This is a genomic window from Pseudomonas sp. 10C3 (assembly GCF_036346185.1).
Lineage (GTDB): Bacteria > Pseudomonadota > Gammaproteobacteria > Pseudomonadales > Pseudomonadaceae > Aquipseudomonas.
This window is the reverse complement of the sequence record NZ_JASJVE010000024.1, coordinates 1-57671: the sequence shown is the minus strand read 5'-3', so window position 1 is coordinate 57671 and position 57671 is coordinate 1. Positions and strand designations below refer to the sequence as shown.

Genomic DNA, 57671 nt, shown 5'->3' with positions numbered 1-57671 from the left:
GGCTCGACTGTTTGCCGCCGCGCAGGCGTGGCAGCAGGTCTTCGGTCAGGGTCGTCGATGCTGCGAGCAAACCGGCGCTGGCGGTGGACATCATGGCGGCCAGGGCTGCGGCGATGACCAGGCCACGCAGACCGTCGGGCAACGAGACTTTAACGATGGCGGCGAAGGCGTTGTTGACGTTGTCCAGATCCGGCAGCAATACATGAGCGGCCATGCCAATCAGGGCGCAGGCCAGACCGTAAAAAATGCAGTAAACCCCGGCGATGGAGCCCGCGTACTTGGCGATCTTGTCAGTGCGTGCGGTGAACACACGCTGCCAGATGTCCTGGCCGATCAGAATGCCGAAGAAGTAGATCAGGAAGTACGTGATGATGGTGTCCCAGCCGATGGTGGTCCAGCTGAAGCTCGATGCTGGCAGCTTGGCGACCAGTTGATCCCAGCCGCCAACGCGGTACAGGCAGATCGGCAACAGGATGAACATCAGGCCAACGGTCTTGATCACGAACTGAACGATGTCGGTCAGGGTCAGCGACCACATGCCGCCAATCGCCGAATACACCACCACGACACCGCCGCCGAGCAAAACCGATACCCAGAACGGTAAACCGAACAGCACTTGCATCACGGTGCCGATGGCGAGGATCGAGGTCACGCCGATCATCAGTGCATACGCCAGCATGATCACCGCGCTGGCCTGACGGGCCATCGGGTTATAGCGCTTTTCCAGCACTTGAGTGACGGTGAAAATTCGCAGTTTGAGCAGCGGTTTGGCGAGGAACAGGTTCAGCGCGATGATCCCCAGGCCCAAGGCCGCGCACAGCCAGAAACCGGAAATCCCGTGCACATACCCCAACCGTACGGTGCCAACGGTAGACGCGCCGCCGAGGACGGTGGCCGCCATGGTGCCCATGTACAAGGTTGGGCCCAGATTACGCCCAGCGACCAGGTAGTCTTCGTGGGTTTTTGCTTTGCGCATGCCGTACCAGCCGAGCACTAGCATGCCCGCGGCATAAATGAGGACGACGAAAATATCTAAAGCCATGGAGAGTTTCCTATTATTTTTTTTATGTTGAAGCGAGAATCTGACGTGGCGTCGCTGCAGGCAGGGTCACACAGGCAGGCCCGCCGCGAGCGTTGATGGATCAGACGGTTTGTCGCAGCGTGGCGGTATCAGCGGCTTTGTTGTCTTGGTGGCGTGGGTCGCCGTTGCCAGGCCAAACAGAAATGGAATCAGCGTAGCAGCCTGAGCGATGATCACGGCCAGCATTATTCTGGTTTTCGACGTGTCGCGGGGTATGTAACGCGACCAGTCGCCGAGGAACGCGCCGAAGGAAATCGGATAGCTCATGGCGACCAATGCAGAGCCGATAGAGGCTGCCCAGAACCCTTCTTTGCCCAAGCTGACGCTGCCGGCAAAGTTGATGTCGTATAGGCCGGCGAAGGCGAAGATGCCCAGCAGGAATAACAGGCTGGCGCTCCACACGGCGATCTTGTTGACCCACAGCAGGAAGCGGAAGCCTTAGATGCACGCGGTCAGCACCAGAATCGCGAACAAACCAGAAGGTATTGGACCCACCAGAAATCATCCGGAACAGATCGCGGGGGGTTGCGGTACGTGCGTGATCGGGGATCTGTCCAACCCCGAACGTCTCGATGCTGTTGATGCTTTGGTCGTTTTTGTTGTTATTCATGATCTGCTCCGATCATTTCATTGGGCTAAGGAGGTGTCAGCCTTATGGGAGTGCGGACAAATGTTCGTAGCAGGCCAGCCAACGGCCTTCTTGTTGTTTTTCAGTGGCGTGTTGTCGGCGGAACACAATGGTTTCGCGCTCTTGGCTAAGGCTTTGCTCCCTTTGCATGCGCAGCTCGGTGGCAACGTCATGGATAAAAATCGCGACGTCGCCTTGCAGACTGACGTGAGCATTACTGGAAACGCAGCGGAGTACTTCAAACCCCTCCAGCCGTTAGCTGTCCCACAACGCCTGATAGGCATCGCGCGTCAACAGCGGTTGTTCGAGGGGGAAAAAACGAAGCTGGCATCGGCGCTGAAGTAGGCTTCGTGATCATTGTTTGCAAACGCCGTCACTAGGTCGGCGGCGGCTTGCAGGACATCATCACGGTCGCTCATGGTCATCCCTCAGCGGTGCACAACGCCGGGGAGTACGCAGAGCATCTCGTACAGCAAGTTAGCGCCCAGCAGCGAGGTATTGCCGGTGGTGTCGTAAGGTGGCGAGATTTCTACCAGATCGCAACCGATCAGGTCGAGGCCCTGGCAGCCACGGATGATTTCAATTGCCTGGATAGTCGTCAGGCCGCCGATTTCAGGGGTGCCGGTGCCGGGTGCCCACGCGGGATCGATACCGTCGATATCGAAGCTCAGGTACACCGGACCGCCGCCGACTTTTTCACGGACTTCAGTCATCAGTTGGGCGAGGGATTTGTGCCAGCATTCTTCGGCCTGAACCACACGGAAGCCCTGTTTGCGGCTCCAGTTGAAGTCTTCGGCGGTATAACCCTGAGCGCGCAGACCAATTTGCACCACACGATCACAGTCGAGCAGGCCTTCTTCTACTGCGCGGCGGAAGGTTGTGCCATGGGCGATTTTCTCGCCAAACATGTGATCGTTGACGTCAGCGTGGGCGTCGATATGCACTAGGCCAACCTTGCCGTGCTTTTTACGCATGGCGCGCAGGATGGGGAGGGTGATGGTGTGGTCACCGCCCAGTGTCAGAGGGATGACATCGTGTTCGAGAATTTTGTCGTAGGACTCTTCGATGATGCGCACAGCGTCCAGCAAGTTAAAGGTGTTGATCGCCACGTCGCCGATATCGGCCACGGACAGGGAATCGAAAGGTGCAGCACCGGTGGCCATGTTGTACGGGCGAATCATGACCGACTCGGCGCGAATCTCACGCGGTCCGAAGCGGGTGCCAGGGCGTAGCGAGGTGCCAATGTCCAGCGGGACGCCAACAAAGGCCGCATCCAGGCCAGCAGCCGATTGCAGGTGGGGTAGACGCATCATGGTGGCGATGCCGGCGAAGCGCGGCATTTCGTTGCCGCCCAGTGGTTGGTGAAAAATCTTTTCCACGGGATTGCCTCATCGTTGTTGAGATTTAGGCGGATTTTGCAAAGTACGAAGGATTGAAAGAATCGCTGAGGCAAAATACTTAGTTCAGAGATTTCTAAACTATCGCTTAAACTCTGACATAGCTACAGGGGGATGTGTGTCTTCCTGCTAATCACCCGGAACCCTCATGGCCAACGCGTTACCCGACCTGAAACTGTTGCGCATCTTCGTCAGCGTGGTGCGTCATCAGGGTTTTGCCAGCGCTCAGCAGGAACTCAACCTGTCGACCTCGGCCATCAGCACCTACATGAGTCAGCTCGAAGCGGCCTTGGGGCTGGTGTTGTGCCATCGCGGGCGGGGCGGTTTCAGCTTGACCAGCAAGGGCGAGCTGTTCCATCAGGAGACCCTGCGTTTGCTCGGTGAGCTGGAGGATTTCGAGCAATACGCCGCCGCCCTCAAAGGCGAACTGCGTGGCACGCTCAACCTCGGGGTAATCGACTCCACCGTCAGTGACCGCGCACTGCCGTTCGCCGAAGCCATTGGAGCCTACAGCCAGGAACATCCAGCGGTGCATCTGCACCTGTCAGTGATGAGTCCCTACGAATTGCAGCTCGGCGTGCAGGACAATCGCCTCGATCTGGCCATCGGCGCCTTCTCCACGCGCATGAGCGGGCTGGTCTATCAGCCGTTGTACCGCGAGCAACACTGGCTGTATTGCAGCAATCGCCATCCATTGTTTACCGAGCGGCGCATCCCCGAGCAAGTCATCACTCAGCAGCGCATGGTCGGGCGTGGTTATTGGAGCCAGGCCGAGCTGGCGCGGCATGGCTTCAAGCACAGCGCTGCGACCGTGGAAAGTATGGAAGCGCAGCTGATTCTGGTGCTGTCCGGCGCCTATATCGGCTACCTGCCGGAGCATTACGCGCAAGCCTGGGCAGACTCCGGTCATCTGCGGGTGTTGCTGCCCGCGACGTTCGGCTACCAGGCGCCGTTCTCGATGATCGTGCGCCGTGGCCGTAGTCGCGAACCGTTGATCCAGACTTTCCGTGATTTGCTCAAGGCGCAGCTCAATCAGAGCTGAGGAGAACCTATGTCCCGCGCCCAATGCGCCCGCTGCCTGCGACCTGAAACTCATTGCCTGTGTGCGCTGATCCCGCAACTCGACAGCCGCACCCGGGTGCTGATTTTGCAGCACCCGAGCGAAGTCAATCACGCCCTGAACACGGCACGGCTGGCGGCGCTTGGGCTGAACAATGCCGAATTGATTGTGGGGGAAGTGTTCGATGACTTGCCTGCACTACTGAACCCGCCCGGTTATCAGGCAAGGCTGCTGTTCCCCGCCGACGATGCGCAGCCGTTGGAGGCTTACCGGAGCGAAGGCGGTGAGGCGGGAAGTAGGTCGATGTTGTTGGTCGTACCGGACGGCACTTGGCGTAAGGCGCGCAAGTTACTGCACCTCAATCCACTGCTGGCGGCCCTACCCCGGGTGACTCTGGCGCAAACCATGCCTTCACGCTATCGACTGCGTAAAGCGCCGGGGCCGGGTGCGCTGTCGACAGTAGAAGCCATTGTCCAGGCATTGCAGACGTTAGAGGCGCCAAAAACGTTCGAGGCGCTATTGCGGCCTTTCGAGGCCCTGATCGACGGGCAAATTGCAGCGATGGGCGAGGACACCTATCAGCGCAACCATCTTTGAGCATCAACCGTTCAGTGAGGACTGTTGCTCTGCCTTGATCCGCCGCATTCGCTGGATATAGGCATCGGTTTCACGCTCCGCATCGGTGCGGCTTGGGAACGGGCCTTCCAGGGTGTTTTCCCGGGTACTGAAAAAGTACTGCCCATTGACCAGCGAAACACGATCACAGCGGTAGTGGACGGTCGGGACTGGATCCTGTGCGCGCTTTCCGAACATGGTCGTTTCCTGGGATTGGACGTAGTGGACAGCTGTGGTGGCGGACAAAGCCTAGTTTAAATCTTGCCAATAGCGGGCAGGAATACATCGGATAAGTGGCCGGCGGCCATCAATTAACACACTTTCCGGAAATCTCTGCGCGCAACTGTCCCTGTGTCGCAGGCCAAACCGCGTCTAGAATGACGGCTCTGCTGTACTGCCTTTTCACGGCTCGTTTATAGGATTATCTGCGATGCATGTCTCTTCTGGGCGCTGGTTGTACGGTCTGTCACTGGCGTTGGTGACAGCGGTGCTGTGGGGCATTCTGCCGGTCAAGCTCAAGCAAGTATTGCAAGTGATGGATCCGGTCACGGTGACCTGGTTTCGGCTACTGGTTTCCGGCTCGCTGCTGTTTATCTGGCTGGCATCGGTAGGGCGCCTGCCAAGTTTCAACGTGCTGGGGCGCAAAGGTAAGGGGCTCGTGGCACTTGCGGTCTGTGGGTTGGTGGGCAACTACGTGCTGTATTTGATCGGCCTTAAAATGCTCAGCCCCGGCACCACACAGCTGGTGATCCAGATGGGGCCGGTCCTGCTGCTGATCAGCAGTATTTTCCTGTTCAAGGAGCGTTTCAGTCTGGGGCAGGGGATAGGCTTACTGGTCCTGCTGATCGGCTTTGGCCTGTTCTTCAATCAGCGGCTGATCGAGTTGCTGACCTCGTTGGGCGACTACACGGCGGGGATTCTCACGGTGCTGCTGGCGTCGGCTGTCTGGGCGTTTTATGGCTTGAGCCAGAAGCAATTGTTGACGGTGTGGAACTCACTGCAAGTGATGATGGTGATTTACCTGTTCTGCGCACTGTTGGTGACGCCGTGGGCGCATCCGATGGAGGCGTTGCAGCTGAGCCCGTTGCAAGGTTGGTTATTGCTGGCCTGCTGCCTGAACACGCTGGTGGCGTACGGTGCTTTCGCCGAAGCGCTGGCCCATTGGGAGGCGTCTCGGGTGAGTGCGACGTTGGCGATCACGCCGTTGGTGACCTTTGCTTCCGTGGCGACCGCCGCCTGGTTATGGCCTGATTATGTCCAGGCCGAAGACATCAATGGGTTGGGCTACAGCGGTGCGGTGTTGGTGGTACTCGGCTCAGCCCTCACGGCCCTTGGTCCCTCGTTGATGGCGGGCTTGCGGGCACGGCGGGCCAGGATGGCCGGGGTTTGATGGGTAGCAGGTGGCGCGTACTGACCCTTTCGCGAAGGTATTCCGAAAAAACCGCCCCCTAAACCCGGCCCAACTGCTCGGCTTCTCGCAACCACTTCTGTCGTTGCTCTTCAGACGAGCTGTGCACCGGGCCGAACTCTTTCAAGCGTTGGTTTTTGATCCCGCAAAAATCCAGAATCGTACGCACCAACTGCCGGTGCGCCGGGGCGCCATAGACCCAGCGAAAGTAGCGCGGCGGGGTGTCCATGGTCACCAGTATCTCGGAGGTGCGCCCCCTGAGCAGCTCGTTCGAAGGGTGTTTGCGACCATGGGCCTTGAACGCAAAGCCGGGTAAAAATACCCGGTCGAAAAAGCCGCTGAGCAACGCTGGCAGGCCACCCCACCAGATGGGGTAAACAAACACCACATGTTGGGCCCAATGAATCTGTCGTTGAGCCTCCAGCAGGTCTGGCTCCAGGGCTTGGCTCTGTTCATAGCCATAACGCAGCACCGGATCGAACTCCAACTCACCCAACTTGAGCATCCGCACCACATGCCCCTCGCTGCGTGCGCCTCGGGCATATGCTTCGCCCAATGCGTGGCAGAGGCTAATGGTTTTCGGCGTACCAAAAATCATCAGGACGCGTTTGCCGTCCCCTTCCAGTGGAGTGGCGCCGCTTTTCAGATCACCCATTGCTGCCTGCCTCCAGCATATTTTCCGGACGCACCCAAGCGTCGAACTGTTCTTCGGTCAGATAACCCAATGCCAGGGCCGCTTCACGCAGGGTGAGTCCCTCGCTGTAAGCTTTCTTGGCGATCTGCGCCGATTTGTCGTAGCCGATATGGGGGTTCAGTGCGGTTACCAACATCAAACCACGCTCCAGGTGTTCCGCCATTTTCGTGGCATCCGGTTCCATGCCGGCAACGCAATGCTGTTGGAAATTGCTGCAACCATCACCCAGCAAACGAATCGATTGCAGCAGGTTGTGGATGATCACCGGCTTGAACACGTTCAATTGTAGATGGCCCTGACTGGCCGCGAAGCCAATGGCTACGTCATTGCCCAGCACCTGACAGGCCAGCATCGACAACGCCTCGCACTGAGTCGGGTTGACCTTGCCGGGCATGATCGAACTGCCGGGTTCATTGGCCGGCAGCCTTACTTCGGCCAGCCCGGCACGGGGTCCAGAACTTAACAGGCGCAGGTCATTGGCGATTTTCATCAGGGTCACGGCCAGGGTTTTCAGGGCACCCGATAACGTGGTCAGCGGCTCATGACCGGCCAGCGCGGCAAATTTGTTCGGCGCAGTGACAAACGGCAGACCGGAAAGGGCAGCCAGTTCGGCGGCAATCGCTTCGGCGAACCCGTGTGGCGAGTTCAGGCCAGTACCGACAGCGGTGCCGCCTTGAGCCAGTTCACACACGGCAGGCAATGCATTGCGAATTGCCCGTGTGGCGTAATCAAGCTGTGCGACATACGCCGAGAGCTCCTGGCCGAAGGTGATCGGTGTGGCATCCATCAGGTGGGTGCGCCCGGTTTTGACCAGCTTCATGTGTCGCGCCGATTGTTCGGCGAGCCCGTCGGACAGCTCGGCAATCGCGGGTAACAGATGCTCTTGAACCGCCTGCGCCGCCGCAATGTGCATCGCCGTCGGGAAACAATCGTTGGAGCTCTGGGAGCGGTTCACGTGATCGTTGGGGTGGACCGGCGCTTTGCCGCCGCGCCCTTTGCCGGCCAGCTCGTTAGCGCGGCCGGCGATCACCTCGTTGACATTCATGTTGCTCTGGGTGCCGCTGCCGGTCTGCCAGACCACCAGGGGGAATTGCTCATCCAGCTGACCGCTGAGTACCTCGTCAGCCGATTGTTCGATCAAGCGCGCGATGTCGACAGGCAGGTCGCCATTGCGGTTGTTGACCCGCGCGGCGGCTTTCTTGATCAGCGCCAGGGCATGCAACACGGCCAGCGGCATACGCTCGTTGCCAATCGCGAAATTGATCAGTGAGCGTTGAGTCTGTGCCCCCCAGTAAGCATCGTCAGGTACGTCTATCTGGCCAATGCTGTCGGTCTCGATACGGCTCATCGGGCTCACTCCTTAAGGTCTGATTGCGAAGTTTAGGCTCAGTTAACCGGGTTGGGTTCCCTAAGCTCCGTTTTTAACCGCTCGCCAGTCGGGGGTTGAGCAGTAAGCAGACATGGGCGCAGAATGACCGGTCTTGGGGTTCTGCCTCGCCTGCTAGATGATAAGGAAACTCGATGACCCGTCTTCGTGCCATCTGTACCGCGGTTGCTCTGGTATGCGCCAGCGGCCAGGTTTTTGCCGACACCGCCAGCCACAACGCCAGTGCTGAAACATTCCTGAAGCTGGCTCATGCCGACAAACTGGGCACACCGGTTTACATGCAAGTGCAGCAAATGTTCCAGCAGCGCTTTGCCGAAACCAAAGCCCCTGAGTCGAAAAAGGCCCTGCTTGAGACCTATCAGGCCAAAGCCAACGCAGCCCTGGATCGCGCTATCGGCTGGGACAAGCTCAAGCCAGACATGGTCAAGCTCTACACCGCCAACTTCACCGAAAGCGAGTTGAAGGATCTGGTCGCGTTCTATCAGTCCCCATTGGGCAAGAAAGTACTGACCAAGATGCCTGAGCTGACTCAGCAGTCGGCTCAATTGACCCAGGGCAAACTGGAAAGCGCAGTGCCTGTCGTCAACAAATTGCTGGCTGACATGACCGCAGAACTGGAACCGGCAAAAGCCGTTGCTCCTGCTGCTCCGGCCAAAAAGCCATAAGCGCAGTTGGCGTAAATGAAGGCAGACATGACCATGCAACAGCGAATCGAGGCGGCTTTGGCCGCCTTGCAGCCGCAGCATCTGCAAGTGCTTGATGAAAGCCACATGCACAGCCGTGGTCTGCAGACCCACTTCAAGGCGGTACTGGTCAGTGATCAGTTCGCCGGGTTGAATGCAGTCAAGCGTCACCAGAAGGTTTACGCCACGCTGGGTGATTTGATGGGTGAGTTCCACGCTTTGGCGCTGCACACCTACACGCCTGACGAATGGGCGAAAACCGGCGCGGCCCCAGATTCACCGACCTGCGCCGGTGGTAGCAAACTGTAGGAGCTGACTTGTCTGCGATAAGGGCCGAAGGACCTTAAAAAATTTCGAATGCTGCGCAATGTTTCGATCTTTGCGACCGCTACGCGGCCGATCGCAGACAAGTCAGCTCCTACAGGGGATCAGCGATTGGCGTGATGAACTCAGTTGCTACGACCTTAGGCCAGAGTCAGATTCGATGCCTGTCTCAGACATTGCAGTTTTGTTAGAATCCACAACGCGCCGCATTAGCCGGCGCGTTTTTTTTTGCATCGGGTCGGCTCTTTGCGAGAGCACCCACCTGGAGACGCAGCATGAATCAAAAGATTGTCGTGGCGGCTTTGTATAAATTCGTCACCCTCACCGATTACGTCGCCCTGCGCGAGCCGCTGTTGCAGGCGATGGTCGATAACGGCATCAAAGGCACCCTGCTTATCGCTGAAGAAGGCATCAACGGCACCGTTTCCGGTACCCGCGAAGGCATTGACGGCTTGATGGCCTGGTTGAAAAACGATCCACGCATGATCGATATCGATCACAAAGAATCGTACTGCGATGATCAGCCGTTCTATCGCACCAAGGTCAAACTCAAGAAAGAAATCGTCACCTTGGGCGTCGAAGGCGTCGACCCGAACAAGAGTGTCGGCACCTACGTCGATCCGGAAAACTGGAACGCGCTGATCAGCGACCCGGAAGTCCTGCTGATCGACACCCGCAATGATTACGAAGTCTCGATTGGCACCTTCGAAGGCGCCATTGATCCGAAAACCACCAGTTTTCGTGAGTTCCCTGACTACATCAAAGCTCACTTCGACCCAGCCAAGCACAAGAAAGTCGCCATGTTTTGCACGGGTGGCATTCGCTGCGAAAAAGCCTCGAGCTACATGCTCGGTCAGGGCTTCGATGAGGTCTATCATCTCAAGGGCGGCATCCTCAAATACCTTGAGCAAGTACCGCAGCAAGAAAGCTTATGGCGTGGTGACTGCTTCGTTTTTGACAACCGCGTCACCGTGCGCCACGACTTGAGCGAAGGCGATTACGATCAGTGCCACGCCTGCCGGACCCCGATCAGCGTTGAGGACCGTGCCAGCGAACACTACGTACCGGGTATCAGTTGCCCGCACTGTTGGGATAAATTGAGCGAGAAGACTCGCCGCAGCGCCATTGATCGGCAAAAGCAGATCGAATTGGCCAAGGCACGCAATCAACCGCACCCGATTGGTCGCAACTACCGACTGCCAACAGAGGCCTGAGACATGCAAGCCCGCCTGCTCTACGTGATGGACCCCATGTGCTCATGGTGCTGGGGCTTTGCTCCGGTGGCCGAGGCTCTGGTGCAGCAGGCGAAAGCGGCGGGCGTTGTATTGCATCTGGTGGCGGGTGGGTTGCGCACGGGCAGCGGTGCCGCGCTGGAACCCACCACCAAGCGCTATATCCTCGAACACTGGCAAGCGGTGGCGAATACCACCGGTCAGCCTTTTCGTTTTGAGGGCGCGCTGCCGGACGGTTTTGTCTACGACACCGAGCCGGCTTGCCGCGCACTGGTCGCGGCGCGAGACCTTGATCCGGAGAGCGCCTGGACGCTGGTCAAATTGATTCAGCAGGCGTTCTACGTCGAAGGCCGCGATGTGACCCGCGCCTCGGTTCTGGTGGAGCTGGCGGAACAGGCCGGTTTGCCCCGAATCGAATTTGCCGAAGCGTTCGACAGTGTTGAACAGCGCGCGGCCACGGCAGCGGACTTCACCTGGGTACAGGATCTGGGCATCGCCGGTTTTCCGACCTTGCTCGCCGAGCGTAACGGTCAGTTAGCGCTACTGACCAACGGCTATCAACCTCTTGACCAATTAGCTCCGTTGCTCGGCCGTTGGCTGGAGCGCGCTGCCTGTGCATGAGCAACCGAGCCCCCCTGAAGCTGCACCTCGTATCGATCGACTAAGCTGGGCCGAAATCCGCCGTCTGGCACTTCATCATAAAAAGGCGTTGTGGATCGCCAACGGCGTGGCTGTGCTGGCAACCTTGTGCAGTGTGCCAATCCCCTTGCTCCTGCCCTTGCTGGTCGATGAAGTGCTGCTCGGGCACGGCGATTCAGCGCTTAAATTCATGAACCACCTGCTGCCCGACAGCCTGCATAAAGCAGTGGGCTACATTGGCCTGATGTTGCTGGTGACGTTTGCCCTGCGCCTGGGGGCGTTGGTGTTCAATGTGCTGCAGGCGCGCCTGTTTGCCCGGCTGGCCAAGGACATCGTTTACCGCATCCGGATACGTCTGATCGAGCGCCTCAAACGTATCTCCCTCAGCGAGTACGAAAGTCTGGGCAGCGGCACGGTCACCACGCATTTGGTGACCGACCTCGACACCCTGGACAAATTCGTTGGCGAAACCCTGAGCCGTTTCCTCGTCGCCATGCTGACCCTGACCGGCACCGCCGCCATTCTGGTCTGGATGCATTGGCAGTTGGCGTTGCTGATCCTGCTGTTCAACCCGTTGGTGATTTACGCCACGGTGCAGTTGGGCAAGCGGGTCAAGCACCTGAAAAAGCTCGAGAACGACAGCACCTCTCGCTTCACCCAGGCGCTGACCGAAACCCTGGATGCGATTCAGGAAGTGCGTGCTGGCAATCGCCAGGGCTTCTTTCTGGGGCGCCTAGGGGTGCGGGCGCAAGAGGTTCGCAACTACGCCATCGCTTCCCAATGGAAAAGCGATGCTTCAAGCCGGGCCAGCGGACTGTTGTTCCAGTTCGGTATCGATATTTTCCGCGCGGCGGCGATGCTCACCGTATTGTTTTCCGACCTGTCCATCGGCCAGATGCTCGCGGTGTTCAGCTACCTGTGGTTCATGATCGGCCCGGTGGAACAGCTGCTCAATCTGCAATACGCCTACTACGCCGCAGGCGGTGCGCTGACTCGCATCAACCAGCTGCTGGCGCGCGCCGATGAGCCGCAATACCCCGGCGGTGCAGACCCGTTCACGGGGCGGGAAACGGTCGATATCGAAGTGCGTGGCCTGAGTTTTGGGTATGGCGAAGAACTGGTGCTGGATCAATTGAACCTGTCGATTGCCCCAGGAGAAAAGGTTGCGATTGTAGGCGCCAGTGGTGGTGGCAAAAGTACCTTGGTCCAATTGCTGTTGGGGCTGTACACGCCTCAAGCGGGCAGCATCCGGTTTGGCGGCGCAAGCCAGCAGGAGATCGGTCTCGAAACCGTGCGCGAACACGTCGCGGTGGTGCTTCAGCATCCGGCGTTGTTCAACGACACGGTACGCGCCAACCTGACCATGGGCCGTGAGCGCACCGATGAAGCGTGCTGGCGCGCGCTGGAAATCGCCCAGCTCGACGACACCATCAGCGCCCTGCCGCAGAGACTGGACAGCATCGTCGGGCGTTCTGGCGTGCGCTTGTCCGGTGGTCAGCGCCAGCGGCTGGCGATTGCGCGCATGGTCTTGGCCGACCCCAAAGTGGTGATTCTCGACGAAGCCACCTCGGCACTCGACGCAGCGACTGAATACAACCTGCACCAAGCCTTGGCGCACTTCCTCAGCGGCCGGACAACCCTGATCATTGCCCACCGCTTGTCAGCGGTGAAACAGGCAGATCGGGTGCTGGTGTTCGATGGCGGACGCGTTGCCGAAGAGGGCGATCACCACCAATTGATCGCCGAGGGTGGCCTGTACGCAAAGCTGTACGGTCATCTTCAGCAAATATAATAACCAAACGGTCTTGTTGAAGACCCGGTTATGAATAGATCGTAGCGCTACGAATTTCTTATGCGTTTTCTATCGTCTAGATGGACTGCCAACGAAAGGGCCCCACCGGGCGGTATTGCGTCTCAAACTTGAGAAAATGGTCTGCCGTCTTGTCCGATTTTAGCCTAGGCTCTTTCCAGGACTATCACTCAAGCTGCAGGGTGAGTATCAGAAACGCTTATGTAAGGGAAGCCATGAAGAAAAAGCGGATTCTGGAGAGGCCCCGTTTGCTGGGCATTGTTTGGCCATTTATAGCGGTCGTGCTGTTCCAGACGCTTCTGGGGTGCGTGAGCTTGTATGTGCTGTCTGCCGTTCGCGGGTATGTCGCCGGCGAGAGCATGTGGTCCAAAGGGCAAAAGGATGCCATTTACTACCTCAACCTGTATGCCAACAGTCGGGATGAGCCGCACTATCAGAAGTACCAGCAAGCCATTGCCATTCCGCAGGGTAGTCATGATCTACGGGTCGCGCTCGACGGATCGATCCCTGAGATCGGGGCGGCTCGTCTCGGTATCCTGCAAGGTGGAAACCACCCGGATGACGTCCCGAGTATCATCTGGCTGTATTTGAACTTTCGTCATTTCAGCTACATGGAAAAAGCCATTGAGCTGTGGAAAGTCGGTGACGGCTACCTGGTACAACTCGATGCCGTTGCCCGGCAGATGCACGCCCGTATCAGCCAGGGCAGTGCGACCAACGATGATGTGCGTGGCTGGAAGTCTCAGATCAATGCGATCAACGAGGGTGTCACACCTGCGGCCAAAGCCTTCAGCGATGCGCTGGGGGAGGGTTCGCGGTTCATTCTGCGCCTGTTGTTGATCACCAACTTCGCAACGGCAGTGGTGCTGATTCTTCTGGCACTGTTGCGCGCGCATAAATTGCTGATACAGCGGCACGCTTTCGCCAGTGCGCTGCAACTGGAAAAAGAGCGGGCGCAAATCACGCTGGAGTCCATAGGCGACGGGGTGATCACCACCGATGTCGAGGGCTCGATCACTTACATGAACCCGGCCGCCGAGCACCTGACCCATTGGAAGAGCGAGCAGGCCAGTGGTTTGCCGCTGGCTGCGCTGTTCAATCTGCTGGATGAGAACGACCAGAAAGACAGTTTTACCCTGATAGAACACATCCTGGGCGGCAAGCTGAGTAGCGCCAGCGAACATTCGCAGTCTATTCAGCGTCTGGACGGCTCCACGGTGTCAGTAGCGCTGGTGGGTTCACCGATCCAGTCCGACGGCAAAGTCAGCGGTGCCGTGCTGGTTCTGCATGACATGACCCAAGAGCAGCAATACATCGCCAATCTGTCCTGGCAGGCGACCCACGATGCATTGACCGGGCTGGCCAACCGGCGCGAGTTTGAATATCGACTGGAGCAGACGCTCAGTAATCTGGCGCGTCATGCCGGTCGCCATTCGCTGTTGTTTCTCGATCTTGACCAATTCAAGCTGGTCAATGACACCAGTGGTCACGCCGCGGGGGATGAGTTGCTGCGGCACATTTGTACCGTGCTGCAACAGGGCTTGCGCGAAGGCGACACCCTGGCGCGACTGGGCGGTGATGAGTTCGGCATCCTTCTGGAGAACTGCCCGCAGGAAACAGCGGAAATCATTGCGGAAAGCCTGCGTCAAACCGTGCAAAGCCTGCATTTTGTCTGGAAGGGGCGGCCTTTCGTCACCACCATCAGTATTGGGCTGGTGCACATTACCCATGTGCCGACTACCCTCGAGGCCTCACTGCGCACGGCCGACATGGCGTGCTATATGGCCAAAGAAAAGGGCCGCAACCGAGTGCAGGTCTACCACGCGGACGACTCTGAGCTGTCCATGCGTTTCGGCGAAATGGCCTGGGTGCAGCGGCTGCACATGGCCCTCGAAGAGAATCGTTTCTGCCTGTATTCCCAGGAAATCGCCGACTTGGGGAATGTCGGTGAACATGCGGGAGGGCACATCGAAGTTCTCCTGCGACTACGCGATGAAACAGGTCAGATGATTCTGCCGGACAGCTTTATTCCGGCCGCCGAGCGCTATGGCCTGATGACCACGCTGGATCGCTGGGTGGTGCAGAACGTATTCAAGGTCATCGCGCAATGCCTGCGCGAGGCAAAGCACAGCGGGCCGATGGCGATATGCGCGATCAACCTGTCGGGGACCAGTATTGGCGATGATGCTTTTCTGGCGTATCTGAAAGAGCAATTCGATACATACCAAATACCGCCCGACCTGATTTGTTTTGAGATCACGGAGACCAGTGCCATTTCAAACCTGGGCAGTGCCATCCGCTTTATTAATGAGCTAAAAGGCTTGGGATGTCTGTTCTCGCTGGATGACTTTTGTGCGGGGATGTCGTCGTTCGCCTACCTCAAACATCTGCCAGTAGACTTTTTGAAGATCGATGGCAGTTTTGTAAAGGACATGCTGGATGATCCTGTCAATCGCGCGATGGTTGAAGTGATTAACCATATTGGGCATGTGATGGGCAAACGGACCATTGCCGAGTTTGTCGAAACCCCGCAGATTGAACAGGCACTGCTAGAGATCGGCGTCGATTTCGCGCAGGGCTACATCATCCAGCGCCCGCAAGTGTTTACGTGTGAAAGTTTGTATTCCCGGCCGGTTCGCCCAGCACCTTTGTTGTTCAGGGTGCCAGGAACATTCCGCTAAAACGCAGTGCGCGACCGAACAATGACACCCCAAAAAAGGAGGCCAAAACAGTGATCGATACTTTCTGCAGAACCGGTCCGCTCATGGAAGCAACCAGTTATCCGGCGTGGGCACAGCAGTTGATTCAAGAGTGCAGTGAGGCCAAGCGCCGAGTGGTAGAGCATGAGTTGTATCAGCGGATGCGCGATGGCCGCCTGAGTTCGAAAACCATGCGGCAGTACTTGATCGGCGGCTGGCCGGTGGTTGAACAGTTCGCCCTGTACATGGCGCAGAACCTGACAAAAACCCGATTCGCCCGTCATCCGGGTGAGGACATGGCGCGTCGTTGGTTAATGCGCAATATTCGCGTCGAACTCAATCATGCCGATTATTGGGTTAACTGGAGTTTGGCCCACGGGGTCAGCCTTGAAGAGTTGCAGGCCCAGCAAGTTCCATCGGAGTTGCACGCCCTGAGCCATTGGTGTTGGCATTCCAGTTCGTCTGACTCGCTGATCGTCGCTATTGCGGCGACTAACTATGCCATTGAAGGCGCCACCGGTGAATGGTCGGCACTTGTCTGCTCAAACGGTGTGTATGCCGACGCTTTCCCGGAAGATCAGCGGAAGCGCGCCATGAAATGGCTGAAAATGCACGCTCAATATGACGACTCGCATCCTTGGGAGGCATTGGAAATCATCTGCACGCTGGCCGGTAACAATCCCGGCATCCAATTGCAGACTGAGCTGCGTCAGGCAGTCACCAAGAGCTATGACTACATGTACCTGTTTCTGGAACGCTGCATGCAGCTGGAGCAGGCGACGCGGTCGTGTGAACACATGATGCTGGTTGAAAACTGAGTGACGGGCAGGCTTGGCAAACGAGTTAATCGAGCTTAGCCGGCCATCGCCAGACGGTTGCGCCCCTGACGCTTGGCTACGTACAGCGCGCTGTCTGCGCGGCGCAGAACACTTTCGGCCGACTCGGCCGGCAACAGCGTGGCGCACCCCAGGCTGACGCTCAGTTCAATCGGGTGATCCAGCATTGGATAGGTCAGATGGGTCGCCGCCAGACGCAGGCGCTCGCCGACCATTGCAGCGGCTTCGCGCCCGGTGTTCGAGAGCACGATCAAGAACTCCTCACCCCCAAAACGAAACACCATGTCGATATTGCGCAGTTGGGCCTTGATTGAGTTTGCGACGGCTTTGAGTACTTCATCGCCCGTGCTATGGCCGTAATCGTCATTGACCCGCTTGAAGTGGTCGATATCGAGCATCAGCAACGACATCGGGTGTTTATGACGGTGGGCGACTTCGATTTCCCGAGACAGGGTTTGATCCATGGCGATTCGGTTGCCGGTACAGGTCAACGGATCGCGCAGGGCACTCAGTGTCGCCTCGCGATAGAGCAGGGCGTTTCGCAGAGGGAATAACAGGCAAGGCAACAAAGATTCAAGCTGGGCCAATTCGGGGTCGGAAAAATGCTGGTTACGCTGAAAGACCAGTTCGCCCAAGTGTTCGCCTTCATTGCTCAAACTGTAACTGACACGATGATGCCCACGCTCACCCACTTTAAGGTGCAGGTCGCTGGCGCGGTGTTCGTAACTCAGTGCCATGAGCGGGATCATGCGCTGAATGCCGCGAAAAAAAATCGTCAGGATTCTTTCCGGTTCAAGGCTGGTTTGTAATTGCAGGCCAAGCTGGTGGCGCAATTGCGCCAAATCGACGGGCCGCTGGGCGGCGTTGTGCTGTTGGCCAAATCCCAGTCGTTGCAATTTAGCGCTGTCGAAGTCAATTGCGTTGGTCTGGGTAGAAGAATTCATGTTTTTACTCCTAAAACACATAACGCGGTCTTAGCTGGTGTTTTAGAGCGAAAGTCGTGCCAAACAGTTCATTTAATTAAATGCATTGATATTCAGCTAGTTAGGGAACTATAGAGCGGGGAGGTGTTGCAGGGTAGGCGGTTCCTTGACTTGCTTGGTAGCCTTCGGCCACCAAGCTGATTGAGGTGACAAAATTATGTCACCTCAATATCAAGCCCGATTCTTCGATTGGATTTGCTGTGCTACAGCGCAACGGCTTTCACTGAGCGTCGAAAGCCTGGCCGTTGATGCCGGTGCTGTCGGGGCCCATCAAGTACAGGTAGAGGGGCATGATTTCTTCGGGGGTCGGGTTGTTCAGCGGGTTTTCACCTGGGTAAGCCTGCGCACGCATGCTAGTGCGTGTGGCGCCCGGGTTAATGCTGTTGGCGCGCACCGAAGAGACCGTTTCCAGTTCGTCGGCGAGGCTCTGCATAAAGCCTTCAGTGGCGAACTTGGACACCCCGTAAGCGCCCCAATAAGCACGCCCCTTGCGCCCGACACTGCTGGAGGTGAACACCACCGAGGCGTCCTGGGACAGCTTGAGCAGAGGCAGCAAGGTGCTGGTGAGCATAAACATCGCGTTGACGTTGACGTGCATCACGCGCATGAAGTTCTCGCCGGACAACTGCTCGGTCGGCGTGCGCGGGCCAATGATCGATGCGTTGTGCAGTAAACCGTCCAGATGGCCGAATTCAGTCTCGATCATCGCGGCCAGTTCGTCGTACTGGTGCGGCAGGGCAGTTTCCAGATTGAAGGGGATCACGGCTGGCTGAGGATGGCCCGCGGCTTCGATCTCGTCATAGACCTGAGTCAGATTAGCTTCGGTCTTGCCCAGCAGCAACACCGTGGCGCCATGTGCAGCGAAGGCCTTGGCGGCAGCCGCACCAATGCCACGGCCAGCGCCGGTGACCAGAATCACCCGATCCTTGAGCAGTTCGGGACGAGCGGAATAATCAAACATTAAAAACCTCAACAATTAAAAAGGCACCCATCTCCTGCGGCCTATGGCCAGAAGCAGATCAGTCTATTCTTCAGCAGCTACACAATGCGTTATCCAGCACCTTGCGCAGGTCCAGTGGATGATCGACTACCACGTCGGCACCCCAATGATCGGGGTTGTCGTCGGGGTGAATGTAGCCATAACGCACGGCTGCGGTTTTGGTGCCAGCGTCGCGTCCGGACTCGATGTCACGCAGGTCGTCGCCGACGAACAGCACGCTGGCCGGGTCCAGGTTGAGCATGCTGCACGCCAGAATCAAAGGCTCCGGGTGCGGCTTGCTGTTGGTCACGTGGTCCGGACAGATCAGGATTGCCGAGCGCTCGGCCAAACCCAGTTGCTCCATGATCGGTTGGGCAAAGCGCACGGGCTTGTTGGTAACCACGCCCCAGATCAGATTGGCTTTCTCAATGTCGATCAGTAACTCGGCCATGCCATCGAACAGCGTGCTGTGGACGGCACAGTTGGTCTGATAGCGCTCGAGAAACTCCAGGCGCAGCACTTCAAACTCAGGTTCCATCGGCGACAGGGCGAACGTCGCCGCGACCATCGCCCGGGCACCACCGGAAATTTGATCGCGAATCAGTTTGTCCGACACTGACGCCAGGCCTCGATCGGCAAGCATGCTCTGGCAGATCGCGATGAAATCCGGCGCGGTATCGAGCAACGTGCCGTCCATGTCGAATAAAACCGCTCTCAAACGCATGTCCTTATGCCTCTCGAAGTGTCTGGATCATGTAATTGACGTCGACATCGGACGCCAGCTTGTAATGCTTGGTCAGCGGGTTGTAGGTCATGCCGATGATGTCCTTGACCTGCAAACCGGCTTCGCGACTCCAGGCACCCAGCTCGGAAGGGCGGATGAATTTCTTGAAGTCGTGGGTGCCGCGTGGCAACAGGCCCATGATGTACTCCGCGCCGACGATGGCAAACAGGTACGCCTTGGGGTTTCGGTTGATGGTGGAGAAAAACACCTGGCCACCCGGTTTGACCATGCGGAAGCAGGCGCGAATCACCGACGACGGGTCCGGGACGTGTTCCAGCATCTCCAGGCACGTCACCACGTCGAACTGTTCGGGCATTTCTTCCGCGAGGTCTTCGGCGGTGGTCTGCCGGTAGTCGACGGTCACGCCCGATTCCAATTGGTGCAACTGCGCGACCGCCAACGGCGCTTCGCCCATGTCGATGCCCATTACCGTGGCGCCACGCAGGGCCATGGCTTCACTGAGAATGCCGCCGCCGCAACCGACGTCCAGCACCTTTTTACCGGCCAGCTGGACGCGCTCGTCAATCCAGTTGACCCGCAGCGGGTTAATGTCATGCAGCGGCTTGAATTCGCTGTTGCGGTCCCACCAGCGATGGGCCAGTGCTTCGAATTTGGCGATTTCAGCGTGGTCAACGTTGCTCATGGGATGTCCTCTTAAACTTGATAATGCTGGCGAGCGTTCGAACGAGGGTTCGGCCGGTCTTTATTCTGTTTTCTGTTGTTCTTTATGGCCATGAATGCGCTGGCCCCAGTTTCTGGCCATTTCAATAAGCGCTTGTTCATCCATCCGCGTCAGGCACTTGTCCTCGAGCAGTTGCTTGCCAGCGACCCAAACGTGGGTTACGCAGTCGCGCCCGGTGGCATATATAAGCTGCGATACCGGGTCGTACACCGGTTGTTGGGCCAGCCCGGACAGGTCGAAGGCAGCGAGATCCGCAGCCTTGCCGATCTCCAGCGAGCCCGTTTGCGCCTGGATACCCATGGCGCGGGCGCCGTTCAGGGTGGCCATGCGCAGGGCGCGGTGCGCGTCCAGTGCGGTAGCCGACCCCGCGACAGCCTTGGCCAGCAAGGCCGCAGTGCGGGTTTCGCCGAGCAGGTCCAGGTCGTTGTTGCTGGCCGCGCCATCGGTGCCCACCGCGACATTGACTCCAGCCTGCCACAAGCGCTCTACCGGGCAAAAGCCGCTGGCGAGTTTCAGGTTCGATTCCGGACAGTGGATCACGCTGGCGTTACTTTCTACCAGCAAAGCCATGTCCTCATCGCTGACCTGGGTCATGTGTACCGCTTGAAAGCGTGGGCTCAAAAGACCCAGTCGGCCCAGACGTGCCAGAGGCCGCTCATTGCGGTGCTCGACGGACTGCTCAACCTCGAACGCGGTTTCATGCATGTGCATGTGAATCATTGCGTCGAGTTCGTCAGCCAGAACCCGGATTTTTTCCAGGTTTTCATCGCTGATGGTATAGGGCGCATGGGGACCGAAGGCGATGTTGATGCGCGGGTGATGCTTGAGGTCGTTAAACAGCTCGACGCCTTTGTGCAGCGCTTCGTCGGTGGTGCGTGCCCCTGGTATCGGGAAGTCAAGGATAGGCACAGTGATTTGCGCGCGGATGCCGCTATTGTGCACGCGCTCGCTGGCCACCTTGGGGTAGAAATACATGTCAGAGAAGCAGGTGATGCCGCCTTTCAACTGCTCGGCAATCGCCAGATCGGTACCGTCGCGTACGAAGGCTTCATCGACCCATTTGGCTTCGGCAGGCCAGATATGCCGCTCCAGCCAGGTCATCAGTTGCAAGTCGTCGGCCAGGCCGCGAAACAAGGTCATGGCCGCGTGCCCGTGGGCATTGATCAGACCAGGGCTGAGGAGCATGCCAGGCAGTTCGCGCACCTGCAGCGCGGTTTGCTTCAACGCTTCGGCTCTGGGGCCGATGTACACGATAAGGCCGTCGCGAATGCCCAGGCCGTGCTCTTTGAGGACCACGCCAGCAGGTTCGACCGGCACCAGCCAGGTGGGCAGGAGCAGCAGGTCGAGCGGGGCAGCAGGATTGGGCATGGCAGGACATCCAGAGCTTATATTCAGGGCCGGCGAAGTATACCCGAGCGTCTTCTTGGGCGGCTCGCTATAATCAGCTGCTTTTTATGCTTTGCTCTCGATCTTGGCTTTCTATTTTTAAGTACATGGGGTGTGGAATGCGCGATCGACTATTGGCTGCGGAGAAGGTGAAGGCCATCGATTGGCGGGATGGCGCTCTGCATCTGCTTGATCAGCGCGTGTTGCCCTTCGAGGAAACCTGGCACACGTACACCAGCGCGGTGGGCGTGGCTGAGGCCATTCGCTCGATGGTCGTGCGCGGTGCGCCCGCCATCGGTATCAGTGCGGCCTATGGCGTGGTGTTGGCAGCGCGCGAGCGTTTTGCCGCCGGCGGCGACTGGCAGGCAGCATTAGAAGAAGACTTCACCTTGCTTGCCGAGTCGCGGCCCACCGCCGTCAACCTGTTCTGGGCGCTGAATCGCATGCGCGACCGTCTGCAGCGCTTGAAGGGCAGCGAATCACCTCTGGCTGCGCTCGAAGCGGAAGCAGTGGGGATTCACTTGAGTGATCGCGAAGCCAACCTGACCATGGCCCAGCTCGGTGCCGACCTGATCCGCAAGCATCAAGGCAATCTGCAAACCGTGCTGACCCACTGCAATACGGGCGCGCTGGCGACCGGCGGCTTCGGCACCGCGCTGGGGGTGATCCGTGCGGCGTACCTGGAAGGCATGATCGAGCGCGTTTACGCCGATGAAACCCGGCCATGGCTGCAAGGCTCGCGTTTGACGGCTTGGGAACTGGCGAATGAGGGCGTCCCCGTCACCGTCACTGCCGATTCGGCCGCGGCGTACCTGATGCGTACCAAAGGCATTACCTGGGTCATCGTCGGCGCCGACCGCATCACCGCCAACGGCGACGTGGCGAACAAGATCGGCACCTATCAACTGGCCGTTGCCGCCATGCACCACGGCGTGCGCTTCATGGTAGTGGCGCCGAGTTCGACCATCGACATGGCCTTGGCCAGTGGTGAAGACATCCCCATCGAAGAGCGTGACGGTCGAGAATTGCTGGAGCTCGGCGGCCAGCGTGTTGGTGCTGATGTCGACGCGTTCAACCCGGTGTTCGATGTGACGCCAGCAGACTTGATCGACGCCATCGTGACCGAGAAAGGCATCGTCGAACGCCCCGACACCGCCAAAATGGCGCAACTGATGTGCCGCAAGCGGTTGCATTGATCTTATATGGGCCCTCCGCAGACCTTCGGTCAGAATCGAAACCGACGCGGCGCGGGATCGTCAAAACGCATGCAGGGCCCTCAGAGGCGCTATAAAGGCCGATCGTTGGTCGATTAGTGTTTTGGCAGGCTATCCAAGGGATAGGTCCCTGATCGCGTTTGTGATAACATTCGGCGGTTTCCAGGGTAGCGCGATGCGCCTGCCTTTACTGCGCAGATCCATGGCATAACTCGTTGATTTGTCGTAAGTCGTTGCATGGCAAATGCCTGCAGCGGCGAGCTTCGTTCGTCCCGCATGGATGTGACGAGGTTTCACCAGAAAAAGGAATCAGGCTTCTCATGGGCGAACTGGCCAAAGAAATCCTCCCGGTCAATATCGAAGACGAGCTGAAACAGTCCTACCTCGACTACGCGATGAGCGTAATCGTCGGACGGGCACTGCCGGATGCGCGTGATGGCTTGAAGCCCGTGCATCGGCGTGTACTCTTCGCGATGAGCGAACTGGGTAACGACTGGAACAAGCCGTACAAGAAATCTGCCCGTGTGGTCGGCGACGTTATCGGTAAGTACCACCCGCATGGTGATACTGCTGTTTACGACACTATCGTACGGATGGCTCAGCCATTCTCCCTGCGCTACCTGTTGGTAGACGGCCAGGGCAACTTCGGTTCGGTGGACGGCGACAACGCCGCAGCCATGCGATACACCGAAGTCCGGATGACCAAGCTGGCCCACGAACTGCTGGCCGACCTGCATAAAGAAACCGTGGACTGGGTGCCGAACTACGACGGCACCGAAATGATCCCTGCGGTCATGCCGACCCGTATCCCCAACTTGCTGGTCAACGGCTCGAGCGGTATTGCCGTGGGCATGGCGACCAACATCCCGCCGCACAACCTCGGTGAAGTCATCGACGGTTGCCTGGCGCTCATCGACAACCCAGAGTTGACCATCGATGAGCTGATGCAATACATCCCGGGTCCTGACTTCCCGACGGCCGCGATCATCAACGGTCGTGCCGGTATCGTCGAAGCCTATCGCACCGGTCGTGGGCGCATTTACATGCGTGCCCGCTCGATGGTCGAAGACATCGACAAGGTCGGTGGTCGTCAGCAGATCGTCATTACCGAACTCCCGTACCAGCTGAACAAAGCACGTCTGATCGAGAAGATCGCCGAGCTGGTCAAAGAGAAAAAGCTCGAAGGCATCACTGAACTGCGCGACGAGTCCGACAAAGACGGCATGCGCGTAGTGATCGAGCTGCGTCGTGGCGAAGTGCCTGAGGTGATCCTCAACAACCTCTACGCCCAGACCCAGCTGCAAAGCGTTTTCGGTATCAACATCGTAGCGCTGATCGATGGCCGTCCGCGGATCCTCAATCTTAAGGATCTGCTGGAAGCATTCGTTCGTCACCGTCGCGAAGTCGTCACCCGCCGTACCGTTTTCGAACTGCGTAAAGCCCGTGAACGTGGTCACCTGCTCGAAGGTCAAGCGGTCGCCCTGTCGAACATCGACCCGGTTATCGCGTTGATCAAAGCCTCGCCGACACCGGCTGAAGCCAAGGCAGCGCTGATCGAAACACCGTGGGAATCCAGTGCTGTTGTGGAAATGGTTGAGCGTGCCGGCGCAGATTCCTGCCGTCCGGACAACCTTGACCCGCAATATGGCCTGCGTGACGGCAAGTATTTCTTGTCGCCGGAACAGGCTCAGGCGATTCTGGAACTGCGTCTGCACCGTCTGACCGGTCTCGAACACGAAAAACTGCTGACCGAATACCAGGAAATCCTCACCCAGATCGGCGAACTGCTGCGTATTCTCAACAGCGCCGAACGTCTGATGGAAGTCATCCGCGAAGAGCTGGAGCTGATCCGCGCTGAATACGGCGATGTGCGCCGCACCGAGATTCTCGATGCGCGTCTGGACCTGACCCTTGGCGACCTGATCACCGAAGAAGAGCGTGTCGTTACTATCTCTCACGGTGGTTATGCCAAGACTCAGCCGTTGGCCGTCTACCAGGCTCAACGCCGTGGCGGTAAAGGCAAATCGGCTACCGGCGTCAAGGATGAGGACTACATTGCTCACCTGCTGGTCGCCAACAGTCACACCACGCTGTTGATGTTCTCCAGCAAAGGCAAGGTGTACTGGCTCAAGACATACGAAATTCCGGAAGCATCGCGTGCTGCCCGTGGTCGTCCATTGGTCAACCTGTTGCCGCTGAGTGAGGGTGAGTACATCACCACCATGCTGCCGGTAGACATGGAAGCCATGCGCAAGAAGTCCGAAGAAGAAGGCGGTGACGATGTCATCACTCCAGAACTGGACGACGCAGCAAGCGACGAGAGCGAAGAAGACAGAAAGGCCCGCATCAAGGCGGAAGACCGGAAGAAAGCTCCGTTCATCTTCATGTCGACTGCCAACGGCACCGTGAAGAAAACCCCGCTGGTGCAATTCAGCCGTCAACGCAGTGTTGGCCTGATCGCGCTGGAACTGGACGAAGGCGACATCCTGATTTCCGCCGCCATCACTGACGGCGAACGCGAAGTCATGCTGTTCTCCGACGGCGGCAAAGTGACACGCTTTAAAGAATCCGACGTTCGCGCCATGGGCCGTACCGCTCGCGGTGTGCGCGGCATGCGTCTGCCAGAAGGTCAGAAGCTGATCTCCATGCTGATCCCGGAAGAAGGCAGCCAGATTCTCACCGCCTCCGAGCGTGGTTTCGGCAAGCGCACTGCGATTACCGAGTTCCCTGAGTACAAACGTGGCGGTCAGGGCGTTATCGCCATGGTCAGCAACGACCGTAATGGCCGTTTGGTCGGCGCGGTACAAGTGCTCGATGGCGAAGAAATCATGTTGATTTCCGACCAGGGCACCTTGGTTCGTACCCGTGTTGATGAAGTGTCCAGTTTGGGTCGTAATACCCAGGGTGTAACCTTGATCAAACTCGCCAGCGACGAAAAACTGGTCGGCCTGGAGCGTGTTCAGGAGCCATCGGAAGTCGAAGGCGAAGAGTTCGAAGAAGGTGAGGTGTTGGAAGGCGAAGTGCTTGAAGGCGAAGTGCTGGATGTCAGCGACATCGACGAATCCCAGCAAGCCGACGCACCAGAAGAAGAGTAATGCGATACCTGTAGGAGCAGACTTGTCTGCGAATGGTTTGACGCGGTGTATCTATCAGGTATGCCCCTATCGCAGACAAGTCAGCTCCTACAGATTTGATACACGTGCAACGCGTACAGACCCAAGCATTGACGAGAGTGGATATGAGCAAGCGAGCTTTTAACTTCTGCGCAGGTCCTGCTGCGCTCCCTGAAGCTGTTCTGCTGCGTGCCCAGGCAGAACTCCTGGACTGGCATGGCAAAGGCCTGTCCGTCATGGAAATGAGTCATCGCAGTGATGAGTTCGTCTCCATTGCCAACAAGGCCGAGCAAGATCTGCGCGACCTGATGAGCATCCCCTCAAACTATAAAGTGCTGTTTCTGCAAGGCGGCGCAAGCCAGCAATTCGCCCAGATTCCGCTCAATCTGTTGCCGGAAAACGCCAGTGCCGATTACATCGACACCGGTATCTGGTCGCAGAAAGCCATTGAAGAAGCATCGCGCTTCGGCAACGTCAACATCGCTGCCAGCGCCAAGCCTTACGACTATTTCGCCATTCCTGGCCAGAACGAGTGGAAGCTGTCCAAAGACGCTGCCTACGTTCACTACGCACCCAATGAAACCATTGGCGGCCTGGAATTCAGCTGGATTCCTGAAACCGGCGACATCCCGCTGGTGGCTGACATGTCCTCGGACATCCTGTCGCGCCCCGTGGATGTTTCCAGGTTCGGGATGATCTACGCAGGCGCGCAGAAAAATATCGGCCCGAGCGGCATTGTCGTCGTGATTATTCGCGAAGACCTGCTCGGTCGCGCCCGTACAATCTGTCCGACCATGCTCAACTACAAAGTCGCCGCCGACAACGCGTCGATGTACAACACCCCGCCGACCCTGTCCTGGTACCTGTCCGGACTGGTGTTCGAATGGCTCAAAGAGCAGGGTGGCGTCGAAGCCATCGGCAAGCTCAATGACATCAAACGGCGCACGCTGTACGACTTCATCGACGCCAGCGGCCTGTACAGCAACCCGATCAACAAAACCGATCGCTCGTGGATGAACGTGCCGTTCCGTCTGGCCGATGATCGTCTGGACAAGCCATTCCTGGTCGGCGCCGAAGCACGTGGTCTGCTCAACCTCAAGGGCCATCGTTCAGTTGGCGGCATGCGTGCCTCCATCTACAACGCCGTCGACATCCATGGGGTCAACGCTCTGGTGGCGTACATGGCAGAGTTCGAGAAGGAACACGGCTAATGTCTGAGCAAGAACTCAAGGCGCTGCGCATCCGCATTGACAGCCTGGACGAGAAAGTCCTGGAGTTGATCAGTGAGCGTGCGCGCTGTGCGCAAGAAGTTGCGCGGGTGAAAATGGCCACGCTCACTGAAGGCGAAGTGCCGGTGTTCTACCGTCCAGAACGCGAAGCCCAAGTGCTCAAGCGTGTCATGGATCGCAATAAGGGGCCGTTGGGCAACGAGGAAATGGCGCGTTTGTTCCGCGAAATCATGTCCTCGTGCCTGGCGCTGGAGCAGCCGCTGAAAGTGGCTTACCTCGGCCCTGAGGGCACCTTCACCCAAGCTGCAGCCATGAAGCACTTTGGTCACGCTGTCATCAGCTTGCCGATGGGTGCCATCGATGAAGTGTTCCGTGAAGTCGCAGCCGGCGCGGTGAATTTTGGCGTGGTCCCGGTGGAAAATTCCACCGAAGGCGCGGTCAACCACACCCTCGACAGCTTTCTCGAACACGACATGGTCATCTGTGGCGAAGTCGAGTTGCGTATTCACCACCATTTATTGGTCGGTGAAAATACCAAGACCGACAGCATCAGCCGCATCTACTCCCACGCCCAGTCGCTGGCCCAGTGCCGCAAGTGGCTGGACGCGCATTACCCGAATGTCGAGCGCATCGCCGTTGCCAGCAACGCCGAAGCGGCCAAGCGGGTCAAGGGGGAGTGGAACTCGGCGGCCATCGCAGGCGATATGGCGGCAGGGCTGTACGGCCTGACCCGTATCGCAGAAAAAATCGAAGACCGCCCGGACAACGCCACGCGTTTCCTGATCATCGGTAGTCAAGAAGTCCCGCCGACTGGCGACGACAAGACCTCGATCATCGTGTCGATGAGCAACAAACCAGGCGCGCTGCATGAATTGCTGGTGCCCTTCCATGAGAACGGAATCGACCTGACCCGTATCGAAACCCGACCTTCACGCAGCGGTAAATGGACCTACGTGTTCTTTATCGACTTCGTCGGCCATCACCGTGATCCATTGATCAAGGCCGTGTTGGAACAGATCAGTCAGGAAGCGGTGGCACTCAAGGTGCTGGGTTCCTACCCGAAAGCGGTTCTCTAAAGGGGTTAGCACTACATGAGCGTCGACTTCCTCGCCCTGGCACAGCCGGGCGTGCAAAAACTTTCGCCTTACGTCCCGGGCAAGCCCGTGGACGAACTGGCGCGCGAACTGGACATCGATCCGGCCCGGATCATCAAGCTGGCCAGTAACGAAAACCCGCTGGGTGCCAGCCCTAAAGCCTTGGCCGCGATTCGCGACGAACTCGCCGAGTTGACCCGCTACCCGGACGGTAATGGTTTTAATCTCAAGGCGCGTCTTGCAGAGCGCTGCGGTGTGCAGGCCAATCAAGTCACCTTGGGTAATGGCTCCAACGACATTCTGGAGTTGGTCGCTCGTGCGTATCTGGCGCCGGGCCTGAACGCAGTGTTCAGTGAGCATGCGTTCGCCATCTATCCGATTGTCACTCAGGCTGTTGGCGCCGACGCTCGCGTTGCGCCCGCCAAAGACTGGGGTCATGACCTGCCGGCAATGCTCGCGGCTATCGATAGCAACACCCGCGTCGTGTTTATCGCCAACCCGAACAACCCGACCGGGACCTGGTTCGGTCCGAGTGCCTTGGCTGACTTCCTCGCCGCCGTGCCAGAAAACGTGTTGGTGGTGCTGGACGAGGCATACATCGAATACGCCGAAGGCGCGGAACTGCCAAATGGCCTGAACTACCTGGCGGATTACCCGAACCTGCTGGTGTCGCGCACCTTCTCCAAAGCCTATGGCTTGGCATCGCTGCGCGTCGGTTATGGCGTGTCTTCGCCGGTTGTTGCTGATGTGCTGAACCGTGTGCGTCAGCCGTTCAACGTCAACAGTCTTGCGCTGGCGGCGGCTTGTGCTGCGCTGGATGACGTCGAGTACGTGGCCCAAAGTCGCCGCGCGAACGAAGCCGGGATGCAACAGCTTGAACAAGGTCTGCGTGTGTTGGGCCTGAATTGGATTCCGTCCAAGGCCAACTTCCTTGCCATTGATCTCGGTCGCGAAGGCGCGCCGGTCTATCAAGACCTGCTCCGTGAAGGCGTGATCGTGCGCCCGGTCGGGGGGTATGGCATGCCAAACCACCTGCGGGTCAGCATCGGTCTGCCGGGCGAAAACGCGCGCTTCCTTGAGGCTTTGGCCAAGGTTCTGGCACGTGGTTGATGTCATGCCCGTGCAATCAACTCAACCTATGATCGGGCGCCTGGTGGTGATCGGCCTCGGTTTGATCGGTGGTTCGTTCGCCAAAGGCCTGCGTGAAAGTGGCCTGTGCCGGGAAGTAGTGGGTGTCGATCTGAATCCGCGCTCGCGCCAGTTGGCGGTAGAGCAGGGCGTGGTCGACCGGTGCGAGGAAGATATCGCTGCCGCCTGTCGCGGTGCTGACGTTATCCAGCTCGCTGTGCCTATTCTGGCGATGGAAAAGTTACTGACGCTGTTGGCGACCCTTGATCTTGGCAATGCCGTGCTGACCGATGTCGGCAGCGCCAAAGGCAACGTGGTGCGCGCTGCGCGTCTGGCGTTTGGCGGTTTGCCCGCGCGTTTCGTGCCGGGGCATCCAATTGCCGGGTCCGAGCAGAGCGGGGTGGAAGCCTCCAACGCCCAGCTGTTCCGTCGGCATAAAGTGATTTTGACACCGCTGGCCGAAACCGATCCGGCAGCGTTGGCCCTGATTGACCGTTTATGGTCTGAGCTGGGCGCGGATGTCGAGCACATGCAGGTCGAGCGCCACGATGAAGTGTTGGCGGCGACCAGTCATTTGCCGCATCTGCTGGCGTTTGCCCTGGTGGACTCACTGGCCAAGCGCAACGAGAATCTGGACATCTTTAGATATGCAGCGGGCGGTTTCCGCGATTTCACAAGGATCGCGGGCAGTGACCCGGTGATGTGGCACGACATTTTTCTCGCTAATCGCGAGGCGGTGTTACGCACATTGGATACATTTCGCACAGACCTCGACGCCTTGCGCGACGCGGTCGATGCAGGGGATGGGCTTCAATTACTGGGCGTATTCACTCGCGCCCGTGTTGCTCGCGAGCATTTCAGTAAAATCCTTGCCCGCCGGGCTTATGTGGACGCTATGAACACCAACGACCTGATTTTCCTGGCTAATCCTGGTGGACGCGTTTGCGGACGTATCCGCGTTCCAGGCGACAAATCGATTTCCCACCGCTCGATCATGCTCGGCTCGCTGGCCGAAGGCACGACCGAAGTCGAGGGCTTCCTCGAAGGTGAAGACGCGCTGGCAACCTTGCAGGCGTTCCGTGACATGGGTGTTGTGATCGAAGGCCCGCAAAATGGCCGCGTGACCATCCACGGTGTTGGCCTGCATGGTTTGAAAGCCGCGCCGGGCCCTATCTATCTGGGCAACTCCGGCACTTCGATGCGCCTGCTTTCCGGTTTGCTGGCCGCGCAGAGCTTCGACAGCACCTTGACCGGCGATGCCTCGCTGTCCAAGCGGCCGATGAACCGCGTCGCCAATCCATTGCGTGAAATGGGCGCCGTGATCGAGACCGCCGCCGAAGGTCGTCCACCGATGATCATTCGCGGCGGCCATCGTCTGACCGGCCTGACCTACACTTTGCCAATGGCCAGCGCACAGGTGAAATCCTGCCTGCTGCTGGCTGGCCTGTATGCCGATGGCAAGACCAGCATCACCGAACCTGCACCGACGCGTGACCATACCGAACGCATGCTGCGCGGCTTTGGCTACCCGGTCAGCGTTCAGAACAGCACCGCTTCCGTAGAGTCGGGTCACAAGCTCACCGCGACTCACATTGAAGTGCCTGCTGATATCTCCTCGGCAGCCTTCTTCCTGGTCGCGGCTTCTATTGCTGAAGGCTCTGACCTGTTGCTTGAGCACGTCGGCATCAACCCGACGCGTACCGGCGTCATCGATATTCTGCGTCTGATGGGCGCCGACATCACCCTGGAAAATCAGCGCGAAGTCGGCGGCGAACCCGTGGCGGACCTGCGTGTACGCGCCGCCAAACTCAAGGGCATCGAAATCCCTGAAGAGTTGGTCCCGCTGGCAATCGACGAATTTCCGGTACTGTTCGTGGCGGCAGCCTGTGCAGAAGGGCGCACTGTCCTGCGCGGCGCCGAAGAGCTGCGGGTCAAGGAATCCGACCGTATCCAGGTCATGGCCGACGGCTTGCTGGCGCTGGGCGTCAAAGTCGAGCCGACCCCGGACGGCATCATTATCGATGGCGGCCTGATCGGCGGCGGCGAAGTCCACGGTCACGGCGACCACCGGATTGCCATGGCTTTCAGTGTTGCCTCCCTGCGCGCATCGGCACCGATCCGCATTCATGATTGCGCCAACGTCGCGACCTCATTCCCCAACTTCCTCGCGCTCTGCGCTCAAGTCGGCATGCGTGTAGCAGAAGAGGCGCAGTCATGAGGGTTCGAGCGCCAGTCATCACCATCGACGGGCCTAGCGGTTCAGGCAAGGGCACGGTTGCTGGCCGGTTGGCCAAGCACCTGGGCTGGTGCCTGCTCGATTCCGGAGCGCTCTATCGTTTGCTGGCGTTCTCTGCGCGCAACCATGGCGTCGACCTGACGAATGAAGAAGCCCTGAAGCTGCTGGCCGCTCATCTGGATGTGCAGTTCAACGTCGGCACCGATGATCACGGGCAGCGGATTACTCTGGAAGGCGAAGATGTCACCCACGCCATCCGCAACGAACAGATCGGCAATGGCGCCTCGCAAGTGGCTTCACTGCCAGCGGTGCGCGACGCCTTGCTCCAGCGCCAGCGCGCGTTTCAGGAGCCGCCGGGGTTGGTGGCCGATGGCCGAGACATGGGCACCGTAGTATTCCCGGATGCGCCGCTGAAGATTTTCCTGACCGCCAGCGCCGAGGAACGTGCACGTCGCCGTTACTTGCAGTTGAAGGCCAAAGGCGATGATGTTAGTCTGTCGAGTCTGCTAGATGAGATATGTGTGCGCGACGAGCGTGACACCCAGCGAGCGGTAGCCCCGCTCAAGCCGGCGCATGACGCCATACAGCTGGATTCCACTGAATTATCCATCGAGCAGGTGCTGGAACGCATTTTGAGTGAAATCGCACTTCGCGATCTCGCCGGATGACAAGGAAGCGTGTGGGAGACCAGGCATAGTCCCACAGGCCTTCTTTTATTTGAACGAAACCCACGTTGTCTGGAACGTGGCAGATGGGCGTATTCTTCGCCCTTGATCAACAGGAATTAAAATGAGCGAAAGCTTTGCAGAACTTTTTGAAGAAAGCCTAAAGACCCTCAACCTTCAGGCCGGTTCGATCATCACCGCGATCATCGTTGATATCGATTACCAGGCTGGATGGGTTACGGTTCACGCCGGTCTGAAATCTGAAGGCCTCATCCCGCTGGAACAGTTCCACAACGACGCTGGCGAGCTGACCATCAAGATCGGCGACGAAGTGCACGTTGCACTGGACGCGGTCGAAGATGGCTTTGGCGAAACCAAGCTGTCCCGCGAAAAAGCCAAGCGTGCCGAGTGCTGGATTGTTCTGGAAGCGGCTTTCGCAGCTGAAGAAGTGGTCAAGGGCGTTATCAACGGTAAGGTTAAAGGCGGCTTCACTGTCGACGTTAACGGCATCCGTGCGTTCCTGCCTGGTTCTCTGGTTGATGTCCGCCCAGTGCGTGACACGACTCACCTGGAAGGCAAAGAGCTCGAATTCAAGGTCATCAAACTCGACCAGAAACGCAACAACGTTGTCGTTTCCCGCCGTAGCGTCCTTGAAGCCGAGAACAGCGCTGAGCGCGAAGCTCTGCTGGAATCCTTGCAAGAAGGTCAGCAAGTCAAAGGTATCGTCAAAAACCTCACCGATTACGGCGCATTCGTCGATCTGGGTGGCGTCGATGGCCTGCTGCACATTACCGACATGGCTTGGAAGCGTATCAAGCATCCATCGGAAATCGTCAACGTTGGCGATGAGATCGATGTAAAAGTCCTGAAGTACGATCGCGAACGCAATCGTGTTTCCTTGGGTCTGAAGCAGTTGGGCGAAGATCCATGGGTCGCTATCAAAGCTCGCTACCCAGAAGGCACTCGCGTAACAGCACGTGTTACCAACCTGACCGACTACGGCTGCTTCGCTGAGCTGGAAGAAGGCGTTGAAGGCCTGGTACACGTTTCCGAAATGGACTGGACCAACAAAAACATCCACCCTTCGAAAGTCGTACAAGTTGGCGACGAAGTGGAAGTTATGGTTCTGGACATCGACGAAGAGCGTCGTCGTATCTCCCTCGGCATCAAACAGTGCAAATCTAACCCATGGGAAGATTTCTCTGGCCAGTTCAACAAGGGCGATAAAATCTCCGGCACCATCAAGTCGATCACCGATTTCGGTATCTTCATTGGTCTGGACGGCGGCATCGACGGCCTGGTTCACCTGTCCGACATCTCCTGGAACGAAGTGGGCGAAGAAGCCGTACGTCGCTTCAAGAAGGGCGATGAGCTCGACACCGTGATCCTGTCTGTTGATCCAGAGCGTGAACGCATCTCCCTGGGCATCAAACAGCTGGAAAGCGATCCGTTCTCCGAGTACGTGATGGTCAACGACAAAGGCGCTATCGTTCGCGGTATCGTTAAAGAAGTTGACGCCAAAGGCGCCATCATCACTCTGGGCGACGACATCGAAGCTACTCTGAAAGCCTCCGAAATCAGCCGTGACCGCGTTGAAGACGCGCGTAACGTTCTGAAAGAAGGCGAAGAAGTTGAAGCCAAGATCATCAGCGTTGATCGCAAGAGCCGCGTAATCCAATTGTCCATCAAGTCGAAAGACGTTGAAGACGAGAAAGAAGCTATCCAAAGCCTGCGCGCCAAGCCAGAAACTGCGGAAAGCACAGGTCCTACCACCATCGGTGACCTGCTTCGCGCACAAATGGAAAAACAGAACTAAGTTCTGATTGACCATAGAAAAAGGGCGACTTCGGTCGCCCTTTTTTGTGCTTGCGAGAAGCCCATCACGATCCCCCTGACACATCTCTCCAAACATAACTACCTGCAGTCCACCCAACGCTTGGCTAATCTGGGACATACACCTGATTACCCAATGGGAGGGGCAATGGAATGCCCAAACACGCGCACAGCCGCAGCCTACGCCATGGCCGATTCTCTAAAATCAGCCAAATCTACCTGTTAACCACCGTCACCCAAAATCGCCACCCCCCTCTTTAACGACTGGCGCCTGGGACGCTTGGTCGTCTCCGAGCTAAAACGAGCCGAAGAGCAGAGCCTGGTTCAGTCATTAGCCTGGGTAGTGATGCCCGATCACCTGCATTGGCTCATCGAGTTAAAGCAGAAATCCCTTTCCAGCGTCATGCAGCAAGTCAAAGCCCGAAGCGCCATCGCAATCAACAAAGCCATCCAAAGCCAAAACCGTGTATGGCAACGCGGATACCACGACACAACCCTCCGTACCGAATACGACCTGAAAAAACTCGCCCGCTACATCGTCGCAAACCCCCTGCGAGCCGGGCTGGTCAAGCGAATAGGCGACTACCCGCTGTGGGACGCAATATGGCTTTAACATCACGCGATCCCAGCCGCTGAGCTGACTTGTAACTACGCGTCCCGCTGCGAAGACCATTCAGCGCTGTTCACCTGCTGCCCCTCGATCCCGATCAACCTCCTGCCATAGGTGGTTTTCGCCGTGAAACGCACCGTGACTTTCGCGTCAAATTAAAAACCGCAGGCTGGGTCAATTTCGACCGATATTGATGCATACAATCAGCACATCCCCCCCCTCCTGTCTTTTCAACAATACAAGCCCTTCACGCCGCGGCTAGACTGAAGCGTCTACAGGTTGTCGCAGGGCACGCGCCCCGCATAAGGAAACACATGCATCGCATCATCATTGTTCTCGCCATGCTGGCCCTCACAGGCTGTGCCACCTCGCATAAAACCAAAGTCATACATGGCCAAAGCGGATTGATGATCGAATGCTCCGGGATGACCTCAAGTTGGGACAGGTGCTATGCCCGCGCTACCCGTGAATGCAAACCCGGTGGCTTCAAAGTCCTCGGCAAGTCCAGCGACGTCAAAGAAGATCCGGACGACTATCCATTCGGGTGGAACCCGGCCGGCTATTTCACCCGGCGCATGCTCGTGGTCTGTAATTGATCGTTTGAATCCTGGATATGCACCAGAAAATGTCATAAATGAAGGGAACTTCACGGTCCGCCAATCATCCTTCACATAAGTCAATACTCGGACTGTTCAAATCCTTCCAGTCATGCTAAAACCTTCGGAGCGCTTATCTAGCTGCTTGAAAAAGAAGGGAAAAATATGACGAAGTCGGAGTTGATCGATCGAATTGTTACCCATCAAGGGCTGCTCTCATCCAAGGATGTCGAGCTGGCTATCAAGACCATGCTTGAGCAAATGTCTCAATGCCTCGCCACCGGTGATCGCATCGAAATTCGGGGCTTTGGCAGCTTTTCTTTGCACTACCGCTCACCGCGTGTAGGGCGCAACCCGAAAACCGGTCAATCCGTGAGTCTGGACGGCAAATTCGTCCCTCACTTCAAGCCGGGTAAAGAGTTGCGTGATCGGGTCAACGAAGACGAAGAAGAGGGCCTCTAACGCCCCCAACAAAAGGAGCGGCAGATGCGGAACTTTAAGCGCGTAATCGTGGTCGTATTCATCCTGCTGATCGTTTTGGCGACGGTAGTGTTCGTGTTGGAAAACCAACAGTCTGTATCCCTGGTCTTTCTCGGCTGGTCAGCGCCAGAGCTGTCGGTAGCTATCCCTGTGATTGTTGCCTTGCTGATTGGTATGGTGATGGGGCCGCTGCTTGGCTGGATATGGGCAGTGGGTAAAAAAAGCAAAAGAAATCGCTAGGCTTGAAGCGCCTGATATCTCGGGTAGATCGGCGGTGCGAGGCTCTGAAACTCCGTCAACATTGATGGAGATAAGTTGCATTTCAATGAACGTTTAAAAGTCGCGTCGCGTAGAACCCTCTCAGCCCTCCGAAATCAAAAATACCTTCTAAAGTCCAGTAAGCTGGCTTGGCCTTGTCTCGGGAAATATCCTGATTGCCGAGTAATACTCTAAGAAAAAGGGTTCACTTTCCTATGTCGAGTTCCTTGATGCCTCAGCAGAATGTTGATGAAATTGACCTGCTCGAACTCATTCGGGCCTTATGGACTCAAAAAATATTAATAATGGGCATTGCCCTGATAGCGGCGCTTGCTGGTGGCGCCTACGCCTTTTTCAGTAAACCTGTCTATGAAGCCAAGGTTTACCTGCAGCCACCCACATCCAATGGTATTGCTGACTTCAACTACGGACGCACCAAGGAAGCTGAACTCAGCCCCTTCGTCGTCAAGGATGTCTACGACGTCTTCCTCCGTAACCTGCAATCGGAGTCATTGCGCCGGAAGTTTTTCGAAGAGGTTTACCTTCCGTCGCTTGACGAGTCGAAACGCCACGGCTCTAGAGATTCGCTGTACGCCAAATTTTTAAAGGAGCTGACGATTGTGGCGCCACCCAAGGATTCGCCAGATCGTTACTCAGTGTCTGCTCTAAACAGTGATCCCGCCTTGGCAACCGAATGGGTCAAGGTCTATGCAACAAAAGCAGGCGATTTGGCTGAGAAAGAAATGATCCGAAATGTCACCCGCGAGGCTGAGGTGCGGGCACGAAATCTTGGGCAGCAAATCAACACGTTGCAGGCAAGCAGCAAAAAAATTCAGGAGGATTCTATTGTGCAGCTACGCGAAGCCTTACAGATTGCGGAAGCGATTGATTTGGAAAATCCCCCGATCATTTCTGGCAATGTCTCGGCTGAGGTATCCGCCAGTATGGACGGTGAATTGACCTACATGCGTGGGGCCAAGGCCTTGAGAGCAGAAATCAAAAACCTTGAAACGCGTAAATCCAATGACCCGTTCATAGAAAAGCTTCGTGCTTTACAGATAAAGCAGAGTTTTTACCGTGACTTGAGTGTCAGCCCGGACACCGTCTCTGTGTACCGCCTGGATGGCTCCATTGAGCAGCCCGACAAACCAATCAGTCCCCAAAAGGCGTTGATGCTCATTTTTTCCCTGATTTTAGGCGTCGGGGTAGGTGTCATAATCGCCTTGGTTCGCCATTTCATGAATGGTTACAAGCGTTCTCGTCTTGAGGAAAGCCCAAGCCGATAGGAAAAATCACCGTTCACCGTAGGCTATTTCCTGACATCAAGTCTTGTAATCACAGGTGATGCTGGCAAAATGCGTTTCTGTTCTCGATTGTCAGACAACTAGTTGCGCGCTGCTTGAGTGATCAAGGATGCTTCCTCAGGCAAGATTGTTAAAACACACGCTAGTCAACCTGTCTGTTCAACGAGCCCGCAGTCTCTCTATGAAGGCAGGCCCAGGTTGTGACCCGTATTTCCGATACACAGGCAAATTCTTCAACCGATGAAATCGACCTTTTAGCATTGTTTCAGTCGATCTGGCAGCGAAAACTGCTAATAACTGTAGTGACCAGTATATGTGTGGTGATTGCAGCGGCGTACGCCTTCATAAGCAAACCGGTGTATGAAGCAAAAGCTTACGTGTTACCGCCAACGATCAACGAAATTGCTGAGTTCAACTACGGGCGAACGAAAGAAGCTCAACTAACTGCCTTTACCGTGAAAGACGTGTACGGCGTATTTCTCCGGAACTTACAAGCAGAGTCGCTTCGAAGGGATTTCTATACTAAAATTTATCTGCCATCCCTTACCGAAGCCCAGCGCCAAGGCTCCCAGGATGTTCTATATGCTGAGTTCTCCAAGCAAGTGACCGTTGGAGTGGCATCAAAGGACTCGCCAGACCGCTACGCTATTTCGTTCCAGAACATAGATCCAACGGTAGCGGCCGACTGGCTAAAGCTGTTTGTCGATCGCGCGAATGCAGCAGGCCTGCAGGAAATGATAGGCAACGTGACGAGTGAGGCCGAGGTGCGTGCACGCAACCTCAATCAGCAAATAGCCACCCTACGTGAGAGCGGTAAGGGCGCTCGAGAAGATCTGATTGCCCAACTACACGAAGCCTTGTTGGTGGCTGAGTCTATTGGCTTGGAAAAACCGCCCATTATTTCTGGCAATTTGTCCTCCAAGGTCTCTGCAAGCATGGACGGCCCGTTGACTTATATGCGTGGAGCCAAGGCACTCAAGGCAGAAATTAAAAACCTTGAGACGCGGGTATCGGATGATCCATTTATTCCAAAGCTTCGCACCCTGGAAGTTCAGCAAAGCTATTTCCAATCCATTAACGTTAACCCCGAGAGTGTTGCCGTCTACCGCGAGGATGGTCCAATCGAGTTGCCGGACAGTCCAATCAAACCCAAAAAAGCCCTAATTATCGGACTAGGTCTTGTGCTGGGTGTGATGCTAGGGATCATGCTCGCGTTGATTCGTCAGTTCATCAGTACCCAGCGTACGAGTTCTGTTCCACCAGTATCCGTCAAACTGTAGACAGCCATGGCAGCAATGGTTTGTAAACGTTAAAGACTGATCGACGCCCAAGGTCCAGCTAAGCTGGACCGCTTTTTTTATGGGCGAACATCGTCTTTTACGTAGCAAGACCGAGAGGGACTCTCATGCTTTACCCGGAAATCATCCATCATGGCGCCATTGAGGGTGTCACTGGCTCGTGCCATCAACTGCAAATGGATGCAACAAGCAGCCTGCTGATCGACTGCGGCTTATTTCAGGGAATGGAAACCAGCAAGCAGGGTAGCGTCGGGGCGGATCCATCGGCTATCGACTTTTCCATCGAAACCATCAAGGCGCTGATCGTTACGCATGTGCACGCCGACCACGTCGGGCGTATCCCTAATCTCTTGGCCGCCGGCTTTAAAGGTCCGATACTCTGCAGCGAGCCGTCGGCTAAATTGTTGCCGCTGGTGCTGGAAGACGCCTACAAACTCGAATACGGGCGTGACGAACAGCACGTCGAACGCTATCTCAAGCTGATCGAGTCGCGGGTCATCGCGTTGCCCTTCGATACCTGGTTTAGCCTGGTAAAAACCCCTGAGCTTTCTTGCCGAATTCGCCTGCAGCGTGCCGGGCATATTCTTGGTTCGGCTTATGTCGAATGCGATATCGATTACCCCCTCGAGAACCGCAACAAGCGCATCGTCTTCTCGGGCGATCTGGGCGCCTCGCACACGCCCCTGTTACCTCGTCCAAAGCCTCCTGAGCGGGCAGACATTTTGGTCCTGGAAAGCACCTATGGTGATCGCCTGCACGAAGACCGTGCTACACGTCAGTCGCGACTGGAAGAGGTTATTGATAAGGCCTTGGCTGATCATGGCACGGTACTGATCCCTGCGTTCAGCATCGGGCGCACCCAGGAATTACTCTACGAAATCGAAGATATTCTCCATCGCAAAGCGCTGCTGAACCCAAACACCGTCAATGAGGGGACGGTGCAAGATCAAGACGGTTCGTTACCCATCAATTGGCCTCAGCTACCGATCATCCTGGACTCACCCTTGGCCAGCCGTTTTACCAAGGTCTATCAGGAACTTGATGACTTTTGGGATGCCGAAGCTAAACAGCGACTGGACAACGGGCGCAAGCCGCTGCAATTCGATCAACTGATTACCATCGACACCCATGCAAAGCACATGCAAACGGTCAATTACCTGGCCAGTACCGGGCGTCCGGCAATAGTCATTGCCGGGAGTGGCATGTGCGCCAGTGGTCGAATCTTCAACTACCTAAAAGCCATGCTCGGCGACAGCAGGCATAATGTGCTTTTTGTGGGCTATCAAGCCAAAGGCACGCCGGGCGCGGCTATTCAGCAGCATGGACAGAAGGGTGGTTATGTCGAGCTGGATCGTGAGCGCTATCCCATCGTTGCGGGTGTGAGCACGATTAACGGCTACTCCGCGCATGCGGATCAGAAAGGTTTGGTAGAATTTGTAACCGACATAGGAGATTGGCCGTCAGAGGTGAGGCTGGTACACGGTGATGCGCAGGCCAAAAAAGCGCTTCAGGCGGTCTTGCTTCGGAAGTCCCTGCTTAAACGTCACGAGTTAACTGTCGTCATAGCGGGTAATTAAAGTGCCAAGCCAGCCTGCGCTGCATAGGCAGTCCAGGCTGGAGCCGAGCAGCAGGGATTGCTGTGTGAGCCTCGGCAGTCGATGCTCCATGCAATGGATGCGACGTCAGTGATGGACTGGAGATGACCATTTATACCGCCGAAGGCTCTTTAATTTGCGCTCAGCAGAAAAGCTGGTACCTCGTGCAGTGCAAACCACGGCAGGATGAGCGTGCTGAGGACAATCTGGCGCGTCAGGGCTATGAGATTTCTCGCCCAAAATGCCGGTATCAGAGACTGATTCGTGGGCAGCGTCAGTGGACGGTGGAATCATTATTTCCGGGTTACTTGTTTATTAATCTACCCGCAGACTCAAACTGGGGACCCCTTCGTTCCACGCGGGGCGTCAGTCGTGTGGTTAGCTTTGGTGGGGTGCCGGTGGCAGTGAGTGACAGCCTCGTCAAACAGCTTCAGGCACGAGCGGAAATAGACGTAAAATCGGAGCTGAAGCCAGGCGATAGTGTGCGAATTACAGAAGGTGGGTTCGCTGAACTCGATGCAATTTTTATGTCGATGGATGGAGATGAGAGGGGCATTCTGCTGATCAGCCTCCTCAATCGTCAGCAGCAAATTAGCGTGCCGATGGAAAGCATCTGTAGTAACGAGTAAATCACCCAGGTCCCAATGACCTTGGTCAGATGTGATAGTGAACACTGCGTTCTCAGGAAACCAACGGTAAATCCTGGGGCGGTAGCGTGTTCTTATTTCCACTCACGGTTTCCCAGTCTTTAAGGCTGATATGAAAATTCAAAAGATCAGTTAACGCGTGAAGATTCTAGTTACCGGCAATGCCGGAGTTATCGGCTAGGTATTGAGAAAATTAAAATGCAAGCCGATCGTTTAAGATGACAGGCTGTGGCTAATTCCCGCTTGACTTTTTGAAGAACGCCAAATAATGAAGCTAATTAAAACAGCCATTCCAGATGTGATTGTTATAGAACCACAAGTATTTGAAGACGAGCGCGGTTGGTTTATGGAAAGTTTTAATGAGCAACATTTCCATGCTGAGCTCAGAGAATTAGGCTTGCCCATTCCGCGGCCATTTATTCAAGATAATCACTCTTATTCAAAAAAAGGAGTGCTACGGGGTCTCCATTATCAGCGACCTCCTTTTGCGCAAGGGAAGTTGGTAAGAGTTGTGAGAGGCGCTGTTTTTGATGTGGCTGTAGATATTAGAAAGGGCTCTTCGACTTTCGGTAAATGGGTCGGTGTAGAGTTAAGTGATAAAAATAAGAAAATGCTTTGGATTCCGGAGGGATTTGCTCACGGGTTTCTGTCTCTAGAGGATGGAGTAGAGTTTTTATATAAGGCGACGAGTGTTTACTCTAAACCCTCTGAGAGATCAATTTTATGGGATGACCCTTATTTGGATATCAGATGGCCGGATTTGATAAAGCATATAAGTGAGAAGGATCTTCTTGCTTCAGATTTTAGTACGGCTGTTGAAGATGATTAATTTTATTTTTGCTTTTTTTGCTAATGTTTTTTTCAGTGCTCCTTCTGTGTTTTTGGTAGTAGCGTGCTCTCACCTTGGAAGTTTCGATGAAGCAGCATTGTTAGGTGCATCGTTTTCTATTTGTGCACCCGTGCAGCTTTTTTTTTCCATGCAGCATAATGTTTCTATTCTTAGCGGTCGATTAAGCCTTAGGGATTCATTACGCACACGATTTTTACTTATAATACCTTTTTTGCTTTTTGGGTTTTTTGGGGCGTTATTTTTTTCCTCACAAATAGTTTTTTGGTTTTTTCTTTACAGGTGCGCTGAGTTTTTATACGAACCATTTATTTGTGATGGAATTAGGAAGGGAAGTTATCGTAAGGTTTTTGTATCGACGTTATTGAGATTTATTCTGTTTTCTTCAATTGTCATGCTTTTGCTTTACGTTGGGGCAGGTCTGAACACTGTACTTTTAGTGGCCGGGGTTGTGTTCTCCCTCCTGGCGTTTAAATTTATTTCTGTTGCCTTTGATGGTGGTGAGTCTTCATTTGAAGGATTTTTTTTAGGGGCAGCTGCTTTCTTTTCAAGTGTCATAGTAAATATCCCTAGATATTTTGTTTCAAGTGCGGATCCTTCATTCGCAGCTTTTTATTCAAGTATGTTAACTTTGGTTTTGGGGGGCGGGTTGTTGTATGGGGCGTTTAATAATTATTTTTTCCCTAAGTTCTGTGCTTCAGGTAAAATCGGAGTATTAACGTTCCTCAATATTTCGGCAGGGGTTTTTCTGGCGGGTTTATTACTGTCCTATTTGTTATTCTCTGGTGTTGTTATCCCTAAGCTATTTTTGACTGTCTTTTTGGGTGATAAATACTTGCTGTATTCTGATTTTGTTATCGGTTTCGCGCTCTTTTATTTTGTCCTGTATTTTCACGCCTCGTTAAATTTTTTATTCGTATACCTTGGTTTGGCAAGGGTCTACATGACTTCCCTGATTTTTTATGGTTTGTGTATGGCTGGTTTCATCTTTGTCAGAGTTAGGTTGTTTTCTGATGATTTTAGTCACTTGATATGGGTCGTTTTCGGTTTTGGATTTTTCTATGGGATTGTTTGTTATTTTTTCCTTATGGTTAAGTTTTTGAGAGGGCATAAGGAATGATTTTTCTGAGTGTGTTTTTGATTTTTGTCCTTTCGATAATTGATGGGCGAATTTCTTACTTGGCAGTTGCACTTTTCGTTGTTGTTGGTGTACTGCGGATGGGTTTTTTCTCCTCTGTGGTTGGCGCGCGGAAATTAAACTCCGTACAGTTCTTTGTTTTTATACTGCCTCTTTTTGTTTTTTTATCCTGGTGTTATGGCGTTCTTGTCGGACTATTGAATGGCGTTGATGTCAGTTATGTTTTTTCTAACTTTGCTGGGCTTTCTTTGTATGTTCTATTCTATATTTTCTATTTTTCTGTGGATCTCGATGTTTCTAAAAAAGCTTTGTTTTACTCGGCGATATGTAGCTGTATTTTTGGGTTCTATTCAGTTTACGACTCGTTTGCCTCTGTAGGTGGAGGGGGGGAACTTAATCAGGTTGGACTTGCCGGTTTCCGAACATTGTATTCAGCTACTTTTCTTTATGTGGTCCCTTTTCTGTTTGTTTGTTTAGTGCAGTTATTTTTGCAGAGGAAATGTGACTTCGGTTTTAAAAGTGATTTGAAAGCTGGCTTTTGGCTTTTGATTTTTGGTTTTACCTTAGTCGTTCCTGCCATGTCTAAAGGCTTTATTCTTGTTTTTGTACTTATGTTTATCCTTGTTTTTATAGAAGGCTATTCTTCGGTGCTGCGCTCTCTAGTGATAGGGAAGAATTTGTTCGTTATGACTTTTGTAGTTTTGCTAACAGGCGCCTTGTTGTTGTTATTTACGGATTTTTATAATATTATCTTTTTTAGTTTTTCATCAGGTGAAGGTAGTAATTCTGTCAGAAGTGAGCAGTTTGATTATTTGGTGTCTGAGTGGAGCTTTAGTGGAGCGGGCTTAGGAAGTTCTTTGATATCAGGCTATCAGCGCGATGGTACAGGATACGGGTTTGAGTTGACGTACATAAATTTAGTTAACAAGCTTGGTGTTCTAAGTATTCCTTTGTTCTTTTCTTATGTTTCAGTGCTTTTCTTTGGTTTCAAATTTTTCTTTTTTGATGGTAGACGAGTCACGGGTGCTTGGGTTCTAGGTTTAATGGCTTTCCTGATTCCAGGTGCAGGGAATCCGTTGTTGTTGGCTCCTGTGTTTGTGTTCATGCATTTTATAGCTATAATGTTAATCATTACAGAGCTTTCCCCTCGAGATGAACTCGATGTGATTGGAGGGCAGAAATTAAAGTAATGAAGGTTTTTCGTGGGTATCTTGTTAAGTACCTTTAGCGATTATAATATTATTAAGTTTTTTTGAATACTATACTAGGAATAGATATGGTTTCGGTTAGCGTTTGCATGGCTACTTATAATGGTGCTGATTTTATAAGGGAGCAGCTTTATTCAATTCTCATGCAGATCCCGCAAGATTCTGAAGTTTTGCTCGGTGATGATGGTTCTATCGATGAAACAATTCGTATTGTTGAAGATATTAATGACTCCAGGGTTAAAGTTATTAGGAATACCTCTAATCTCGGGTATATACATAACTTTGAAAATTTGATTGGCAACGCAAAAGGTGATTACATTTTTCTAAGCGATCAGGACGATATCTGGCCGGCTGGTAGGGTCGAAAAGATGATATCTGCTATGGACGCATCGAATAGTTTATTGGTTGTGGGGGCTATGGAGTCATTTGTAGGTGATGTTAACTCTTGCAGTTTTTTCTGTGGCTTTGACCAAACAAGGAACGCCTCTTCGTTTAGAAATATATTTGATATTTTTGTTGGGCGTAGTGTGCCTTACTTTGGATGCGCTATGCTTTTGTCGAAGAAAATAAAGCCGTATTTAATTCCTTTTTACTCAAGGGTGATTAGCCATGATATATGGATTGCTTTTGTTGCAAATAGACGTTGCTCAGTCGTTCATTTGAATGATACGGTCACTTTAAGACGTATTCATAGTAATAATTTGACCAATAGTAACCGCAGTTTTTTTGATAAAATAAAAACCCGGTATTTTTGGTCTTTAGCTATTTTAAATATTATCTGATAACGAGGGTTGGCTGTGTTCGATAAAAAAACTCTACTAATAACGGGGGGGACAGGATCTTTTGGCAACGCTGTGCTCAAGCGATTTCTAGATACTGACATTACTGAAATTCGCATTTTTAGCCGCGACGAGAAGAAACAGGACGACATGCGTAAGCGCTATGCCAGTACTAAGCTAAAGTTTTACATCGGCGATGTGCGGGATTATCAGAGCGTATTAAATGCTACTCGTGGCGTAGACTTCATTTTCCATGCTGCAGCGCTGAAGCAGGTACCGTCTTGCGAGTTTCACCCGATGGAGGCTGTCAAGACCAATGTACTTGGCACTGAGAATGTTCTGGAGGCGGCGATCCAGAATCAGATCAAGCGAGTGGTTTGTCTAAGTACCGACAAAGCTGTGTACCCGATCAACGCTATGGGGATTTCCAAGGCAATGATGGAAAAGGTCATGGTGGCCAAGTCCCGTAACGTTGACGACAGTAAGACGGTAATTTGCGGTACGCGCTACGGCAACGTGATGGCTTCGCGTGGTTCGGTGATACCTCTGTTCATTGAACAGATCAACGCTGGTAACCCGCTGACGCTAACCGACCCACATATGACCCGTTTCATGATGACGCTGGCTGATGCCGTGGATTTGGTACTGTATGCATTCAAACATGGTCAAAACGGCGATATTTTTGTGCAGAAGGCCCCTGCAGCCACCGTCGAGACGCTGGCCAAAGCACTGACAAAGCTGATCGGAAAACCAGAGCATCCGATTCAAGTTATCGGTACACGCCATGGCGAAAAGCTCTACGAAGCACTGCTAAGTCGTGAAGAAATGGCCTGCGCTGAAGACATGGGCGAGTACTTTCGTGTGCCGCCGGATCTGCGCGACCTCAACTACGCTAAATTCGTGGAGCAGGGCGAAGAGAGGATTTCTCGCAGTGAAGACTATAACTCGCATAACACCGAGCGTTTGGATGTCGAAGGCATGCAGCGCCTGCTGCTCAAGCTGGATTTCATGCTTGCCATCCAGCGTGGCGAGCACGTTATTGCCGAGGAGTAAGGAATGAAGGTACTGATCACCGGCGCCAACGGGTTTGTCGGTAAAAACCTGGTTGCCCATCTGAGCGAGCGTAGCGATCTCGAAGTTCTGCGTTTCACCCGCGCCGACTCTATGGACAATCTGCCCGCATTGGTTGCACAAGTGGACTTCATATTTCACTTGGCCGGCGTCAATCGCCCGCAGAATCCGCAGGAGTTTCAGAGCGGAAACACCGATCTAACGTGTGCGCTGTGCGAGGCAATTGTTGGTAGCGGTCGCCAGATTCCCCTGCTCTTCACCTCGTCCAGCCAGGCGCAGTTGGATAACCCATACGGTGTCAGTAAGCGTGGTGCCGAACAGGCTCTGCTCGATCTGGGCGCCAGTCACGGCTCGCTGGTGCATCTGTTTCGCTTGCCCAATGTGTTTGGGAAGTGGGCTCGCCCCAACTACAATTCAGCGGTGGCGACCTTCTGCCACAATATCGCACGCAACCTGCCGATCCAGATTAATGATTCGCAGGCACTCATCAACCTCGTTTATATCGATGATGTGATCGAATCCTTTGTCGCTGTGCTGGATGGCAAGCTTGTTGGTGAGCCTTTTGTCAGCGTTGAGCCGCAATATAGCATCACCGTTGGAGAGTTGGCCGAGCAGATGGAACGCTTTCGCGAGAGCCGAAAGACTCTGACTACCGAGCCGGTGGGCACAGGGTTGGTAAGGGCACTGTACTCAACCTACCTGAGCTATCTGCCGCCCGAGCGTTTTACCTACGAAGTTCCGAAATACGGCGATCCACGTGGCGTATTCGTGGAAATGCTCAAGACCAAGGACTCAGGGCAGTTTTCCTTCTTTACCGCATATCCCGGTGTAACACGGGGGGGGCATTACCACCACTCAAAGACCGAGAAGTTTTTGGTCATAAAGGGTAAAGCTTGCTTTCGCTTCCGTCATATCGTCTCCAGTGAGTTCTATGAGTTGTTCACCGATGGCGAGCGACCGGAAGTTGTAGAAACGGTTCCTGGCTGGACCCACGACATCACCAATGTCGGCGACGAGGAAATGATCGTGATGCTCTGGGCTAACGAGATTTTCGACCGTGAACGGCCGGATACGTATGCCCTGCCACTCGGCACTGAAGCCTGAGTTGGCGAATAAGGATTTGAAATGAAAAAATTAAAAGTCGTCACCGTAGTGGGTACACGCCCAGAAATTATTCGTCTTTCACGGGTCATTATCAAGCTGGATGAGCACTGTGATCATGTGCTGGTACATACTGGCCAGAACTATGATTATGAACTGAACGAAATTTTTTTTGAGGATTTGGGCATCCGTAAACCGGATTACTTCCTTAACGCCGCAGGCGTGAGTGGTGCTGAAACTATTGGTAACGTGATTATCGCTGTTGATCGTTTACTAGCCGATGTGCAGCCGGAAGCACTGCTGGTACTGGGTGATACGAACAGCTGCATGGCGGTTATCCCGGCTAAACGCAGAAAGATTCCGACCTTCCACATGGAGGCTGGTAACCGCTGCTTCGACATGCGCGTACCGGAAGAGATCAATCGCCGTATAGTGGACCATACTGCGGATATCAACCTGACTTACAGCAGCATCGCCCGCGACTATCTACTGCGCGAAGGGATATCACCGGACATGGTGATTAAGACCGGCAGTCCTATGTTCGAAGTGCTCAACTACTACCGTGAGGGTATTGAGGCTTCCGATGTGCTTGATCGTCTTGGCTTGGAGTATGGAAAGTTCTTTGTAGTCAGCGCGCATCGTGAGGAGAATATCGACTCCGATAAAAACTTTCTCAAATTGGTGGAAGTGTTGAATACCGTTGCAGAGGATTACGGATATCCAGTAATTGTCTCCACCCATCCGCGTACCCAGAAACGTGTGGATGCGATGGGTGTACAGTTTCACACCAATGTGCGGCTGCTCAAACCTCTGGGTTTCAAGGATTACAACAAGTTACAGCTTACTGCCAAGGCGGTCTTGTCTGACAGCGGAACTATCAATGAGGAGTCCTCAATCCTTAACTTTCCCGCGCTGAATTTGCGCGAAGCTCACGAGCGGCCGGAAGGCATGGAAGAGGCCGCCGTAATGATGGTCGGTCTAGAAGTCGAGCGTGTACTGCAGGCATTGCATATTTTGGAAAGCCAAGCCCGAGGCGATGAGCGCAGCTTGTGCCTGGTTGATGACTATAGTATGCCCAATGTGTCCGATAAAATTGTACGGATTGTACATAGCTATCGCGATTACGTGATGCGTACTGTTTGGAAGAGGTACTGAGTCACATGGCTACCCGCGTTCTCTTGTTGACTCAATGGTTCGAACCTGAGCCGACCTTCAAGGGCCTGGACTTTGCCCGCGAGCTGGTGAAACAGGGCTTCGAAGTCGAGGTAGTCACCGGCTTTCCCAATTATCCGGGCGGCAAGGTTTATTCGGGCTACAAGCTTAAGTTCTTACAGCGCGAGCTTATCGACGGTGTTCAAGTTACGCGGGTCCCGCTTTATCCGAGTCATGACCAAGGAGCCATCGGACGTGTACTAAATTACGTTAGCTTTGCCGCCGCCTCGTTGTGCTATGGATTGTTCGGCGCTAAACGCCCGGATGTAATATATGCTTACCATCCGCCTCTTACGGTGGGTATTACAGCTGTGCTAATCCGATTTTTTCGCCGAGTGCCTGTGGTATATGATATCCAGGATATGTGGCCAGACACCTTGCGCGCGACCGGTATGTTTTCCCATGAAAAGGCACTTAAGATTGTGTCCTCGGTTTGTGACTGGGTTTATCGACATGTTGACCAGCTAGTAGTACTGTCCCCTGGCTTCAAGAGACTGCTGATTGAACGAGGGGTTCCCGCTGACAAGATTGAGCTGATCTATAACTGGTGCGCGGAAGACTCATTGGCGGCTCCACAGGGATCAGTTCACACGGCATTTCCTGGTAGCGAAAAATTCAGCATCCTGTTCGCTGGCAATATGGGCAAGGCTCAAGCGCTTCAAGCGGTTTTGGGCGCTGCCGAATTGTTGCAGAGTAAAGCACCAGAGTTGGTTTTTGTTTTTCTCGGTGGTGGATTGGAACTTGGACACCTGCAGCAACTCGCAGCAAACAAATCTTTGCGCAACGTGATTTTCCTACCACGAGTGCGCATGGAGGAAGTAGGTACCTATCTGCACGCCGCAGACGCCTTGCTGGTACATCTCAAAAAAGACCAGCTATTCACCATCACTATCCCATCCAAGACTCAAGCCTATATGGCGGTCGGCAAGCCGATCCTTATGGCTGTGGATGGTGATGCGGCAGATTTGGTACGGGACAGTAGCTGCGGTTATATTGCCGAATCGGAAAGTCCACAGGCAATTGCAGATGCGGCTCAGTTACTGATGCAGGCACGCCCAAGCGATAATCGTGTTATGGCGGAAAATGGCCGCCGCTTCTACCAGGAAAAACTCTCTCTGCGCGTGGGTTCTAGACGTTTCGGGGAGATCTTTAAAAGACTGGCAAATAGAAAGGATACCTGATGTTAAAACGCCTTTTCGACATCGTCGCCTCTACCTGCGGCTTATTGCTGCTTTCTCCAATCATAGCCATAGTCGCATGGCAGATCAGCCGGAAGCTTGGTTCGCCAGTACTGTTCCGTCAGGTGCGACCCGGCCTGCACGCCAAGCCCTTTGAGATGGTCAAGTTCCGTACCATGCGAGATGCCGTAGATACCAATGGCAACCCGTTGCCGGATTCTGAACGTATGACGCCGTTCGGTAGCTTTTTGCGCTCAAGCAGCCTGGATGAACTACCAGAGCTATGGAATGTGCTCAAGGGCGATATGAGTCTTGTTGGACCTAGGCCACTTCTGACAAGATACTTGCCTTATTACACTGAAACCGAGAGATCTCGCTTTACGGTAAGACCTGGGATTACTGGCTGGGCGCAGATAAATGGAAGAAATGAGTCGAGATGGGATGCTCGATTAGCCCACGATGTTTGGTATGTAAAAAATCGATCACTAGGCCTGGATTTAAAAATAATTCTAAAAACTATTTCTAAGGTGTTCGGAAGTGACGGTGTAGTAGTAGACCCCTCTCAAACAATGCTCAACTTAGATGAAGAAAGAATTTCGAAGAGGGAAAATTAATGCTTTTTAGAAGAGCCAATGTATCTGATGCAAAGGCTATAGCAGACTTAATAAAAGAGTCGTTTTCAGATTATCACGTACAAAAAATGATATACGGTTGCAATGGGATAGTTAAATATTTAGAAGATCAGTTGCTAATAAGTGATGAGGTCAATGATGCGTCGACTTTTATTGCTGAATTAAATGACGATATTTGTGCCGTAGCTCAGTTTAAACGAGATCTAAAAAATAAAATATTTTACTTAAATTATATATGCACTGAAAAGTCATTCCGCAGGCAAAAGCTTGGCCCAAGATTGATTAAATTTTCTCTAGAGAATGAAAGCTTTTCATTTGATTCTGTTGTTCTTGATGTTTTTGAAAACAATACGCCAGCCATAAATTGGTATATTGGTCTTGGGTTTAATAAGAATGCAGAAAAGCTGTGGACGCTAGTTGAGCCTGCAGACCATGAAGAAGGATGTGGGTACTTGTCTGGACTGCCACAAAGCAATATATGTTACAGAGAGTATGGGTTTTCGCAGTTGTCGTTAACGACGAATGCTGGTACATATTCAATTGGGCTGTTAGGTGAGAAATACTACAGATTCTCAAGTGGTAGTGTCTTTAAAGATCCAGCTGCGATTGCGTTGCTAAAAAAGTTTGATAATAGAAGAGAGTTTCTGCTTATCGGCGAAAAATTAATTGACGCTCCCGATAACTACAAGATAAATGAATTTGCTAAAACATTAAATATGTCTGTAAAAAAAGAAATTTTGCAGAAAAAACTGGATATGGTGTTTTTGAATGATCTTGTGGGGGATATATGAAAGTCAGTAAACAGTCCACCGATACTAACACCTATAATAGGAGTTGGTTTGACTATCCTAGGGCAAGAGATGCATTTGAGGCATATCTTTTATCGTTGAATTTGAGTGGCGCTGATCACATTGTTATTCCAAATTATATAGGCTACTCCACGAGAGAGGGATCTGGTGTTTTTGATCCCGTCGTCAGTTCCGGAGTGAACTATAAATTTTATGAGCTCGATAAAAATATTGAGATTGATGTTTTATCCGTAGAGAACTTGATTAGACTCGGGGGGGTGAAATTAGTAGTTATTATTCATTACTTTGGGTACGTCGACCCAAGTTATAAAAAAATTATTAAATTGGCAAGAGATCACAATATTAAGGTCCTTGAAGATCAAGCGCACTCTTTGTTTACAGACCTAAACAGTGGAACTACAGGGCGGCTATGTGATGCTAGCATATATTCGTTGCATAAAATGTTTCCGATTGAAACTGGCGGTGCACTTTCACTGACTCATTCTAATGTGAAGTCTGACTCAAATAATGTTTCTAAGTTATGCCTTGATCACGATATAAGCAAAATTTCATCTATTAGAATACGAAATTTTAATTTCCTGATTTCTAAATTGTCAGGCCATGATGATGTTCTCTCAATTATCAGAAAATCACTTGATGACGGAGCTGTACCCCAGACCTTTCCAATTCTTATCAATAGCAAGAACCGGGATGAAATCTATCATCTGATGAATGCTCAGGGGTTTGGTGTCGTAAGTCTTTATCATACAATGATAAACGAAATAGCAGATAATAAAGCCTTTGAGATCAATGAAACCGCTAAGAAAATATTAAATCTTCCTCTGCACCAAGATGCCAGTGACGAAGCTCTAGCTGAAATGTGTGATTATCTGCTAAATATTTTGTATGCTGAATAAAAAAATGACTGGATATATAAAATTTTTTGATTTGGATAATGACTTAGATTTTCATGAGTATCTATCTATATGGAGATCAGGCACAAGCAGACGCCCTCATGATCATCCTCAATACATGAGGTTGATGAGAATCGACAAGCAAAAACCTTGCGCTTTGGTGTACTTTGAAGACTTTCAGCCGAAGATTTTATATGCGGTTTATTTAATAGATGTTTTCGGCGACGAACCCATTGATCCTCTAGAAGCCAACAACAAGCACATGGTCTCTGCCTATGGGTACGGTGGTCCTGTTCTAGTGAGTGACACGGGTGCTGATGTTCAACAATTTGAAAAGCTTCTTGATGACTATATTGTTGAAAATCGCATTATTAGTGAGTTTGTTCGAGAGGATTTGTTTAGTGACTTCAAGGTGCCTCGGAAATTTTTAAGTATTAAACAGCAGGATAATGTAGTAATCAATCTAAAGAAAACTCATGAAGAGCTATGGGGTTGTTATAAGCACTCGGTAAGGAAAAATATAAAAAGGGCAAAATCTTCATGCCTTGAGGTTCTATTAGATTTTAATGGAAGTTTGACTGGCGAATTTGTAAGGGTCTATCATTTGACAATGATCAGAACAGGCGCAAAACAGTCATTTATGATTCCGTTGGAGGAATTTGAAAAGTTAAATGAATACTTTTCTGAAGATAAAATAGGGTTCTATGCTCATGTAGCACTTGAAGGCAAGGTTGTCGCAACTGAGCTCATTCTTCGCTCGCCTCGTAATATTTATTCGTTTCTGGGTGGGTCTGATATGGATTATTCAAATTTACGACCTAGCGATTTATTGAAACATGAAGTCAATATGTGGGCCATCGACAACGATATTGACGGCTATGTGTTAGGGGGAGGGGTCAAGCCCTACGATGGCATTTATATGTTCAAATTGGCGTTTGACCAAGAGGGCGCTCACCCTTTCTCGATTCAAAAAAATATCCACGATAATGATGCTTACAATGACATGGTTGTTGCCAGAAAAAGGTCTGAGCAAAAACACGGTAACTCATGGGAACCTAATCCAGATTTTTTCCCTTCCTATTTTTCATAACCTAAAAGAACCATAATCACTATCATGATTAATACCTCCTTCTCCCCTTGGCCTTCTTTTACCGAAGAGGAAGCCGATGCCGTTCGCAACGTTATCTTGTCAAACAAGGTCAATTACTGGACTGGGCAGGAGTGTCGCGAGTTTGAAAAAGAATTTGCTACCTGGGCTGGCGCTGAATACGCGATCGCAATGTGCAACGGGACTGTGGCGCTGGATGCTGCCTTACAGGCACTTGGTATAGGCGCTGGCGACGAAGTAGTGGTTACGCCACGTACGTTCCTGGCGTCGGTGTCGAGCATCGTCAATGCCGGCGCTGTACCGATTTTTGCCGAGGTGGATCGCGATTCGCAAAACATTACAGCCGAGACCATTCGCGCGGTATTGACGCCGCGTACTCGCGCGGTCATCTGCGTGCATCTGGCAGGTTGGCCATGCGACATGGATCCGATAATGGCGCTGGCTGCCGAGCATGAGCTAAAGGTGATTGAGGATTGCGCGCAGGCTCATGGCGCGAGATACAAAGGCAAATCGGTTGGGTCCATCGGCCATGTTGGCGCTTGGTCGTTTTGTCAGGACAAGATAATGACCACCGGCGGCGAAGGCGGTATGGTCACCACCAACGACCGCGAACTCTGGTCAAAGATGTGGTCCCTGAAGGATCACGGAAAGAGCTGGGAAGCTGTCTACGAGCGTGAGCATGTACCTGGTTTCCGCTGGCTTCATGAGAGCTTTGGCACCAACTGGAGAATGATGGAAGTACAGGCTGTGATTGGCCGGATTCAACTGCAGCGTATGACTGCTTGGCACGAGAAGCGTTTAGACAATGCTCAGAAAATTTGGGACTGCGCTAGCCAGTTGGATGGCCTGCGAGTCCCAGTTATCCCGAAGCAGATCATGCATGCAGCTTACAAATGTTATGTGTTTGTAGCGCCGGAGCGTCTTAAAGAAGGCTGGACCCGTGACCGCATTCTGAGTGAAATATCCGCTCGAGGTGTACCATGCTTTTCTGGTTCTTGCTCCGAGGTTTATCTTGAGAAGGCTTTCGATGCTACAGGTTGGCGTCCGGCGGTCAGGTTACCGGCAGCAAAGGCGCTCAGTGAGGACAGTCTTATGTTTATGGTACATCCAACATTGACATCCGACGAAATCGCCAAAACCTGTGAAGCGCTGTCCGAGGTTATGCATAAGGCCGTGTCGGGTTGAATTGTAATTTACTGTTTTCAGGTAAAGCAGTAACGCTGGCTGAGGGTTGATGTTGTTTCTTGGTCTGTATGTAGATGTGAGAATGCTCTGGTGGGGTTAACAACGGATGATTAACGGGATGCGTAATTGGTTGCTGCAATTGCCTCGTCGCAAGAAGCGGCTGATTCAGGTTGGCACTGATGTGCTACTGGTGTGGTTCGCGCTGTGGATGGCGTTTATTGTTCGTCTGGGTATTGACGACATGATTAACCCTCTTCACGATCATACATGGCTATTTCTCAGTGCCCCGGTAGTAGCTATTCCCCTCTTTGTCCGTTTTGGCCTGTACCGGGCTGTCATGCGCTATTTTGGCAATGACGCCCTGATTGCAATCATCAAAGCTGTTAGCCTCTCATCCCTGATTCTCGGTATTGTTGTTTATTGGTACAGCAATCATCAAACCATCGTGCCACGCTCAATCATATTCAATTATTGGTGGTTGAGTATGATGATGATTGGCGGTTTACGTTTGGCAATGCGCCAGTTTTTTTTAGGTGATTGGTTTGCTGCTGCCCAGCACATGCCGTTTACAAATAGAGATGATGGTCTGCCAAAGGTAGCCATCTATGGTGCAGGCGCAGCAGGTAATCAACTTGTCGCGGCTCTCCGTATGGGAAGGTTGATGCGGCCTGTAGCCTTTATTGATGATGATGAAGGCATTTCAAATCGTGTTATTTCTGGCCTACAGGTCTTCAAACCCAGACATATCCAGCGATTAATTGATGTGACTGGCGCTCAGGAGATACTGTTAGCCGTCCCTTCCTGCACGCGGGGACGCCGTAGAGAAATTTTGAGTTATCTTGAAGGCTTTCCGCTCCATGTACGAAGTGTCCCTGGGTTCATGGACCTCGCGAGTGGTCGCGTGAAGGTTGATGACATTCAGGAGGTCGATATAGCTGACTTACTTGGCCGAGATGCCGTTCCCGCACTGGAAAATTTGCTTGAACATTGTATAAAAGGTCAATCGATTCTGGTAACTGGAGCGGGTGGATCAATTGGCTCAGAGTTATGTCGGCAGATTCTTACATTGGAACCGACTACGCTTTTATTATTTGAGCACAGTGAGTTTAATTTATACAGTATTCTCTCTGAGCTTGAGCAGCGAGTAACCCGTGAATCGTTGTCGGTTAAACTTTTACCAATTTTAGGTTCGGTCCGTAATCAGTCTAAACTTTTAGATGTGATGAAAACTTGGCATGTGGACACGGTTTACCATGCAGCGGCGTATAAACACGTGCCGATGGTTGAACACAATATCGCGGAAGGAGTGCTGAATAATGTTATAGGTACACTCAATACTGCTCAAGCAGCCTTGCAAGCAGGTGTCGAAAATTTTGTTCTAATCTCTACGGATAAAGCGGTGAGGCCCACTAACGTAATGGGCAGCACCAAGCGTTTAGCGGAACTGACTCTGCAAGCTTTGAGTCGTGAGTTGGCGCCCGTTATGTTTGGTGATAAATCAAAAATTTCACAAGTGAATAAAACGCGTTTCACCATGGTTCGTTTTGGCAATGTGCTTGGGTCCTCAGGTTCAGTGATCCCTCTCTTCCATAAACAAATTAAATCGGGCGGGCCGCTTACAGTTACTCACCCGAAAATTACTCGCTATTTCATGACTATTCCTGAAGCTGCCCAATTAGTGATTCAGGCTGGGTCAATGGGCCAAGGTGGAGATGTATTTGTATTGGATATGGGCGCGCCGGTTAAAATCGTCGAATTGGCTGAGAAAATGGTTCATTTGTCCGGCCTAAGCGTTCGTTCTGAAAAAAATCCTCACGGCGACATAGCCATTGAGTTCACTGGCTTGCGTCCAGGTGAAAAGCTCTATGAAGAGTTGCTTATAGGTGACAATGTCGTGGCCACCGAGCATCCAATGATAATGAGTGCAAATGAAGATTATTTAACTTGGGAATTATTAAAGGTGAAGCTGTCAGAGCTTCTTACGGCTGTTGAGGAGGATGACTATAACAAGGTTCGCCGACTACTTCGCGAAACAGTTAGCGGTTATGCGCCGGACGGTGAAATTGTTGATTGGATATATCAGCAGCGTCGTTTAGAGCCCTAATGGGGAGTTATTTTTCACTTTATATATTACCAGTTATTAGAGGCGTAAATGGGAGCGGTTGCTGGGCAATTATCGATGTATAAAGTTCTATTTGCGGCTTTGTTCCATCGCGTGCACTTATACTTTACTGAGCTACAGTTTGTTAGCTGTAAATATACCACCTCTCGCTCGCGCGGTAGTGCCCTTTATATTGCTGCTTCGTAATGCAGTCCGAGCGGGTTTATTCAATGAGGTTCAATGAAGTTTGTGCTACTTAGAACTATCGGATTTAGGTGTTTGTGGCTAATACCAAGCTGATCATTTAAAATGAAACCAATTGGTAGGTGGGGCTACCTTATCATGTTAGGTGTAGGGTAAGGAGTGTATAGAGCTTGACGCTTCTTGTTAGTATTGATTAGATCTTCAAGAGTATGGCTAGACATTTTAGGAACGTCAAAAAATAATGATTTACTGGTGGCTCATTCCCGTTGTTGCTTTTTTTTCTTTTATGTTAACGGCTATTTTACGTCGATATGCACTTTCTCGGAGTTTGATGGATATCCCTAACTCACGTAGCTCGCATTCAATACCAACCCCTCGTGGTGGTGGTGTTGCGATCGCCGTCGTTTTTCTGATAATCCTGCCTGTTCTGGGCTGGATCCGCCTAGCCCCTTGGTTGACGCTTATCGCCATTGGGGGGGCGGGCGTCGTGGTTGCGATCATTGGGTTTATGGATGATCGCGGTCATATAGCAGTCCGATGGCGGTTACTAGCTCATTTCAGCGTGGCGATATGGGTTCTGCTTTGGTTGGGTGGCTTGCCTGTCATCAAGTTGTTTGGGGTTATTATTGATCTCAGTTGGTTTGGAGATATTTTGGCAGCCGTTTATTTAGTCTGGATGCTTAACCTTTATAACTTCATGGACGGGATCGACGGGCTAGCGAGTGTGGAGGCTCTTTGTACCTGCCTTGGGGCTTGTCTTTTGTATTTGCTAGCTGGTTTTCCACAATTGATCTGGGTGCCTCTGTTATTGGCTATGGCTGTCTTTGGTTTTTTCTGTTGGAATTTCCCATCTGCACGCATTTTTATGGGGGATGCTGGAAGTGGATTTCTTGGAATTACTTTGGGGGCTATATCACTGCAGGCGGCTTGGCTTTCATCCCAGCTTTTGTGGAGTTGGTTGATTTTGTTAGGCGTATTTGTAGTCGATGCAACATTTACGTTGATCCGCCGCTTGGTGCAAGGCGAAAAAATCTATGAGGCGCATCGCAGCCATGCTTATCAGTTCGCTTTTCGCAAAGTCAGAGGGCATTTGCCTGTCCTATTGATCGTAGGGGCGATAAATTTATTATGGCTACTTCCAATTGCACTATCCGTTACGGTTTTTAACGTTGATGGGGCGCTTGGGTTAGTCATTGCATATGCTCCCTTGGTCGCTTTAGCCGCGAAATTACGAGCGGGCGAGACTGAAAACGGTATATCCGCTCCCTAAATCTATGGTCATACCCGTTGCAATACTGATTGGCATATGAAGTGGGCGGCTTGAGCGTCTGTTTGCGGGGATGCTCCGTGCCACGGTGAGAGTCGCGCCGTAAGCGACCCATGAACCCCACGTACCGTTAGATGGGCTTTACGTTTACCGTGGCATCTCTGGTGTGCAGTTCCAGGGCAGCAAGGCTTCGAAGCCTTCTACCAACGAGGCTTGCGGCAACCGCTCTAGTACGTGGCGCAGCCACATATAGGGTAAGCGCGCCATAAAGCACACATTCCAAGCCGTCGGCTAATGCCTGACGCTGTGCTCCCGATCTCTCTCTGGAGCC

50 protein-coding genes and 4 pseudogenes (1 of these 54 running past the window's edge) are annotated in these 57671 nt (G+C 53.5%); 41 read left to right on the top strand and 13 right to left on the bottom strand.

Annotated features, from left to right (window positions below):
• The 4 genes and pseudogenes from QN399_RS21150 to speB all read right to left on the bottom strand — a co-directional run.
• On the bottom strand, positions 1–1042 hold the 5' portion of the coding sequence (locus tag QN399_RS21150; protein ID WP_330201593.1) for a sodium:solute symporter. The gene continues 353 nt to the left of window position 1, outside the view; only the first 1042 of its 1395 coding nucleotides appear in the window; it begins with the start codon at positions 1040–1042; its stop codon lies beyond the left edge, outside the window.
• Positions 1043–1198: 156 nt separating this feature from the next.
• A pseudogene (locus QN399_RS21145) lies at positions 1199–1691 on the bottom strand (hypothetical protein); the annotation flags it as partial.
• Positions 1692–1733: 42 nt separating this feature from the next.
• A pseudogene (locus tag QN399_RS21140) lies at positions 1734–2128 on the bottom strand (nuclear transport factor 2 family protein).
• Positions 2129–2137: 9 nt separating this feature from the next.
• Positions 2138–3088 (bottom strand): agmatinase, encoded by a 951-nt coding sequence (speB, locus tag QN399_RS21135; protein ID WP_330201592.1) that lies wholly within the window; start codon positions 3086–3088, stop codon positions 2138–2140.
• 166 nt (positions 3089–3254) lie between these two features.
• On the opposite strand from speB, the gene QN399_RS21130 reads away from it, so the two are divergent.
• Together QN399_RS21130 and QN399_RS21125 are read left to right on the top strand one after the other, a co-directional pair.
• A complete protein-coding gene (locus QN399_RS21130; protein WP_219063906.1) occupies positions 3255–4148 on the top strand; it encodes a LysR family transcriptional regulator in 894 nt (297 codons plus the stop codon).
• Between the two features lie 9 nt (positions 4149–4157).
• Complete coding sequence (locus tag QN399_RS21125) at positions 4158–4763, top strand: DTW domain-containing protein (RefSeq protein WP_330201591.1); 606 nt, start codon at positions 4158–4160, stop codon at positions 4761–4763.
• A gap of 3 nt (positions 4764–4766) precedes the next feature.
• Here the strand turns inward: QN399_RS21125 and QN399_RS21120 are convergent, their stop codons facing one another.
• On the bottom strand, positions 4767–4979 hold the full coding sequence (locus QN399_RS21120; RefSeq protein ID WP_330201590.1) for a DUF6316 family protein: 213 nt from the start codon (positions 4977–4979) through the stop codon (positions 4767–4769).
• 232 nt (positions 4980–5211) lie between these two features.
• Between QN399_RS21120 and QN399_RS21115 the strand changes: the two genes are divergently transcribed.
• Positions 5212–6171 carry a DMT family transporter gene (locus tag QN399_RS21115; protein ID WP_330201589.1) on the top strand — a complete coding sequence of 320 codons (960 nt, stop codon included), beginning with the start codon at positions 5212–5214 and terminating at the stop codon, positions 6169–6171.
• A 58-nt stretch (positions 6172–6229) separates the two neighbouring features.
• On the opposite strand, the gene QN399_RS21110 is transcribed toward QN399_RS21115, so the two are convergent.
• Together QN399_RS21110 and QN399_RS21105 are read right to left on the bottom strand one after the other, a co-directional pair.
• Complete coding sequence (locus QN399_RS21110) at positions 6230–6844, bottom strand: NAD(P)H-dependent oxidoreductase (RefSeq protein ID WP_330201588.1); 615 nt, start codon at positions 6842–6844, stop codon at positions 6230–6232.
• On the bottom strand, positions 6837–8231 hold the full coding sequence (locus QN399_RS21105) for a class II fumarate hydratase (protein ID WP_330201587.1): 1395 nt from the start codon (positions 8229–8231) through the stop codon (positions 6837–6839). The genes QN399_RS21110 and QN399_RS21105 overlap by 8 nt, the downstream gene beginning before the upstream one ends.
• Positions 8232–8404: 173 nt before the next feature.
• Between QN399_RS21105 and QN399_RS21100 the strand changes: the two genes are divergently transcribed.
• The 7 genes from QN399_RS21100 to QN399_RS21070 all read left to right on the top strand — a co-directional run bounded on the left by QN399_RS21100 (position 8405) and on the right by QN399_RS21070 (position 16475).
• A complete protein-coding gene (locus QN399_RS21100) occupies positions 8405–8935 on the top strand; it encodes a DUF2059 domain-containing protein (protein WP_219063900.1) in 531 nt (176 codons plus the stop codon).
• Between the two features lie 27 nt (positions 8936–8962).
• Positions 8963–9262, top strand: a complete 300-nt coding sequence (locus QN399_RS21095) for a BolA family protein (RefSeq protein ID WP_330201586.1) — start codon at positions 8963–8965, stop codon at positions 9260–9262.
• A gap of 290 nt (positions 9263–9552) precedes the next feature.
• Positions 9553–10491, top strand: coding sequence for a rhodanese-related sulfurtransferase (locus QN399_RS21090; RefSeq protein ID WP_330201585.1), 939 nt, complete (start codon positions 9553–9555; stop codon positions 10489–10491).
• A 36-nt stretch (positions 10492–10527) separates the two neighbouring features.
• Positions 10528–11130 (top strand): DsbA family protein, encoded by a 603-nt coding sequence (locus QN399_RS21085; RefSeq protein ID WP_330201599.1) that lies wholly within the window; start codon positions 10528–10530, stop codon positions 11128–11130.
• Positions 11131–11161: 31 nt separating this feature from the next.
• Positions 11162–12940 (top strand): ABC transporter ATP-binding protein, encoded by a 1779-nt coding sequence (locus tag QN399_RS21080; protein WP_330201598.1) that lies wholly within the window; start codon positions 11162–11164, stop codon positions 12938–12940.
• Between the two features lie 233 nt (positions 12941–13173).
• Positions 13174–15639, top strand: a complete 2466-nt coding sequence (locus QN399_RS21075; RefSeq protein ID WP_330201584.1) for an EAL domain-containing protein — start codon at positions 13174–13176, stop codon at positions 15637–15639.
• A 50-nt stretch (positions 15640–15689) separates the two neighbouring features.
• The gene (locus QN399_RS21070; RefSeq protein WP_330201583.1) at positions 15690–16475 is read left to right on the top strand and encodes an iron-containing redox enzyme family protein; all 786 of its coding nucleotides are present in this window, start codon (positions 15690–15692) and stop codon (positions 16473–16475) included.
• Between the two features lie 35 nt (positions 16476–16510).
• Here the strand turns inward: QN399_RS21070 and QN399_RS21065 are convergent, their stop codons facing one another.
• From QN399_RS21065 to QN399_RS21045, 5 genes are all read right to left on the bottom strand, one after another.
• Positions 16511–17437, bottom strand: a complete 927-nt coding sequence (locus QN399_RS21065) for a GGDEF domain-containing protein (RefSeq protein ID WP_330201582.1) — start codon at positions 17435–17437, stop codon at positions 16511–16513.
• A gap of 259 nt (positions 17438–17696) precedes the next feature.
• Positions 17697–18437, bottom strand: a complete 741-nt coding sequence (locus QN399_RS21060; RefSeq protein WP_322181017.1) for a YciK family oxidoreductase — start codon at positions 18435–18437, stop codon at positions 17697–17699.
• Positions 18438–18507: 70 nt separating this feature from the next.
• Positions 18508–19179, bottom strand: a complete 672-nt coding sequence (gene mupP / locus QN399_RS21055) for an N-acetylmuramic acid 6-phosphate phosphatase MupP (protein WP_330201581.1) — start codon at positions 19177–19179, stop codon at positions 18508–18510.
• Positions 19180–19183: 4 nt separating this feature from the next.
• A complete protein-coding gene (ubiG, locus tag QN399_RS21050) occupies positions 19184–19882 on the bottom strand; it encodes a bifunctional 2-polyprenyl-6-hydroxyphenol methylase/3-demethylubiquinol 3-O-methyltransferase UbiG (RefSeq protein ID WP_322181013.1) in 699 nt (232 codons plus the stop codon).
• Between the two features lie 60 nt (positions 19883–19942).
• Positions 19943–21289, bottom strand: a complete 1347-nt coding sequence (locus tag QN399_RS21045) for a TRZ/ATZ family hydrolase (protein ID WP_330201580.1) — start codon at positions 21287–21289, stop codon at positions 19943–19945.
• Between the two features lie 137 nt (positions 21290–21426).
• Between QN399_RS21045 and mtnA the strand changes: the two genes are divergently transcribed.
• The 31 genes and pseudogenes from mtnA to QN399_RS20890 all read left to right on the top strand — a co-directional run bounded on the left by mtnA (position 21427) and on the right by QN399_RS20890 (position 57343).
• Positions 21427–22503, top strand: coding sequence for an S-methyl-5-thioribose-1-phosphate isomerase (gene mtnA / locus QN399_RS21040; protein WP_330201579.1), 1077 nt, complete (start codon positions 21427–21429; stop codon positions 22501–22503).
• A 338-nt stretch (positions 22504–22841) separates the two neighbouring features.
• Positions 22842–25616, top strand: coding sequence for a DNA gyrase subunit A (gyrA, locus tag QN399_RS21035; RefSeq protein WP_330201578.1), 2775 nt, complete (start codon positions 22842–22844; stop codon positions 25614–25616).
• 143 nt (positions 25617–25759) lie between these two features.
• On the top strand, positions 25760–26845 hold the full coding sequence (gene serC / locus QN399_RS21030) for a 3-phosphoserine/phosphohydroxythreonine transaminase (RefSeq protein WP_330201577.1): 1086 nt from the start codon (positions 25760–25762) through the stop codon (positions 26843–26845).
• The gene (gene pheA, locus QN399_RS21025) at positions 26845–27939 is read left to right on the top strand and encodes a prephenate dehydratase (RefSeq protein ID WP_322181003.1); all 1095 of its coding nucleotides are present in this window, start codon (positions 26845–26847) and stop codon (positions 27937–27939) included. The genes serC and pheA overlap by 1 nt, the downstream gene beginning before the upstream one ends.
• Positions 27940–27954: 15 nt before the next feature.
• On the top strand, positions 27955–29067 hold the full coding sequence (gene hisC / locus QN399_RS21020; protein WP_330201576.1) for a histidinol-phosphate transaminase: 1113 nt from the start codon (positions 27955–27957) through the stop codon (positions 29065–29067).
• Between the two features lie 28 nt (positions 29068–29095).
• Complete coding sequence (locus QN399_RS21015; protein WP_322182798.1) at positions 29096–31303, top strand: bifunctional prephenate dehydrogenase/3-phosphoshikimate 1-carboxyvinyltransferase; 2208 nt, start codon at positions 29096–29098, stop codon at positions 31301–31303.
• Positions 31300–31989 (top strand): (d)CMP kinase, encoded by a 690-nt coding sequence (cmk, locus tag QN399_RS21010; protein ID WP_330201575.1) that lies wholly within the window; start codon positions 31300–31302, stop codon positions 31987–31989. Before QN399_RS21015 ends, cmk begins: the two co-directional genes overlap by 4 nt.
• Before the next feature lie 121 nt (positions 31990–32110).
• Positions 32111–33802 carry a 30S ribosomal protein S1 gene (rpsA, locus tag QN399_RS21005; RefSeq protein WP_219063883.1) on the top strand — a complete coding sequence of 564 codons (1692 nt, stop codon included), beginning with the start codon at positions 32111–32113 and terminating at the stop codon, positions 33800–33802.
• A gap of 170 nt (positions 33803–33972) precedes the next feature.
• Positions 33973–34432: pseudogene (locus QN399_RS21000) on the top strand (transposase).
• 311 nt (positions 34433–34743) lie between these two features.
• Positions 34744–35025 carry a hypothetical protein gene (locus tag QN399_RS20995; RefSeq protein WP_330201574.1) on the top strand — a complete coding sequence of 94 codons (282 nt, stop codon included), beginning with the start codon at positions 34744–34746 and terminating at the stop codon, positions 35023–35025.
• Between the two features lie 165 nt (positions 35026–35190).
• Positions 35191–35487: an integration host factor subunit beta gene (ihfB, locus tag QN399_RS20990; protein ID WP_219064060.1), complete on the top strand. Its 297-nt coding sequence runs from the start codon at positions 35191–35193 to the stop codon at positions 35485–35487.
• A 24-nt stretch (positions 35488–35511) separates the two neighbouring features.
• A complete protein-coding gene (locus QN399_RS20985) occupies positions 35512–35745 on the top strand; it encodes a lipopolysaccharide assembly protein LapA domain-containing protein (protein ID WP_330201573.1) in 234 nt (77 codons plus the stop codon).
• Positions 35746–35993: 248 nt separating this feature from the next.
• Complete coding sequence (locus QN399_RS20980; protein ID WP_330201572.1) at positions 35994–37049, top strand: Wzz/FepE/Etk N-terminal domain-containing protein; 1056 nt, start codon at positions 35994–35996, stop codon at positions 37047–37049.
• A 218-nt stretch (positions 37050–37267) separates the two neighbouring features.
• A complete protein-coding gene (locus QN399_RS20975; protein WP_330201571.1) occupies positions 37268–38347 on the top strand; it encodes a Wzz/FepE/Etk N-terminal domain-containing protein in 1080 nt (359 codons plus the stop codon).
• 125 nt (positions 38348–38472) lie between these two features.
• Entirely contained in the window at positions 38473–39942 is a 1470-nt protein-coding gene (locus QN399_RS20970; protein WP_330201570.1) for an MBL fold metallo-hydrolase, read from the top strand.
• Between the two features lie 122 nt (positions 39943–40064).
• Complete coding sequence (gene rfaH, locus QN399_RS20965; protein WP_330201569.1) at positions 40065–40589, top strand: transcription/translation regulatory transformer protein RfaH; 525 nt, start codon at positions 40065–40067, stop codon at positions 40587–40589.
• Between the two features lie 286 nt (positions 40590–40875).
• The gene (gene rfbC / locus QN399_RS20960) at positions 40876–41436 is read left to right on the top strand and encodes a dTDP-4-dehydrorhamnose 3,5-epimerase (protein WP_330201568.1); all 561 of its coding nucleotides are present in this window, start codon (positions 40876–40878) and stop codon (positions 41434–41436) included.
• Positions 41429–42574, top strand: a complete 1146-nt coding sequence (locus QN399_RS20955; protein WP_330201567.1) for a hypothetical protein — start codon at positions 41429–41431, stop codon at positions 42572–42574. The genes rfbC and QN399_RS20955 overlap by 8 nt, the downstream gene beginning before the upstream one ends.
• Positions 42571–43782 carry a hypothetical protein gene (locus QN399_RS20950; protein WP_330201566.1) on the top strand — a complete coding sequence of 404 codons (1212 nt, stop codon included), beginning with the start codon at positions 42571–42573 and terminating at the stop codon, positions 43780–43782. Before QN399_RS20955 ends, QN399_RS20950 begins: the two co-directional genes overlap by 4 nt.
• Positions 43783–43868: 86 nt before the next feature.
• A complete protein-coding gene (locus QN399_RS20945) occupies positions 43869–44582 on the top strand; it encodes a glycosyltransferase (RefSeq protein WP_330201565.1) in 714 nt (237 codons plus the stop codon).
• 15 nt (positions 44583–44597) lie between these two features.
• Positions 44598–45632 (top strand): polysaccharide biosynthesis protein, encoded by a 1035-nt coding sequence (locus QN399_RS20940; protein ID WP_330201564.1) that lies wholly within the window; start codon positions 44598–44600, stop codon positions 45630–45632.
• A gap of 3 nt (positions 45633–45635) precedes the next feature.
• Positions 45636–46754: an NAD-dependent epimerase/dehydratase family protein gene (locus QN399_RS20935; protein ID WP_330201563.1), complete on the top strand. Its 1119-nt coding sequence runs from the start codon at positions 45636–45638 to the stop codon at positions 46752–46754.
• Between the two features lie 21 nt (positions 46755–46775).
• Positions 46776–47906 carry a non-hydrolyzing UDP-N-acetylglucosamine 2-epimerase gene (wecB, locus tag QN399_RS20930; RefSeq protein WP_330201562.1) on the top strand — a complete coding sequence of 377 codons (1131 nt, stop codon included), beginning with the start codon at positions 46776–46778 and terminating at the stop codon, positions 47904–47906.
• Between the two features lie 5 nt (positions 47907–47911).
• Positions 47912–49144, top strand: coding sequence for a glycosyltransferase family 4 protein (locus QN399_RS20925; RefSeq protein ID WP_330201561.1), 1233 nt, complete (start codon positions 47912–47914; stop codon positions 49142–49144).
• Complete coding sequence (locus QN399_RS20920) at positions 49144–49755, top strand: sugar transferase (RefSeq protein WP_330201560.1); 612 nt, start codon at positions 49144–49146, stop codon at positions 49753–49755. Before QN399_RS20925 ends, QN399_RS20920 begins: the two co-directional genes overlap by 1 nt.
• Positions 49755–50564 carry a GNAT family N-acetyltransferase gene (locus tag QN399_RS20915; protein WP_330201559.1) on the top strand — a complete coding sequence of 270 codons (810 nt, stop codon included), beginning with the start codon at positions 49755–49757 and terminating at the stop codon, positions 50562–50564. Before QN399_RS20920 ends, QN399_RS20915 begins: the two co-directional genes overlap by 1 nt.
• Positions 50561–51478 carry a DegT/DnrJ/EryC1/StrS family aminotransferase gene (locus QN399_RS20910; protein ID WP_330201558.1) on the top strand — a complete coding sequence of 306 codons (918 nt, stop codon included), beginning with the start codon at positions 50561–50563 and terminating at the stop codon, positions 51476–51478. Before QN399_RS20915 ends, QN399_RS20910 begins: the two co-directional genes overlap by 4 nt.
• A complete protein-coding gene (locus QN399_RS20905; protein WP_330201557.1) occupies positions 51468–52565 on the top strand; it encodes a GNAT family N-acetyltransferase in 1098 nt (365 codons plus the stop codon). The genes QN399_RS20910 and QN399_RS20905 overlap by 11 nt, the downstream gene beginning before the upstream one ends.
• 24 nt (positions 52566–52589) lie before the next feature.
• On the top strand, positions 52590–53768 hold the full coding sequence (locus QN399_RS20900) for a DegT/DnrJ/EryC1/StrS aminotransferase family protein (protein WP_330201556.1): 1179 nt from the start codon (positions 52590–52592) through the stop codon (positions 53766–53768).
• A 106-nt stretch (positions 53769–53874) separates the two neighbouring features.
• Positions 53875–55872, top strand: coding sequence for a nucleoside-diphosphate sugar epimerase/dehydratase (locus QN399_RS20895; protein ID WP_330201555.1), 1998 nt, complete (start codon positions 53875–53877; stop codon positions 55870–55872).
• Between the two features lie 442 nt (positions 55873–56314).
• The gene (locus QN399_RS20890) at positions 56315–57343 is read left to right on the top strand and encodes a glycosyltransferase family 4 protein (protein WP_330201554.1); all 1029 of its coding nucleotides are present in this window, start codon (positions 56315–56317) and stop codon (positions 57341–57343) included.
• Between the two features lie 144 nt (positions 57344–57487).
• On the opposite strand, the pseudogene QN399_RS20885 reads toward QN399_RS20890, so the two are convergent.
• Positions 57488–57601: pseudogene (locus QN399_RS20885) on the bottom strand (transposase domain-containing protein); the annotation flags it as partial.
• Positions 57602–57671 lie beyond the last annotated feature (70 nt).

Bases quoted from the DNA above. Each gene is read 5' to 3' on its own strand.
- gyrA (WP_330201578.1), top strand. From the start codon at position 22,842: ATGGGCGAACTGGCCAAAGAAATCCTCCCGGTCAATATCGAAGACGAG.
- QN399_RS21125 (WP_330201591.1), top strand. From the start codon at position 4,158: ATGTCCCGCGCCCAATGCGCCCGCTGCCTGCGACCTGAAACTCATTGC.
- QN399_RS20915 (WP_330201559.1), top strand. From the start codon at position 49,755: ATGCTTTTTAGAAGAGCCAATGTATCTGATGCAAAGGCTATAGCAGAC.
- rfbC (WP_330201568.1), top strand. From the start codon at position 40,876: ATGAAGCTAATTAAAACAGCCATTCCAGATGTGATTGTTATAGAACCA.
- mtnA (WP_330201579.1), top strand. From the start codon at position 21,427: ATGCGCGATCGACTATTGGCTGCGGAGAAGGTGAAGGCCATCGATTGG.
- QN399_RS20910 (WP_330201558.1), top strand. From the start codon at position 50,561: ATGAAAGTCAGTAAACAGTCCACCGATACTAACACCTATAATAGGAGT.
- QN399_RS21090 (WP_330201585.1), top strand. From the start codon at position 9,553: ATGAATCAAAAGATTGTCGTGGCGGCTTTGTATAAATTCGTCACCCTC.
- QN399_RS20905 (WP_330201557.1), top strand. From the start codon at position 51,468: ATGCTGAATAAAAAAATGACTGGATATATAAAATTTTTTGATTTGGAT.
- QN399_RS20945 (WP_330201565.1), top strand. From the start codon at position 43,869: ATGGTTTCGGTTAGCGTTTGCATGGCTACTTATAATGGTGCTGATTTT.
- QN399_RS21060 (WP_322181017.1), bottom strand. From the start codon at position 18,437: ATGTTTGATTATTCCGCTCGTCCCGAACTGCTCAAGGATCGGGTGATT.
- ubiG (WP_322181013.1), bottom strand. From the start codon at position 19,882: ATGAGCAACGTTGACCACGCTGAAATCGCCAAATTCGAAGCACTGGCC.
- pheA (WP_322181003.1), top strand. From the start codon at position 26,845: ATGTCTGAGCAAGAACTCAAGGCGCTGCGCATCCGCATTGACAGCCTG.
- rfaH (WP_330201569.1), top strand. From the start codon at position 40,065: ATGACCATTTATACCGCCGAAGGCTCTTTAATTTGCGCTCAGCAGAAA.
- QN399_RS20890 (WP_330201554.1), top strand. From the start codon at position 56,315: ATGATTTACTGGTGGCTCATTCCCGTTGTTGCTTTTTTTTCTTTTATG.
- QN399_RS20985 (WP_330201573.1), top strand. From the start codon at position 35,512: ATGCGGAACTTTAAGCGCGTAATCGTGGTCGTATTCATCCTGCTGATC.
- cmk (WP_330201575.1), top strand. From the start codon at position 31,300: ATGAGGGTTCGAGCGCCAGTCATCACCATCGACGGGCCTAGCGGTTCA.
- QN399_RS20950 (WP_330201566.1), top strand. From the start codon at position 42,571: ATGATTTTTCTGAGTGTGTTTTTGATTTTTGTCCTTTCGATAATTGAT.
- ihfB (WP_219064060.1), top strand. From the start codon at position 35,191: ATGACGAAGTCGGAGTTGATCGATCGAATTGTTACCCATCAAGGGCTG.
- mupP (WP_330201581.1), bottom strand. From the start codon at position 19,179: ATGCGTTTGAGAGCGGTTTTATTCGACATGGACGGCACGTTGCTCGAT.
- QN399_RS21015 (WP_322182798.1), top strand. From the start codon at position 29,096: ATGATCGGGCGCCTGGTGGTGATCGGCCTCGGTTTGATCGGTGGTTCG.
- QN399_RS21115 (WP_330201589.1), top strand. From the start codon at position 5,212: ATGCATGTCTCTTCTGGGCGCTGGTTGTACGGTCTGTCACTGGCGTTG.
- QN399_RS21065 (WP_330201582.1), bottom strand. From the start codon at position 17,437: ATGAATTCTTCTACCCAGACCAACGCAATTGACTTCGACAGCGCTAAA.
- QN399_RS20995 (WP_330201574.1), top strand. From the start codon at position 34,744: ATGCATCGCATCATCATTGTTCTCGCCATGCTGGCCCTCACAGGCTGT.
- rpsA (WP_219063883.1), top strand. From the start codon at position 32,111: ATGAGCGAAAGCTTTGCAGAACTTTTTGAAGAAAGCCTAAAGACCCTC.
- QN399_RS21095 (WP_330201586.1), top strand. From the start codon at position 8,963: ATGACCATGCAACAGCGAATCGAGGCGGCTTTGGCCGCCTTGCAGCCG.
- QN399_RS21120 (WP_330201590.1), bottom strand. From the start codon at position 4,979: ATGTTCGGAAAGCGCGCACAGGATCCAGTCCCGACCGTCCACTACCGC.
- QN399_RS20970 (WP_330201570.1), top strand. From the start codon at position 38,473: ATGCTTTACCCGGAAATCATCCATCATGGCGCCATTGAGGGTGTCACT.
- QN399_RS20895 (WP_330201555.1), top strand. From the start codon at position 53,875: ATGATTAACGGGATGCGTAATTGGTTGCTGCAATTGCCTCGTCGCAAG.
- QN399_RS20955 (WP_330201567.1), top strand. From the start codon at position 41,429: ATGATTAATTTTATTTTTGCTTTTTTTGCTAATGTTTTTTTCAGTGCT.
- QN399_RS21130 (WP_219063906.1), top strand. From the start codon at position 3,255: ATGGCCAACGCGTTACCCGACCTGAAACTGTTGCGCATCTTCGTCAGC.
- QN399_RS20900 (WP_330201556.1), top strand. From the start codon at position 52,590: ATGATTAATACCTCCTTCTCCCCTTGGCCTTCTTTTACCGAAGAGGAA.
- wecB (WP_330201562.1), top strand. From the start codon at position 46,776: ATGAAAAAATTAAAAGTCGTCACCGTAGTGGGTACACGCCCAGAAATT.
- QN399_RS21105 (WP_330201587.1), bottom strand. From the start codon at position 8,231: ATGAGCCGTATCGAGACCGACAGCATTGGCCAGATAGACGTACCTGAC.
- QN399_RS21110 (WP_330201588.1), bottom strand. From the start codon at position 6,844: ATGGGTGATCTGAAAAGCGGCGCCACTCCACTGGAAGGGGACGGCAAA.
- QN399_RS20980 (WP_330201572.1), top strand. From the start codon at position 35,994: ATGCCTCAGCAGAATGTTGATGAAATTGACCTGCTCGAACTCATTCGG.
- QN399_RS21045 (WP_330201580.1), bottom strand. From the start codon at position 21,289: ATGCCCAATCCTGCTGCCCCGCTCGACCTGCTGCTCCTGCCCACCTGG.
- QN399_RS20920 (WP_330201560.1), top strand. From the start codon at position 49,144: ATGTTAAAACGCCTTTTCGACATCGTCGCCTCTACCTGCGGCTTATTG.
- QN399_RS20935 (WP_330201563.1), top strand. From the start codon at position 45,636: ATGAAGGTACTGATCACCGGCGCCAACGGGTTTGTCGGTAAAAACCTG.
- QN399_RS20925 (WP_330201561.1), top strand. From the start codon at position 47,912: ATGGCTACCCGCGTTCTCTTGTTGACTCAATGGTTCGAACCTGAGCCG.
- QN399_RS21075 (WP_330201584.1), top strand. From the start codon at position 13,174: ATGAAGAAAAAGCGGATTCTGGAGAGGCCCCGTTTGCTGGGCATTGTT.
- hisC (WP_330201576.1), top strand. From the start codon at position 27,955: ATGAGCGTCGACTTCCTCGCCCTGGCACAGCCGGGCGTGCAAAAACTT.
- QN399_RS21100 (WP_219063900.1), top strand. From the start codon at position 8,405: ATGACCCGTCTTCGTGCCATCTGTACCGCGGTTGCTCTGGTATGCGCC.
- serC (WP_330201577.1), top strand. From the start codon at position 25,760: ATGAGCAAGCGAGCTTTTAACTTCTGCGCAGGTCCTGCTGCGCTCCCT.
- QN399_RS21085 (WP_330201599.1), top strand. From the start codon at position 10,528: ATGTGCTCATGGTGCTGGGGCTTTGCTCCGGTGGCCGAGGCTCTGGTG.